Here is a 57,671-nt window from a genome sequence, read left to right as displayed (position 1 = left end):
CGCCGATCCATCCGATCGGGCGCAGTTACCGCAAAGGCCCGAACAACGCCTTGACGGCGGGCCCCGACGATCCGGGCAGCCCTTATGCGATCGGCAGCGAGGAGGGTGGGCACGAGGCGATTCACTCGCAGTTGGGTACCCGCGACGACTTCCGGCGACTGGTGGCAGCTGCCGCGGCCCATGGCCTGGAAATCGCCCTCGATTTCGCCATCCAGTGTTCCCAGGACCATCCGTGGCTCAAGCAACACCCTGGCTGGTTCAACTGGCGGCCCGACGGCACGATCAAGTACGCGGAGAACCCGCCGAAGAAGTACCAGGACATTGTCAACGTCGACTTCTATACCCCTGAGGCAATTCCGAGCCTGTGGGTGGAGTTGCGCGATATCGTGGTGGGCTGGGTCGAGGAAGGCGTGAAGATCTTCCGCGTCGATAACCCGCACACCAAGCCGTTGCCGTTCTGGCAATGGTTGATCGCCGATGTACGGGCGTTGTACCCCGAGGTGATTTTCCTCGCCGAAGCCTTTACCACCCCGGCAATGATGGCGCGCCTGGGCAAGGTCGGTTATTCCCAGAGCTACACCTATTTCACCTGGCGCAACACCAAGGCCGAACTGGCGAGCTACTTCAGCGAACTCAACGAATCGCCGTGGCGCGAGTGCTACCGGCCGAACTTTTTCGTCAATACACCGGACATCAACCCGGCGTTCCTGCATGAATCCGGGCGTCCCGGGTTCCTCATTCGCGCGGTGCTGGCGGCCATGGGCTCGGGCTTGTGGGGCATGTATTCGGGGTTTGAGTTGTGCGAGTCGGCACCGGTGCCGGGCAAGGAGGAATACCTCGACTCCGAGAAGTACGAAATCCGCCCCAGGGACTTCAATGCACCGGGCAACATCATTGCCGAGATCGCCCAACTCAACCGCATTCGCCGGCAGAACCCGGCGTTGCACACGCATCTGGGCCTGAAGGTCTACAACGCCTGGAACGACAACATCCTGTACTTCGGTAAACGCAGCTTTGACGGCAGCAACTTCATTCTGGTGGCGGTGAGCCTCGATCCGCACAACGTGCAGGAGGCGAATTTCGAGTTGCCGCTATGGGAAATGGGCCTGCCTGACGACGCCAGCACCCAGGGCGAAGACTTGATGAATGGCCATCGCTGGACCTGGCACGGCAAAAACCAGTTCATGCGTATCGACCCTGCATACCAGCCGTTCGGGATCTGGAGAATCACCGCATAGGCCAGAAAGGTCCAGCGCCGCAGAGCGTCTGACCCTGTGGCCAAGTCGAATCGACCAGGAGTTTCACATGGCGAAGAAACCCAAGGCAGCCACGTTCATCAACGACCCGCTCTGGTACAAGGACGCGGTGATCTATCAAGTTCACGTCAAATCGTATTTCGACTCCAACAACGACGGGATCGGCGACTTTCCCGGCCTCATCGCCAAGCTCGACTACATCGCCGACCTGGGCGTCAACACCATCTGGCTGTTGCCGTTCTATCCTTCGCCACGGCGTGACGACGGTTATGACATCGCCGAGTACCGTGGCGTGCACACTGACTACGGCACCATGGCCGATGCCCGGCGTTTCATTGCCGAGGCGCACAAGCGCGGCCTGCGGGTGATCACCGAGCTGGTCATCAACCACACGTCCGACCAGCACCCGTGGTTCCAGCGCGCACGCAAGGCCAAGCCCGGTTCGGCAGCGCGGGACTTCTACGTGTGGTCCGATGACGATCAGAAATACGACGGCACCCGCATCATTTTCCTCGACACCGAAAAGTCCAACTGGACCTGGGACCCGGTCGCCGGCCAATACTTCTGGCACCGTTTCTACTCCCACCAGCCGGACCTGAATTTCGATAATCCGCAAGTCATGAAAGCGGTGCTGTCGGTGATGCGCTACTGGCTCGACATGGGCATCGACGGCCTGCGTCTGGACGCGATTCCCTACCTGATCGAGCGCGACGGCACCAACAACGAGAACCTGCCGGAAACCCACGACGTCCTGAAAAGGATCCGCGCCGAAATCGACGCCAACTACCCCGACCGCATGCTGCTGGCCGAGGCCAATCAGTGGCCGGAAGACACCCGGCTGTACTTCGGCGAAACCGATAAAAAAGGTCTGAACGGCGACGAATGCCACATGGCCTTTCACTTCCCGTTGATGCCGCGCATGTACATGGCGCTGGCCCAGGAAGATCGCTTCCCGATCACCGATATTCTGCGCCAGACCCCGGATATTCCCGCCAACTGCCAATGGGCGATCTTCCTGCGCAATCACGATGAGCTGACCCTGGAAATGGTCACCGACAAAGAACGCGACTACCTGTGGAATTACTATGCCGCCGACCGCCGCGCGCGGATCAATCTGGGGATTCGCCGCCGTCTGGCACCATTGGTGGAGCGCGACCGCCGTCGGGTCGAGTTGCTCAACAGCCTGCTGCTGTCCATGCCCGGTACGCCGACCCTGTATTACGGCGACGAGATCGGCATGGGCGACAACATCTACCTCGGCGACCGCGATGGTGTGCGCACGCCGATGCAATGGTCCATCGACCGCAACGGCGGTTTCTCCCGCGCCGACCCGGCCAGCCTGGTGCTGCCGCCGATCATGGACCCGCAATACGGTTATCTGTCGGTCAACGTCGAAACCCAGGCCGGCGACCCGCATTCGTTGTTGAACTGGACCCGCCGCCTGCTGGCTGTGCGCAAGCAATCCAAGGCGTTCGGGCGCGGTACCTTGAAGATGCTGTCGCCCAGCAACCGGCGAATTCTGGCCTACACACGTGAATACACCGGGGTGGACGGCAAGCACGAAGTCATTCTGTGCGTGGCCAACGTGTCGCGCAGTGCCCAGGCCGCCGAGCTGGATTTGTCGGCCTACGTCGGCATGGTGCCAGTGGAAATGCTCGGGGGTAACGCGTTCCCGCCCATCGGCCAGCTGAATTTCCTCCTGACGCTGGCGCCTTACGGCTTTTACTGGTTCGGCCTCGCCGCGGAAAACCAGATGCCCAGCTGGCACGTGGAGCCCGCACAAAGCCTGCCGGACTTCACTACGCTGGTGCTGAAAAAACGCATGGAAGAACTGCTCGAAGCGCCGTCGAGGACCACACTGGAGCAAAGCATCCTGCCGAACTGGCTGCAGAACCGCCGCTGGTTCGCCGGCAAGGACGCCGCCATCGAGCAGGTCGATCTGGCCTATGGCGTCCGATTTGGCGATCCGCAGCATCCGGTGCTGTTCAGTGAGATCAAGGTCACCAGCGGTGGCCAGAGCAGCCGCTACCAGTTGCCGTTCGGCTTTATCCCGGAAGACCAGGTCGGTACGCCGTTGCCGCAGCAATTGGCGTTGTCGCGGGTGCGGCGCGGACGCCAGGTCGGCTTGATCACCGATGCCTTCAGCCTGGAAACCTTCGTGCATGCCGTGTTGCAGGGCATTCAGGCCGGCACCGTGTTGAATTCCAGCGATGGCGACATCCGTTTCGAGTCCACCGCCGAGCTGGAAAAGCTCGGCCTCAACGCCGAGTCGCCGGTGCGCTACCTGTCCGCGGAACAGTCCAATAGTTCGGTGGTGATCGGCAACAGCCTGGTGCTGAAGTTGATCCGCAAGGTCGCTTCCGGGGTGCATCCTGAACTGGAGATGAGTGCTTACCTGACGCAAGCCGGGTTCGGCAATATTTCGCCATTGCTGGGGGCCGTGGTGCGTCGGGATGCAGCGGGTCAAGACAACTTGCTGATGATTGCCCAAGGCTACCTGAGCAATCAGGGGGACGCCTGGGAGTGGACCCGGAACAATCTCGAGCGGGCGCTTCGCGATGAACTGGCCGACGCGGTGTCCGAGCAGGAGCAACATTACAACGCGCTCGGCGAACTGAAAGATTTCGCCGCTATGCTCGGCCAGCGCCTGGGGGAAATGCATCAGGTACTGGCAGCGCCGGGTACCCACGCGGATTTCTTGCCGCAGGTCACCACGCAGAAGGAGGCGCTGGCCTCGGCCAAGGATGTCGTGGCGCAAATCGAGCATGCGCTGAACTTGCTCAAGCAACATGAAAATCAACTGAATACGGCGGACCAGACTCTGGTCAGCCGTTTGCTGGACAACAAAAAAGCCATTCTTGGCCATGTGCAAGCGTTGGGCAAAAAGACTGAGGGCGGCTTGCGCATTCGTGTGCACGGCGACCTGCATCTGGGGCAGGTGCTGGTGATCAAGGGCGATGCCTATCTGATCGATTTCGAAGGTGAACCGGCACGGCCGTTGCAAGAACGACGGGGCAAGCACAGCCCGTACAAGGATGTCAGTGGCGTGCTGCGCTCTTTCGACTATGCGGCGGCGATGGCGATCAACGTGCAGGGCATCGACAACACGGCTGCGGCCGCTGCCGCGCGTTTGCGGGTCACCGAGCGCTACCTGAGCGAGGCGCGGCAAGCATTTGTCGACGCTTATCGGCTGGCGGCAGCTAGTCTTGCCCATGCATGGCAAGATCCCGAAGGCGAGGACGCCGCGCTGGCGTTGTTCGGTCTGGAGAAGGCGGCGTATGAAGTGGCCTATGAGGCGGAAAATCGCCCCACCTGGCTGCCCGTGCCGTTGCACGGTTTATATGGATTATTGAGTGGGCTTAAACCCTTTTCCGATCTTGGTGGAGAGTAGTCATGAGTGTCTCGAACAGGGAACAGGGTCATCACAAAGAAGCGCTACTGCCCAGCGCACGGGATATCGATGCATTGGTGCGTGCCGAGCATATCGATCCTTTCGCCATTCTCGGCCCCCACGGTGATGGTGTCGGCGGGCAGTTCATTCGCGCTTATCTGCCGGGCGCCCTGAGTGTAGAAGTACTGGCCAGGGACTCGGGCGAAGTGCTTGGAAGTCTTCAAGCCACAGAGACACCGGGGTTGTTTGTCGGGCATTTCGACCGCGTGCAAGGGTATTTGCTGCGCACCCGTTGGGCCGGCGGCGAGCAAACGGCCGAAGACCCTTACAGCTTCGGCCCGTTGCTGGGCGAAATGGACTTGTACCTGTTTGCCGAAGGCAATCACCGTGACCTCAGCGCTTGCCTGGGCGCACAACTCAAGACTGTGGACGGCGTCGATGGCGTGCGTTTCGCCGTGTGGGCGCCGAATGCCCGACGGGTGTCGGTGGTTGGTGATTTCAACGTCTGGGACGGACGCCGGCATCCGATGCGCCTGCGTCATCCCACCGGCGTCTGGGAGTTGTTCATCCCGCGCCTGCAAGCGGGCGACGCCTACAAATACGAGATTCTCGGCGCCCACGGCATTTTGCCGTTGAAGGCCGATCCCATGGCGCTGGCCACCAGCCTGCCACCGGACACCGCCTCGAAAGTCGCTTCCCCCTTGAAAGTCGACTGGCAGGATCAGGACTGGATGATGGACCGGGTCAACCGCCATCAGGTGACGGCGCCATTGTCGATTTACGAATTGCACGCCGGCTCGTGGCAATGCGAGCTGGACGACCTGGGCGAAGTGGCCCGCCAGTACACCTGGCCCGAACTGGCCGAGCGGCTGATTCCCTATGTAAAAGACCTCGGTTTCACCCACATCGAACTGATGCCGATCATGGAGCACCCGTTCGGTGGTTCGTGGGGTTATCAGTTGCTGTCGCAATTCGCGCCGAGTGCGCGATATGGTTCGCCGGACGAGTTCGCCGCGTTCGTCAACGCCTGCCATGTGGCCGGGCTTGGAGTGATTCTCGACTGGGTACCGGCGCATTTCCCCACCGATACCCACGGCCTGGCCCAGTTCGACGGCACGGCGCTGTACGAGTACGGCAACCCGCAGGAAGGTTTCCACCAGGATTGGGACACGCTGATCTACAACCTGGGGCGCACCGAAGTGCACGGCTACATGCTGGCGTCGGCGCTGCACTGGCTCAAGCATTTCCATGTCGACGGCCTGCGGGTCGATGCGGTGGCCTCGATGCTGTATCGCGACTACTCGCGCAAGGCCGGCGAGTGGGTGCCGAACCGCCACGGCGGTCGGGAGAACCTCGAAGCCATCGACTTCCTGCGCCACCTCAACGACGTGGTGGCCCTGGAAGCGCCCGGTGCGCTGGTGATCGCCGAGGAGTCCACCGCATGGCCGGGCGTCAGCCAGGGCACGCAACAGGGCGGCCTGGGCTTTGCCTACAAATGGAACATGGGCTGGATGCACGATTCGCTGCATTACATCCAGCAGGACCCGGTCTACCGCGCCCATCACCACAACGAGCTGAGTTTCGGCCTGGTGTACGCCTGGTCCGAGCGTTTCATCCTGCCGATCTCCCACGACGAAGTGGTGCACGGCAAACACTCGTTGATCGACAAGATGCCCGGCGACCGCTGGCAGAAATTCGCCAACCTGCGGGCCTACCTGAGTTTCATGTGGGCGCATCCGGGCAAGAAGCTGCTGTTCATGGGCTGCGAGTTCGGCCAGTGGCGCGAGTGGAACCACGACCAGCAACTGGACTGGTACCTGCTGCAATACTCCGAGCACAAGGGCGTGCAGAAACTGGTGACCGACCTCAATCGCTTGTACCGCGAAGAGCCGGCGCTGCATGAACAGGACGATGTGCCGCAGGGTTTCCAATGGCTGATCGGCGATGACGCGATCAACAGCGTTTATGCATGGCTGCGCTGGAGCAAGGACGGCAAGCCGCTGCTGGTGGTGGCCAACTTTACGCCGGTGCCGCGTGAGGCTTATCGGGTTGGAGTGCCGTTTGCCGGGCAGTGGAATGAGGTGCTCAACAGCGATTCGTCGATCTATGCCGGTTCCAATTATGGCAACAGTGGCGGGGCGGTGGCCGAGGAAACGCCGAGCCATGGGCAGGGGTTGTCGTTGGTGTTGAATTTGCCGCCGTTGGCGGTGTTGATGTTGAGGCCGGAGGGGTAGCTCACCTCTATTTTATTCGATAGCCCTGACAGGTCGAGGCTCATTCAAGTACAGCCTGTCAGGGGGAGTGATTGATTTTAATCATTTCTGAAGCAGAACATAACTAAATCCATTTTGCATTCGGCGTTGCCTCGAACTTTCTTTGAGTAATTTTAATGTGGGGCATACCCCAGTTGTCTTTAGAAATACTGTTAACCACAAACTGAGTCATTGGCTTGAATAAACCCTCCGTTTCGGGGGTGTGATCTACTCTGAATGCGTTGCCTGTCGTTTTTAGAAGCACTGGGAGCGTCGGCAGTAAAGTGCTTGGAACATGAAGTTTACTTGTGAAATTGCTCGCGGTTTTTTTGTCTGGAGTAAAAGCCATAAATATGCTGGTTTGTAGTATGTCACCTACTTCAATGCTATCTCGATTTTGCAACCGAGTGCCGCGGTAGAGCTCATCTGTCATTTGCGGACCAAGTGATGCGGCTAACAAACTAATTGTTTTTTTAGAATTTCTGGCGTGGGACTCTAGTAACTCCATCGCCGGGTCATATACTTTTTGCTTTCTGGCAGGGGTTAGCTTGATTGTTCCAAAGTCGCCATCATTGTTTTTGAGTTCTGAGTACACTGCTTTTCTGGTGTCGGAGAGTGATTTTTTTATTAAGTCCGAGGGGTTGTTTTCGTAGTGGCTGCGGCTATGTCCTTTGAAATAAAGAGCGCCGGCGTTTGTTCCCCAAATTAGCTGTATGCCCTCTTTTTCGTCTGCTGTTAATGGCCTGTCATAGGCTTCGGGTTGCCCTATATAACCGAGGCGGATTCTAAAATAATCAATGTACTTTTCAGGTTGTACTTTTTTGCTTTCCAGGTAGGTGATGGCTACATTGATTAAGTCTGGCTCAGAAAGGTTGTCCTTGTTTTTAATAAGCTGTCTCTCAATGGAGTTTATTTCGTCATGCGTTAATTCCTTTCCTATACTTCCATCCAGATCACCAAAATTTATGGGTCTATTCCTGACCATTGCAAATAAATTCATCCCATCTACATAACCCGCCGGATCCGGATTAATCCACCGCTGCAACCACGGCGCGTAGTACCTGAACCCATAGTAATAAAGCCCCGTCGCATCCCGCTCCTTGCCCGAGTAGCGCACGGTCTTGTACCTGGCTTCTGTGGCCGACCGGCCCGCGAAACAAGCCGTACCGCCAAACGGGTAATACCATTCCTGGCTTATCAGGCCGGCGTTCTGGTCCAGTTCCAGTGCGCTGGATTGCAGATGGTCATTGAGGCCGTAACGCACCTGGTCGTTGGCGATGTCCTCCGGCTTTTGGGTGACCCAATGCAGCACCTGCACGCTATTGCTACCGGCGCTGGCATTGATCACGTGAAGGATTTCGCCGGTGCCGTCGTGACGACGGATTTCCACGCCCGGCAGGTAGCGCACTTCACTGGTCAGCGTGCGGGCGTTAGTCTGGTTCGCGCGCAGTTTGCGCACCCGTTGCCCGCCGGCGTCGTAGAGGTAACGCTCGTGATCATCATTGCCATCGTCGCGGACCACCGGGCGCACGCTGGACAGTTGATTGCGCAGGTCCCAGTCGAGCGACTGGCCCGCCTGCAACTCACGCAAATTGCCGTTGGCATCAAAACCGGCAGCCAGTTCTTCTTCCGTTGGCGGCCGGCCATTGCGTTCGGGCAGGCAGCGGTTGCTGTACCGGGCACGGATCAGGGTGCGGCCATGGGCCTGAGCCCCGACGTGCACCAAATCCAGGAGATTGCCACCCGCGTCGTAATGAAAGGTCTGGGTGTACCGGGCGATCTGGTTGGGGTCGAGGGGCAAGGGTTGCAGGTCGGGCAGGGCAGGACCGCCATGGCCAGTCTTGGATTCCCAACCTGTGGCTTCGATCAATTGATCGAGGGTGTCGTAGCGATAGGTCTTGATTGGCTCAATGCGCTGGTTGTTGAAGTAGCGGATCGATTGCGCGGTGTCTTCGAGGTTCAGTACGTTGCCGACTGCGTCATAGCTATATTTCAGGTCCTGCAGTGGCGTGCCGTTGGCCTTGTGTGCGCTCAGGCCGATGAGACGGCCATCCGCCGGATGGTAGCGGTGGCGGGTGACGACGCCGTTGCCGGCGGTTTCCGCCTCGATCTGACCGGAGGCGCTGTAGTGCAGATCGCTGACCAGCGTCAGCTCTTGCTGATCGTCACCGGCCAGGGTCAGGTGCGTGCCCTTCAATTCGCCGGCGACGGTATAGGCAAACCGTTGACGATTGCCCAGCGCATCGATTTGCCGGAGCAGTTCGCCGCTGGCGGCATAGTGCAGCGCGGTGGTGGCGCCCGCGGCAGATTCAAGCAACGCATCGCGAGCCGGCACGCTGTCTGGCCAGTTCACCGGCAAGGTATCCAACAAAAAATGCCGGTTCTGTTGCAGCACCGCGCCAGCGATCCCGAGTTCGCGCAGGTGCAAGGTGCCGGCCGGGTCGTCATGGCGAATCAACTGGCCACACTGATTGCGCGAGGCCGCGTCGGCATCGACTCGCGCATACGTGAAGCGCTCAAGCACGTGCTCAGCGACACCCTCACCACGTTCATGTACGGCCACCGGCCGCAGCAGTTCATCGAACTCGGTCCGGGAATGGCTGCCACGTCCGTCCCAAGCCTCGACGCGTTGCCCGGCAGCACCGTGCAACGCCACCCGCCAACCCGCGTCCACGCTGTCACTCGCCAAGGGTGCACCCGACAGGCTGTACACCTGGCTCAAGTTCGCCGGCACCGACGCATCATTCTGCGCCAGGGCAAACAGATACGGATCACGGCTGGCCACCGCCCGGCCGGCGGCATCGAACCGTTGATGCGTCACCCGCGCTTCAACCTGATCGGCCGCTAGCCGCCGATGGTATTGAATGGCCCTGATCGCCAGGCCACGCGGATCTGAAATCGCTAGGACCGGTGTGCCGTGGTGCGCAGAATTCAATGGCATGAGTGATGGTCTCGATCAGAGTGATCTACCATCACAATGCATCACCCGCAGAGCTATGGATACTGTAAGAAATACCTGTTTTTACCAGCGCATCCGCACACCCAGGCTGCCGATCAATCCGTTCAAATCATTGTCATCCACATCGCTGCTGTAATCGGCGCTGACATAAAAACTCACGGTCGGCGTGACTCTGGCGACCAGGCCCAGGCCCAGTTCGACGGTCGTGGAGTTGCGGCTGCTGCTGATCTTGTCGACCTGATCGAGGGTCACGCTGTTGCCGGTGTACACCGTGTGCCACAAGTTGGTCCGCACGTAAGGTTCGACCAGCAGGCCGCTGATGTCGTAACTGCCTTTCAAGTGCGCACCGACCCGACCACTCCACGAAGTCAGGTCAGTGGAAGACGCGTTGCCCGAACCGGCATACGGCGTGTCCAGGGTGATGCGCTGATTGATCAACTGTGCCTGGGGTTCAATCACCCATTTTTCGCCAAGGCCGATGGGAATGCCACCTTCTACCGACAGTGTGACCGCGCTGCCCTCGGTAGCTCTTCGGGTCCCTTGCTCGTTGCGGCTGAAGCCGTTGACCCGACCACCGCTGGCGGTCAGGTCGACGTGCCAGCCTTGTGGTCCGGTCAGGCTCCAGTAGGCGCCGAGGCTTTGCCCCCGGAGGTTGAGCGTGTCGCTATTGGGGTTGGACATTGCCGGGGTGATCTGCGCGCCGTTGTTGTTGAGCTGGAACTGGCTCGTGCCGCCGACCAGGCCGACCCTTTGCGTATGGCCGCTGGCGCTTTGCAGGGTGAGGATCGCCGGGCCCTTGAATTCGTGGGTGCCGGGAACGGCCAGCCCCAGGGAAAGGAAATCGGTTTGTGCCTGGCGAGAGGGTTGGCCGTAGAGTTGGTCCCAGGCCGTGGGCGCGGCGTCTTCGGTGGTCAGGTTGGCACTGCGCAGATCGGGATGAGCGCTGAACTGACCGGGGTACGTTACGGCAAGGGTAGACAGACCGAGCGTCGGGATGTCCTGGCGATACCACGGCGTCGTTTCTTGTTCGGCAGGGGCGGCTTGTATTTCCAGGGCGGAACACAACAGGAGTGAACTCGACACGGTGCAAAAAGTGACTTTGATCCCTTGTGGGGTGCGTGAAATTTTCATGGAGGTCTTCCTTGCAGGCGCATGTGGCATCTCGCTCTGGCGTCTCTCCTACCCCGAATGAGGGGCGACCGAATGGGATAGGACCCGCTACCGGCTGCCCGTTTTCACGGGAGTCTGAGGCGGGTCCTGATGGCAAATCCGGGGGTAGTAACCTGAAGTCAAGAAGAGCGAAACGGTCGCGTCAAGCAGATGGCCGATAAGTGGTAATGGTTTAAGTGCCTGATTTATGACGTGTCTCTAAGTTCTTGTTTGTTCGTCGCAGCGTCAAAAAAAAACCGGGATAGAGTGGTTTTCGATCCTCACCACTTCACCCGGACCCCCACGTTACCGAATGTCCCCCGTTGCTGGGTGCTGTCGATATTGCTGCTGTAGTCGACGCCGGCATACACACTGACGGATGCCGCGACGCTCAGCACCATCCCGATACCGAGGTCGGCGGACGAGGTTCGTTGTCGGGTTTCAATTTGATCGACATGGTCAAAGGTAACGGTGTCGGTACCGGTGAAGGTGTGCCAGATGTTGGCCCGCAGATACGGCTCCAGCGGCCGGCCGCCGACTTCGTAGCGACCTTTGAGGCGCGCGCCGACGCGGCCGGTCCAGGCGCTGTCGGAATCGAACGAGACATGGGAGATGCCGTCGTCCTGACTGTCGAGTCTGACCTTCTGGTAAATCGCCTGGGCCTGGGGTTCGATCACCCAGTTGCCGGCCACCGCGATCGGGTATCCGACCTCTGCCGATAAGGTCGTGACGTGACCGTCATTGTCGATTTTCAGGCCGCTTTGCGAGTGGTTGTCACCGTTGAGCCAGGTGTGCATGGCCACGGTATCGAGATAGGCGCCGGCAGGATCGGTCAGGGTCCAGTAAACGCCGAGACTGTCGCCTTGCAATTCGACCTTGCCGGAGCGTTTGCCTTCGAAGCCCTCGTTGAAACCATCGACATCGCCTTGCAGGCGGCTGTGGCCGACAAAAAAACCACTGCGTTGGGTTTGTCCACTCGCCAGCTGCGAACTGAACAGGTCATTGCCGACCTGGAAGCCATTGAGCGAACCGTCCAGTCTTGGCGTGACGGTGCCGGCCCAGGTCTGCTCGAGGTTCTTGCCGTAGACCCGGCCCCAACCAGCGCCCAAGGCCCCGGTTTCTGTCAGCAGGCGCTGATCGCCTTGTCGGTCATGGAAGGTGCCCAGCGCCGTCAGGCTCAATTGTGCGGCGGCGGGTGGCACCACCGACCAGGTGGGAACTGCTTCGCGGTACAGCGGGATCGGTGCCGCGCCCGGGACAGCGGCGGGTAATACCGGGGCTTCGACTGTTACAACCCCGGGAACTCCGGGAACTTCGGGAACCCCCGGAACCCCGGAAACCGTAACAACCGGGGCGGCCACCGGTACTGCCACCAAAGGCACCAGCGTCGGCGGCAAGGCGGGATCAGGGTTGGCGACGGCGACCAATGGCGGCGCCACAACCGAGGAGCGCAAGTACCAACTGTTTTCGCTGCCCGGTGTGATACCGCCTTTGAACAGGCGGTAATCGAAGGCACCGACCGACACAGGGGCTTTCAGGGCGAACGCGCTGTTGTCGCTGACGGCCGTGCCCTGGGCCTGGACCAACTGGATGCCGTTCTGCTGCGTCAGCGCGCCTGCGCCACCGATGTTGCTGACCGCAATCAGGGTATTGCCGGTCAGCGTCCCATTGTTCACCACCAGTTTGTCACTGGGGGAGCTGTCATCGCCCACTGCGCTTTGCAACAACAGCTGACCGCCGTTGCCCGCGTAATTACCCTCGACAGTCAGTGTGTCATTGGTGCGCGAGTTACCACGGGTGAGATCGATAACCCCGCCGTTGTTCAAGGTTGCGAGTCGGCCTGCGGTCAATGGCGTGATGCTGCCTTGCACCGAGGTCAGCGTACTGCTGCCATCGATACTCAATACGCCCGTGCCGCTGGTGCTGTCCCCCAGTTGAAAGTTGCCATCCAGATCGAAGCGCGAGCCGTTGCCCAGGTTTACGGTTTCCCAGTTGACGTACCGGGGGGCGCCCGATGTGGTGGTGTGATCGAAGGTCAGCAGGTCATTGCCGGTACCGCCATCGATACTCGGAGTCAGTGCGAGGGTGCTTTCGGCCAGGTTGCGCAAGACGGCGCGGTCGTCGCCCGCCTGCAGGAGGATTGGCGAGCGGATGATCCCGCCGCCGTCCCAGAGCAAAGTGTCATCGCCGTTGCCGGTGCGGATCTCGCCAACGATTTCCCCACCCGTGACCGTGATGCTGTCGTTACCGTTGCTGACACTGATATTGCCGCCGATTCGGCCGCCGGAAATGATGATGGTGTCGGTACCCAAACCCGTCACCAGATTGCCGAGAATCTGCCCACCGGACATATCGAAAATATTGTTATCGAGTTTCATGTCGACGCGGCCAATGGTGCCGCCGGTCATTCTGGCGACGTCGCCATCCTCGAAGGCGCCGACGATGGTGCCACCGGTCATCAGGAACGTGTCGCGCCCATCCCCTTGGGCCAGGGACTGAATGGTCCCGCCCGACATGACGAAGTGATCGATGCCATTACCCTGGCTGACCGCCCCGGTGACTTGCCCGGCGCTGATCGTGAAGGTGTCCGCTCCGTCGCCCTGATCCACGGTGCCGGCCACGGTGCCGGAAGCCATGTTCACAGTGTCGGCGCCGGCGCCGAAGGTCACGTTGCCGTTGATCCTGCCGGTGCCATTGGCGGGGAAGGTCAGGGTGTTATTGCCCGCCAGATCGCTCAGCGGGCCGCTGGTGGCGCTGTCGCAGACAAAGTTGTCATTGCCGGCGGTGGGGATGAGTGTGCAGGCGGCGTAGACGGGTTGAGGCCAGTTTGCACACAGCCAGATCGAGAACAGGCAGGCACCATGACGGTACCTGGACAGATCTGTCGAAAACTCCATGTTGCCTCCGCGACGGGATCAACTTCCGTTCCCGGGGCCACCATGAGTGGCCAGGAAACTGACGTAATCGGCAGCGCGAGTTGCAAGGCAGCATCGGAAAAACAACGACCCGCGAATACCTTCAGCAACCAAGGCGCTACGCCTGTGGTGCCAGCCCTGCAGACATCCGTCAGGGCATCACCAACGTAGCAGTCATTGATTCAACGTGGCTACTGTCAGAAATAACAGGTAGGGAACGATTTTTCGGTATTTCTCACGGACTGGCCGCGATTCAGAGGTGCACTTCCACCGCCAACGGCAAATGGTCGGAAAGGTGCGTCCACGGCTTGTGCCCGAGTATTTTCGGCTCATGGCTGCTGGCGTTGCGCAGGTAGACACGATCGAGTCGCAACAGGGGAAACCGCGCGGGGTAGGTCTTGGCCGGACGACCATGGTGGCGTTCGAACGCTTCGTGCAAGTCATCGCGGCGGGCCAGGGTGGCATTGCCTTGCATCTGCCAGTCGTTGAAGTCACCGGCTATGATCACCGGCGCCTGCTCAGGCAGGGACTCAAGCAGCTGGCAGAGCAACTGCAATTGCAACTGACGATGGCTTTCCAGCAGGCTGAGGTGCACGCAGATGGCATGGACTTCCCTATGCCCCGGCACGTCCAGCACGCAGTGCAGCAAGCCGCGACGTTCCGGGCCGGTGATGGAAACATCCAGGTTTCGGTACTCGCGGATAGGGTATTTCGACAGCAGGGCATTGCCGTGATGACTGTCGGGATAGACAGCATTGCGCCCATAGGCGAAGTCGCTCCACATGCTGTCGGCCAGGAATTCATATTGCGAGGTTTGTGGCCAATCGTTGTAGCGGGCAGCGTGGCGGTCGTGCTCGCCGACGACCTCTTGCAGAAACACCAGGTCTGCCGAGGTACTGCGCACCGCTTCACGCAACTCGGGGAGGATGAAGCGCCGGTTGAGTGCGGTAAATCCCTTGTGGGTGTTGACCGTCAGCACGCGAAGCCGATGAATGGCCGGAGGCGTGTTCAATGGCATGGATTCGGCTTCCTGGCGTTTTGAATGACTGGCCACATGCACTCCTCTGATTCAGGGTTGCTCATGTATGCGACTGATGCGACGGCAGGCAGTTCAGTCTGATGGATAGCGTTTTCAAACCAGCACGATTTCATAGGGCAATCGGATGCGTTCCAGCAGCGTGCGGGGCAGCAACGGCGCAAGGCCGATGGCCGGTTCGCCGCCGAGTTGGCTGGCATAGGCGTGGATCGCGTGGCTCTTGCGGGCGACGGTCCAGGTGTCGAGGCGCACCTTGCGTGCACGATGCCAGGGAATCAGCTCCCGATCCCGCGCCGGCCAGTGCCAGGCCCAGAACGGTACGTCGTTATAGGTTGCCCCTGCGTTGGCCGCCGCCCTGGCGCTGGCGCGACCAACCGTGTCGTGGTCGGCGTTGCCGTCCTTGCGCCAGGTGCTGAGCACCACATCACCGGGGCGCAGGTAACGCGTGATGAATCGGGTGATCTGTTCCTCGTGTTCCACCAGGGCGTTGTCGGTAAACCCGCCCCGTATCCACTTCAGGCTGTGCACCGGCAACCCGAGTCGGCGTATGGCTTCGACGCTTTCCTGGGGACGGAATACGCTGAGGCGTTTTTCCGACCACTGCACAGAGCCCGGATGGCTGGCGCTGCCGTCGGTGATTGAGATCAATTGCAGTGGGTGGCCCAGGTTGCTGAGCAATTGCAGCAGGCCGCCACAGGTCACGACTTCATCGCCGGGGTGCGGGGCAATGAGCACCACGCGTGCGCCAACGGGTACCAGGGATTGGGGGTTTATGACAGGAATGCTGTCCAGTTGCGGGGCACTGTTCCAGATCTGCGATGGCAGGCTGGTTTCACTGGCGGAAACGGATTTCATGGGTATTACGTCCTTGTTCTGCTTCGCCTTCAGTCATGCGCGATCCAGCCCCGGCAGACCCGTGAGGGCTCGTTGATAACAATGAGCGACAAGCCAAACCCTGAATTGCCGCGAATCGAGTATTGCTCATGTAACGCTATTCGTCGCGTCTGACTGCGCATTGCGAGCAGTCATGAGCCGAAAATACTCGGGCACAAACTATGAACTTACCTTTCTGACCATTTGCCGTTGGCGGCGGAAGTGAATTTTCAAGCCGTCAGATCTGTTAGTTCTTACAGTATTCAGTTCTCCTACTGACAGGCATGCTGGGCTCCGGGCATTGGGCAGGTAGCGAAGTACCACGATGATTTACCGGGCGCTTCACCACAGGGGCACGCCAACAATAACGGTTACAGACGGACGTGGTTTGGCCGTGCGCGAGGTAGCGTACTGCCGACAGCAGGTGGAGCAGCCCGTTGACACCCGGGTCAGCCGTCAAGTATTCGACCCTGCGGCACGGCTGGTGGCGCATTGGGATCCGCGCCTCTGGGGCAACGCCCCCGCACCTAACCTCGCGATGATCTTTAGCCTTTCGGACCAGACGCTCTTGAGTGACAGTGTCGATGCCGGTTGGCTGTTGAGTTTGTCGAATGACGCTCAATCCATTCTGTGTCGTTGGGACAGTCGTGGCACTTGGCTTCACTCAGAATTCGATCGGCTACAGCGACTAGCTGCCATCCGTGAAAAGTTGGCCGATGAACCCTCTCGAGTCATCGAGCGATTTAGCTACGGTATAGCCAGCCATGAATGTGCGGCACACAACCAATGCGGCCAACTGATACGCCACGATGATGGGGCCGGCAGCCAGCACTTGCGCGAGTTTGCCGTTAACAGCGAAATACTGGTTGAAACCCGGCAGTTTCTCGGCAGCCTCGATACACCGGACTGGCCGCTCGACCTTCAAATGCGCGAGGCATTGCTGGAAGATGGCGAGGCTTATGTTTCCACCCGACGTTACTCCGCCGCCGGCGATTCACAAAGCCAGACCGATGCCAAAGGCAACTGCCGGAAATTTGCTTATTCGGTATCCGGTCAGCTCAAGGAAGCCCGGTTGCAGCTAGCAAGCGCCAGGCAAGAACCTCGTCTATTGGTCAGCGACATTCAATACAACGCCGCCGGACAGATCGACAGCGAAACTGCTGGCAATGGCGTGCTTACCCGCGTTTTTTATGCCGCCGACGATGGACGTCCGGTAAGGCTGGTGAGTGTCGTACCTGGCAACCCTCCACTCCAGGATCTGCAATACCGCTACGATCCAGTCGGCAACATCCTTCACCTGGAAGACACGGCACAGTCCGTTGTTTTTTTCAAAAATCAGCGGGTCGAGCCGATCAACCGTTATCGTTACGACAGCCTTTACCAACTGATCGAAGCCAGTGGTAGACAAGTAATGCCTCCCAATTACGGCCCCGCACTCCCGGCATTGCTGCCCACCCCGCTGGACCCGAATCAACTGGCCCATTACACACAAACCTTCGACTACGATGTTGCCGGCAATCTGCTCACCCGCCACCATAGCGGCGCACCGACCTTCAGCATGAAAACCTCCCGCACCAGCAACCGCAGCCTTGTACAACATGAGGACGGTGCACGGCTCGACGAGGAAGACGTCGCCAAGGGGTTTGATCCCCGTGGCAATCAACGACAACTACAGCAGGGACAGCATCTCTACTGGGACGGTTGTCAGCAGTTGACTGAGGTCACGATGGTCAAGCGCGAGGACGGGGCTGATGACCATGAGCGCTACATTTACGGCCTTCGCGGCCAACGCCTGCGCAAGGTGCGCATCACCCGCACGGGCCGTCGCACCTTGCTCGCCGATACTCGTTATTTACTGGGGCTGGAAATTCGCTTCGACGCCGTGCACGGTGAAGAACGACATGTGATTACAGTCGATGCGGGACGGGGCCAGATTCGGATGATGCACTGGCCAGAGCCCCCTCCAAAGGACTTAAAGAATGATCAACTGCGATTCAGCCTCTGCGACCTGCTCGGCTCCTGCACACTGGAGCTGGATGAAAATGCCCGATTGTTGAATCAGGAAGGTTTTTACCCGTTTGGTGGCACGGCGTGGTGGGCTGGCAATAGTGCATTGGAGTCGAAATACAAGGTTCGTCGTTATTCGGCCAAAGAGCGGGATGCCACCGGGCTTTATTACTATGGCCATCGCTATTACGCACCGTGGATGCAACGGTGGCTGAGTCCGGATCCGGCGGGGAATGTGGATGGGCTGAACCGGTATTTGATGGTGAACAATAATCCGGTGGTTTTTATTGATGGGGATGGGTTGAAACGCACCCCCATTGACGAACGGAACTACAAGTCAAAGCTTTCTTTCTTTGATCCTGACTTACAACGTCGTCTTGAATCACTCGATGGAAAATCGAAAAGGCGGATCGACCTGGTAGAGCGTCAATTAATACACAGCCTGAAACCAAGGTATGAAGTCCAGTCAGTCGCAAAGTATGACCCGTCAGTTATCCGGGCAGATAGCTTCACCAACTCATACGAGCGAGATATTTGGACTTTTGAAGATAATTTTCGAAACTCAACAAATTTAGATGGTTCAAAAAAAACCGATTATTTTGCGAGTGACGTCACAGTATTTCAATACACCTTAATGTCAAAAGAGAAAGGCTTTTTCGGACATCTACCCTCGATAATACGAAGGTGGTCTGTGGATAATCGGGAGACTCGCCAGCTCACCAAAGGATTGGAAAATGGGTCAGTGGAGCTGTTGAGTGTTTTCATGGGAAGAACGCAAAATGGAAAGTCGACACAAAAAATTCTGAATGTCTTTGGGCTCAAGGCAGTCAAGATAGAGTTTGCCGATAATACTTATGATATCTATGTGGAGCCCCATTCTGACAGTCACAGCGAATACAATGAGGTGACTTATCTGCAAAGCAAAAATACAATATCTGCAGTTGGTTCGTCTCTATCTGGAACACCAATTACCAATGTGCCTAAACGTTTTCAGGTGTCGATACGGCCTGAGATGATTGAAAAATTCCACATCGATAAATTTTCTTTGCATTGAAAGGGGCTTAATCCTTGACGTCTGTCATATAGGGCGGCAACTTGTCAGAAGGTCAAACTCGACAATGTCGACAGCACCTAATAACGCGGAACTTATTGACGCAACCGTTTCGCTCTTCTCGGCTTCACGTTATACCTGCCGAAATTATCATCAGGACCGGCTTCAGGTTTCCGTATAAATCGGGCAGCACGTGGCGAGCCCTCGTCGCTACTCTTCATCCTCATGCTGCAACTCGAACAGCAGCAGCGAGCGGCCGGTGACCGAGTACTCGTGGCCAAACTCGAAGCGCTCCTGGCCGCGGATCGACGGCTGGTTGGTGTCGATCATGCACGTCCAGAACCCCCCGTCAGGCACTTCCGGCAGCCGGAAATTGACGATGTCGTGATGCGCGTTGACCACCAGCATCAAGGTCGCGTCGGCGCCTTTGCGGCGAATGCCGGTTTCCTGGGCGCGGCCATCGAGCAGCATGCCCAGGCATCGATTGTGCGCATTGTGCCAATGCTCGGTGGTCATTTCCTTACCGTCCGGCGCCAGCCAGGTCACGTCCTTGACGCCGATGTCCTCGTTGTAATTACCCACCAGAAAACGCCCACGGCGCAGGATCGGGTACGTCAGGCGCAACTTGATCAGGCGTTTGACGAACTTGAGCAGGGTCTTGCCGTCTTCGCTGAGGTCCCAGTTGACCCAGCCGATCTCGCTGTCCTGGCAGTACGCATTGTTGTTGCCGTCCTGGGTGCGGGCGAACTCGTCGCCAGCCACCAGCATCGGCGTGCCCTGGGCCAGCAGCAGGGTGGCGAAGAAATTGCGCATCTGCCGATGGCGCAGCGCGTTGATCTCGGGATCGTCGGTGGGGCCTTCGACGCCGTGGTTCCAGGACAGGTTGTTGTTGCTGCCGTCCTGATTGTTCTCGTCGTTGGCTTCGTTGTGCTTGTCGTTGTACGACACCAGGTCGTTGAGGGTGAAGCCGTCATGGGCGGTGACGAAGTTCACTGACGAGTAGGGGCGGCGGCCACGCTGATTGAACATCTCGCCCGAAGCGGTCAGGCGGCTGGCAAAGTCCGCCAGTTGTCCGTCGTCGCCTTTCCAGAAGGCGCGCACGGTGTCACGGAACTTGTCGTTCCACTCGACCCAGCCCGGCGGAAAATTGCCGACCTGATAACCGCCGGGGCCACAGTCCCACGGCTCGGCGATCAATTTGACCTGGCGCAGCACCGGGTCCTGACGGCAGGCGACGAGGAAACTGTGACGCTCGTCGAAACCGTCGTGATAACGCCCGAGAATGGTCGCCAGGTCGAAGCGGAATCCGTCCACGTGCATTTCGGACGCCCAGTAGCGCAGGGAGTCGGTGACCATTTGCAGTACGCAGGGGTGGCTCAGGTCCAGGGTGTTGCCGGTGCCGGAATCGTTGATATAGAAGCGCTTGTCATCCGGTTTCAGGCGGTAGTAGGAGGCATTGTCGATGCCGCGCATGGACAGGGTCGGGCCTTGTTCGTTGCCCTCGGCCGTGTGGTTGTAGACCACGTCGAGAATCACCTCCAGGTTGGCTTCGTGCAGGTGCGCGACCATTTCCTTGAATTCGGCAATCTTGCCACTGGCCAGGTAACGCGGGTCGGGGGCGAAGAACGCAATGCTGTTGTAGCCCCAATAATTGGTCATGCCCTTGTGCAACAAATGCTGGTCGTTGACGAACGCGTGGATCGGCAGCAACTCCACGCTCGACACGCCGAGCTTGCGGATGTGCTCCATCACGTCATCGACCATCAATCCGGCAAAGGTACCACGCACGTTTTCCGCAACCGAGGGATGCCGCATGGTGAAGCCGCGCACATGGGTTTCATAAATGATCGTCTTGTCCCACGGCACGCTGACGCGGTGGTCGTGGCCCCAGGTGTGCGCGGGGTCGATGACCTTGCATTTGGGCACGAAGGGCGCGCTGTCCCGTTCATCGAAACTGAGATCGGCGTCGGGGTGGCCAATGGTGTAGCCGAACAGCGCTTCGGACCATTTCAGTTTGCCGACCAGTTGTTTGGCGTAGGGATCGATCAGCAGTTTGTTTGGGTTGAAGCGGTGGCCATTGGCCGGGTCGTACGGACCATAGACGCGGTAACCATAAATCAGTCCGGGATGAGCGTCGGGCAAGTAGCCGTGATGGATCTCGTCGGTGTATTCGGGCAGTTCGATGCGTTCGAGTTCCACCTCGCCGGTGTCGTCGAACAGGCACAGTTCAACCTTGGTGGCATGGGCGGAAAACAGCGCGAAATTGACGCCCAGTCCGTCCCAGGTGGCACCCAGCGGGAAGGGCAGGCCTTCACGGATTCGTGTGGCTTCGGCACGAGGGGCTGGCGGGGGGGCTTTCTTCGGACTGGTCATAAGTGCTCCTGCAAACTCAAAACCTATGGCGACTGGCACACCGCCATCGCGAGCAGGCTCGCTCCCACATTTATCGGGAACGGGCCTCAAATATTTGAACGACACAGATCCCATGTGGGAGCGAGCCTGCTCGCGATGAGGCCATAAGACTCAACATTCATGGTGACTGTTCACACGCCCTGTCAGGACAACCTCAAACCGCCGGTGGTTTTCGCGGTGCCCGGGGCTTTTTCTCGATGGCCTTTTCTCCCGGCGGGATCACCTTTGAAGCCGCCGCCGGTTTGGCTTTGGTTTTCGGTGCGGCGGTCTTGCCGTTGAGTGTCTTGTCGGGGCTGAGTTTTGCGTCGCCGGTTTTCTTCGGCGCGGCTTTGCTGGCGGCGACTTTCGGAGACTTTTTCGGGGCCAAGGCCTCGGCCTCTGCCAGTTTGCGCGCCATCTCCCAGTGGCGGGCTTCCTGACCTTCGGGTTTTCCTTCGGATTCCCAGATCTGATAAGCGAATTCGCGGATGCGTTTTTCGTCGGTACTCATTGCAATGCTCCTTAACTGAACTCAAGTGCGGGTAGTTTGAAGAATGAGATTGACCGGGAAATCCCCCAGCGCGGCGCTGACCAGCAGCTCCCTGTGTTTTGTGACTGTGATGCCGGAAAAAAGTCCCTTCAGATGTTCGTCAGGGTGGGTGAACGGCAATTTGACCCGGGTGTCGCCCCACAGCGGCGCGCGGATCTGTGGTTCGGCACTGTTTTCCAGCAGTTCGGCACAGCGTATCGGCACAATCACGATGGCGCGTATTCCCTCCCGTTCACGGACAAAGCCCAGTACTCGATGGGCCTCGCTGCCCACCACTTCCAGGGCCTGGTAGGTGCCACGTCGAAACAGCTCGGCATGCTCGGTCCGCAGGCCCAGGGTGCGCGCAATCAAGGCCTGCTTGATGCGCCCGTCACGCCAGTTCGCCAGCAAGTCAGGCAAATCCGCAGGTTGCTGCAGCGCCTGCTGGCGACGGGTGTAATCCACCGGTCGACGGTTGTCCGGATCGACCAGGCTGAAGTCCCAGAAATCGTTGCCCTGATAAAGGTCCGGCACGCCGGGCACTGTCATGCGCAGCAAGGATTGCGCCAAACCGTTGAGCGCCCCGGGGATGGCAATCGAATGGGCAGCTTTGGCGATGGCCGCACGCAACAGTTCACCTTCGGGGCTGAGCAACAAGCGCTGGATGAAGTCCTCGGTCGCTTGCTCGTAAGCGTCATTGGGCGCGCTCCAGCTGCTCTGCAGTTTGGCTTCGCGCAGGGCCTTGCGTTGCCACTGCCAGAGGCGTTTTGCGTAGGCCTCGAGCGCCGGCGGATGATCGATATCGAGGTCCAGCGGCCAACTGCCAAGGGTCGTTTGATACAGGATCAATTCATCGCCCGCCGACGGCGCCTGGTCGTCATTGCGCAACGGCCGGGCGAGGGTGCGCCACAGGCCGATCTGCCCGGCGTACCAGTGGCTGCGTTCGCTCAACACCGCCAGGCGCGCGCGTGAATCTTCGCCACGCTTGTGGTCGTGGGTCGCGCTGGCCAGCAGATTGTCCGGGAAGCTGTCGAGACGCTCGATGCAGGCCTGATGAAAGTCGGCAACTGGCGCACTGAACTGTTCGGTGTTGAACCCCACGTCATTGCGCGAGAGCAGGACTGCCGAACGATAGAACGCGGTGTCTTCCACCGCTTTCGCCGCAGCCGGCGAGGTCAGTTGCTGGAAACGAACGCAAGCATGCTTGAGGCGCTTGCGCTGACGACCGGCCGGGCGTAGCCGCCAGGGCTCACCACCGAGCCAGCCGGCCAGGCAGTCGAGCACCGGCCAGTCTGCCTCGCCCAGGGATTGGCGGGCGCCGGCCATGGCCTGCTGGAAAAACACCTCGTCCTGATCTGACCGGCCGAGGGGGCTGATATAGGTGCGGTACACCGGGAAATGCACGATCAGCGCCTGCAACGCCCGGCGAATGGCGCCGAGGGTCAGGTCGCGGGTCATGAGATTGTCCCGGGCCACTTGCAGCAGGGCCTGGGCGACGCTTTCGAAATCTCCGGCCAGGGAGCCGCTGAGGATTTGCTGGCGGGCCAGCTGAGCTTCTCGGTCGAAATCGGCGGGCCGCTCGCTGTGACGATGCCAGAGTTGGGCCAGTGTCTGCGCGCCCTGTGGATCATGTTGCAGCAGCGACAACTGGTTCATGAATTCGTAGCCGGTGGTGCCATCCACTGACCAGTCGCCAGGCAGGGTTTCGCCTGCGCCGAGGATCTTTTCGACATGGATGGACAAGTGACGGCCCGCGGACAGACTGTCGACCCGGCGCCGCAGCTTTCGGCAGTAGCCCCGCGGGTCGGCAAGGCCGTCGATGTGGTCGATGCGCAATCCGTCGATCAGACCTTCAGCCACCAGCTGGAAGATCTTCGCGTGAGTAGCTTCGAACACGGCGGGACGCTCGACGCGCAGTCCACCGAGTTCATTGATATCAAAGAAGCGCCGCCAGTTGATGTCATCGGCGGCAGTGCGCCAGCTGGCGAGACGATAGCTCTGGCGTTCCAGCAGGTTGTGCAGGCGCTGGAAGCCTTCGCCGGTCACGGAGTCATAGTGTTTGAGGTGTTGCTCGATGGCCTGGGCAATGGCCGGGTCGCTGACCAGATCGCGCAGCTCTGCTTTGAGCGGCATGGCCAGGCTGTGGGCATCGCTCTGGTAACTCAGGGTGCTGAAGCGATCGGCCAGGGATTTGAGTTGTTCGGCCTGTTGCGTATCGAGCGGTGCATCGGTCTTGAGCAGTTCCCCGTAATCGCAGGGGCAAACGGGAAAGCGGTGCTCGTAGTGCTCGACATGGAAGCTGCCGTGCCAGGCATCGAATCGCAAGGGCAGGGTGCCGTCCTGTAACGCGACGCCGTAATCGCTGCCCAGAAACGGCAGGAGCAACTGGCCTTCCATCAGCGGATCGGGAGAGTGCCACTGGATATCGAAAAACTCGCCATAGGGGCTCAGGCGCCCCCACTCCAGCAAATCCAGCCACCAGGGGTTATCACTGCCGCCGACCGCCATGTGGTTGGAGACGATGTCGAGGATCAAACCCATGTTCTGCCCGTGCAAGGCACTGACCAGGCTGCGCAGTGCCGCCTCGCCGCCCAGCTCCGGGTTGACCCGGGTCGGGTCCACCACGTCATAGCCATGCAGGGACCCGGCACGGGCGCGCAACAGCGGGGAGGCATAGACATGGCTGATGCCGAGGCGGGCGAAATACGGCACCAGTGGTACTGCATCTTCCAGGGTGAAGCCATTATGAAATTGCAGGCGCAATGTGGCGCGCAGCGGTCGGGTCGGCACTTGAGTCATCGATCACGCTCGGCCGCCTGCAGCCGTGCACAGGCGAGCAGTTCCAGACGCCGTGCGGCATCCGCCCCATCGAGCAGGGCTTCGCTGTAACCGGTCAAGCGCCGCGACCAGTTCGGGTGAGTGTCGATGGTGCCGGGCAGGTTGGCCTGTTGCTCCACGCCAAGGGCATCTTCCAGCGGCAGCAACACCAACGGCGCCCGGGTATGGCCGAGAAAACGCACGCTGGCATCGAGCACCTGGTCGGTTTCGTGGGACTCTTCGCGAAAGTTCTGCGGGTCCTGGCTCAACGCCCGGCGCAGGCCTTCACGCTCGCGCTCACGGTGCTGGCGCCATTCGATTTCACCGCTGGCATCGACCATGCCGAGCCGGGCGTTCCAGTCGATATCGCGGCCATGCCACCAGCCGTTGAGAGTGGGCAGGTCATGGGTGCTGGTGGTCGCCAGGGCGTTGTCCGGCCAGTCGAGGATCGGCTTGAAGCGATTGTTGTCCTGCTCGAACAGCAATACCCGCATGCCGAGCATCGAGCGGGCGATGAGTTTTTCCCGCAGGCCGTCCGGCACGGTGCCGAGGTCTTCACCAAGAACGATGGCCTGGTGACGATGGGATTCGAGGGTCAACAAGCGCAGCAGGTCGTCCACCGGGTAGTACAGGTAGGCGCCGTCGGCCGGTGGCGAGCCGTTGGGGATCACCCACAAACGCTGCAACCCCATGACGTGATCGATACGCAAGCCACCGCAATGGGCAAAATTGGCCCGCAGCATTTCGATGAAGGCACGGAAACCATTGCGTACCAGTCCTTCAGGGGAGAACGCGGAAATGCCCCAGCCCTGGCCTGCGCGGTTGAGAATGTCCGGTGGCGCACCGACGGTCAGGGCAGCGAGCAGTTCGTCCTGGCGGCTCCAGGCCTGGCTGCCGCCACCATCGGCACCGACGGCCAGATCGGCGATCAGGCCAATGCTCATGCCACTGGCGCGGGCGGCGGCTTGCGCGCGCTCCAGGCAACGAGCGATCAGCCACTGACAGAAAGCAAAGAAACCAATGCGTCCGGCATTCTCTTCGGCAAAGGTCGCCAGTTCGACACTGCGCGGGTTGCGCCAGGGTTCGGGCCACAGTCGCCAGTCGAGGTGTTCACCGCGGGCGGCGCGTGACTCCTGGATGGCTTCGAAGCGACAGTGGTTTTCCAGCGCTTCGCCAGCCGCGTGACGAAAGCTGCTGAAATCTTCGTGCAACGGGTGTTCACCCTGGACGAAGCCTTCATACAGTGCCTGCAACAATCGATGCTTGGCTTCGGCGGCGGCCGGCCAGTCAATCAGCGGGCGTTCTTCCAGCGCTTTGAGTTCAATGGCCAGCCCGGTTGCATCGATAGCGGTACGCAGGGCGCGTTCGCCGAGAATGGTGCCGGGGGCGCAGTAAAGGCTGTTGAGAAACAAACGGCTGGATGGCGAATACGGGCTGTAGCGTTGGGTATCACTGGAAAACATCGCATGCAACGGGCTGATCGCCAGTGCCTCGGCGCCACGTTCACCGGCAACCCGGGCGAGGTCCTCCAGCGCCTGGGTGTCACCAAAACCGCCATCGCCGGGGCGGCGCAATCCATACAATTGCACGCTCAGGCCCCAGGCACGCGGGATCGGGTTATCCACGGCATCGGCCACGCTGTAGCAACGCTCCGGGGCCACGGCGAGGGTGAAGGTTTGTCCGTCGATGTCGACCTGTTGATAGCCGACCGGCACCAGCCCCGGCAGCACCGCTTTGGCGTCCAGCTTGAGGTTGAGCCGCGAACCGTCCTCCAGGTGGATTTCGCAAGGGGTTTGAGGCTCGAAATAGCGCGCCAGGTCCAGGCCGGCTCCGACATCGACGGTCATCAATGGCGGCAAGCGGTGCGTCTGTTGCGCCGCCTGGAGCTCAAGCAGGCTGGCGTCGATTTCCTGGGCACTGCCAGCCGGGTGGCCCAGGCCGGTCAGCACGTTGCGCAACACCGAAGGCGCGACTTTTTGCGGGCGGCCGTTGGCGTCGATCCAGTCGACGGCGAGGCCGGCACGGCTGGCCAGGATTTCCAGTTGCGCATCACTCATGGACGCTCTCCATACGGGGTAGCAAAGGGGGCTGAGGCAGCGAGGCTGACGAGCGCGCAATACGGAGCAAGGGAGCCCTGGTCCAGCAGGCCGGCGCTCTGTGGCGGGTATTCGAACAACCACGTGGCACCGGTGTGTGAGGTGTGGTCTACGGGTTTGTCGCTGAGGTTCAGGTCAATGCGCAGTTGGCTGCCATCGCCCAAACGCCAGGATGCGCTCACCGCGCCTTCGCCCAGCACCGAGCTGCCCAGTGCCTGGGCGCCCGGCAGGCGCGGGATGATGAGCCGATGGCGGACCTGCAGCAGTCGGCAATACAGGTCGTGCATCTCTGATTGGCCGGTCGATGGCAGGACCGGGCGGGATGCTGCAAAGGTCTGCGGATCATTCGGGTCCGGAATGTGTTCGCGTTGAAGCGGATCGGCAAACGCGCCGAACGTGGCGAACTCGTTACGCCGGCCCTCGCGGACCTGCTTTGCCAGTTCGCCACGATGGCTGGTGAAAAACAGGAAGGGTTGTTCCACGGCGAACTCGTCGCCCATGAACAGCAGCGGAATCATCGGCGACAACAGCAGCAACACCGTCGCCGCCCGCAGCGCTTGCGGGTGGGCGAGTTGATGCAGGCGTTCGCCAAAGGCGCGGTTGCCGATCTGGTCATGGTTCTGCAAGAACAGGATGAATGCGCCGGGCGGCAAATGCCCGCTGGGTTCACCGCGGGCCACACCATGGCGGTTGAATTCGCCCTGGAACACGAAACCCTGGCTCAGGCAGCGCGCCAGTTGTTCAGTGGGTTTTTGCGCATAATCGGCGTAATAGGCGTCGGTTTCGCCGGTCAGCAACACATGCAAGGCGTTGTGGCCGTCGTCATTCCATTGGGCGTCGTAACCCTGTTCGAGCAGGCTGGCCTGGTTGTGTTCGTTCTCGACCATCAGCCAGACATGCCGCTCAGGTCCGGTCTGCTGGCGCACCCGCTGCGCCAGTTCCTGGAGGAAGTCCGGGTCTTCGATGGCGTGCACCGCGTCCAGGCGCAAACCGTCGAAACGGTATTCCAGCAGCCACATCAAGGCGTTTTCGATGAAGAAGTCCCGTACTTCGCGTCGACGCAAGTCGATGGCTGCGCCCCACGGCGTATGTTTGTCTTCGCGAAAAAAGTCCCTGGCGTAACGGTGCAGGTAATTGCCGTCCGGGCCGAAGTGGTTGTAGACCACGTCGAGGATCACCGCCAGGCCGTGGCCATGGGCGGTGTCGATCAAGTGTTTGAGCTGCTCGGGTGAACCGTATGAAGCCTGGGGCGCGTAGGGCAGGACGCCGTCATAACCCCAGTTGCGCTCGCCGGGAAATTGCGCGATGGGCATCAGTTCGATCGCGGTGACGCCCAGTTCGACCAGGCGTGCCAGATGCTGCTCGACGGCACTGAAGCCGCCGAGCGCACCGACATGCAATTCGTAGATCACCGCTTCGTTCCACGGCCGTCCCAGCCAGGTACTGTGTTGCCATGCATAGGCCAGCGGATCGACCACCACGCTGTGTCGGTCGATATCGCCGGCCTGGGCACGGGAGGCGGGGTCGGGCACCTCCAGTTCGCCATCGATGCTGTAGCGGTAACGCGTACCCGCCGGGCAGCGGGTGTTGCTCACGAACCAGCCATCGGCCTGGGGCAGCAACGGCAAGGACTGTCCATTTTCCAGTTCGACACTGACGTAAAACGCATCTGGCGCCCACAACGCGAATCGCGTGTGCTCAGCGTCCAGCATGATTGCGCCGTGGGGCCAGGTCTCAAGGGTCCGTAACGGCATCTTGAAAGCCTCTTACTGTTTGTTCGATTTCCCCAGCGCTTTCGCCACAAGCTGTTCGTAAAGCTCGGCGTAGGGTTCGACTGCCTTGCACCAGTTGAACGGCGCTGCCATGGCCCGGCAGCGCATGGCGTGCAGCAGGTCGGGGAAGGCAAACACCTTGAACGCGCGGCTCAGGGCTTCCTTGTAGCTCTGCACCGTGGATTCATCGAACAGGAACCCGGTCACGCCGTTTTCGATGGTGTCGGCCAGGCCTCCGGTATTGCGTGCCACCGGCAACGAGCCGAAGCGCTGGGCGTACATCTGGCTCAGGCCGCATGGCTCGTAACGCGAAGGCATCAGCAGGAAGTCGCTGCCGGCGAACATGCGCCGGGCATCGGTTTCGTTAAAGCCAATGCGCACGCCGATCTGCCCGGGGAAACGCAGGGCCAGTTCACGCATCGACTGCTCTTCTTCCGGCTCGCCACGGCCGATGATCGCGATCTGTCCGCCGGATTTGACGATGTATTCGGAGACCGCTTCGGTCAGGTCCAGGCCTTTCTGGTAGACCAGGCGCGAAACCACGGCGAACAGCGGCCCCTCGGAGTCTTGCAGGCCGAACAGCTCGCGGACATGGGCGGCGTTCACCGCCTTGCCATCCCAATCGCCGATGCTGAACGGGCAGAACAGGTGCGGATCGGTTGCCGCGTCCCAGCTTTCATCGATGCCGTTGGGAATCCCGCTGAGCAGGCCTTGCTGGGTCTTGGCGGCGAGGAAACCGTCGAGACCGCAGCCGAAATCCGGGGTGGTGATTTCCTGGGCGTAGGTCGCGCTGACGGTGGTGATGTGGCTCGAATAGGCCATGCCGGCCTTGAGGAACGACATCTTGCCGTAGAACTCCATGCCTTCCTGTTGCAGCGCGTGATGGGGAATGCCCAGTTCCGGGCACGAGCCCAGGCTGGTCACGCCTTGATAGGCCAGGTTGTGAATGGTGAACAGCGTCGGTGTGCGCTGCCCACGCCAGTGCATGTAGGCCGGGGCCAGGCCGGCGGGCCAGTCGTGGGCATGCACCAGGTCCGGGCACCAGTGGATTTGTGCGAGGTTGGCGGCAATATCGGCCGCTGCCAGGCCCAGGCGGGCGAAACGGATATGGTTGTCCGGCCAGTCACGGCCGTTGTTGGCGCCGTAGGGTGAACCTTCGCGCTCGTAGAGTTCGGGGCAGATCAACACGTAAATGACCAGACCATCGGGCATGTCCATGCGCCCGATCTTGCACGGTGGCAACGCAGCATGCCCGCCCAGCTCACCGATGATATGAATGGGGTTCTCGCTGTGCAGCACCTGCGGGTAACCCGGGATCAGCACCCGCACATCGTGCAGGTGGGCCATGGCCCGTGGCAGTGCCGCGGAAACGTCGCCCAGGCCACCGGTTTTCACCAGGTCGGCAATTTCCGAGGTGACGAACAGCACTTTTTTACGGTTCGGATTCTGGTTGGCCGCCGTGGTCAGTGTCCTGGTGCCGGGAACGCTGACGTGATGGGTGTTTGCGGCAGTTACGGCGCTCGAATCGCCGACCTGATGAGCACGCTCTCCCTGTATTTCCAAAGCCGTACTGATCATATGAATCTCCCGTGTTGTTGATCTAATTCTTAGGTCTGGCAAACGGTGTTTCATGGCCAATTCCGCTGGCCGGGCGCAATCGCGCTACGCATCAGTGAGCAAGCGCTGCCCGATGCGTCGAAGCAAAAGGGGTGAATGAGCCGTTGCAAAGATTGCACCAGTCGCAACGCACCTTCCTGTCAGAGGACCGATCGGAATTGGAAAAAGTTTCGACTTTTTTTCCACTTTGTGACCGAGCGGTTTCGTCTCGAGAAAATGAGTCTAGGCCAGAAGTTAGAGCGGTAAAGGGCAGATGGCAAAATTGTTCGACAATCGGTTTGTAGCGGTACGGACGTGCCTGATCGAGGTGCAAACGCCCCGACGAAGTGCATGTTTTTTTGCGTTTTTGCCGCAAAAAGTCACGGGGCAGTCACATAAATGTGCGACGCGATCGAGCGGCTGTGCACTGTTGTGGTGCGTGCGGTGAGTCCCGCATTTGGCCGAACCACTGCCTTACTGCCCGCCTTGATGCCTTGTTATAGTTCGGGCCCCGTTTTTGCCCGCAAAAGGATCACTGGCATGTCTCAATACACTGCGTTCAACGTCGAACTGGTCGATAAAATTGCCCATGTGCAGATCAACCGCCCGGAGAAGATCAACTCGATGAACGCTGCGTTCTGGAGCGAGATCGTCGAGATCTTCCAGTGGATCGACGAAACCGATGAAGTGCGCGTGGTGGTCCTCAGCGGGGCGGGCAAGCATTTCTCCTCGGGTATCGACCTGATGATGCTGGCCGGTGTGGCCAATGAACTGGGCAAGGACGTCGGCCGCAATGCGCGCCTGTTGCGACGCAAGATTCTCACCCTGCAAGCGTCGTTCAATGCGGTCGATAGCTGCCGCAAACCGGTGCTTGCGGCCATACAGGGTTACTGCCTGGGTGGCGCCATCGACCTGATTGCCGCGTGTGACATGCGTTATGCCGCCGAGGACGCACAGTTTTCAATCAAGGAAATCGACATCGGCATGGCCGCCGACGTCGGCACATTGCAACGCTTGCCGCGAATCATCGGTGACGGCATGCTGCGTGAACTGGCTTACACTGGTCGCACCTTTGGTGCCGATGAAGCGCGGGGCATGGGCCTGGTCAATCGCGTCTACAGCGACAACGCCAGCCTGCTCGACGGTGTCATGGGCATCGCCCGCGAAATCGCCGGCAAGTCGCCGATCGCCGTCACCGGCACCAAGGAGATGATCAGCTACATGCGTGACCATCGCATCGATGACGGCCTCGAATACATCGCTACCTGGAACGCCGCCATGCTGCAATCCACCGATCTGCGCGTGGCCATGGCCGCCCATATGAGCAAACAGAAACCCGAATTTCTGGATTGATTAACCATGATTCCTCGCTGGACCACGGCAGTACTGGACACCGATCAACCTGGCGGCTGGGCCGTCGCGCGCAGCCCCGAAGGCTTTCTGTTCGATGACAACGGCGCGTTGTTTCCCCGCGAATGGCTCAAGCGTCAGGATCTGCCGATTCTTGCCGAGCATGGCATCGGTCATCTCGATGGCGAGCCGGTCTATCTGCTGGAATTGCGCAGTCACAGCGAAGTGCCGGGCTGCAACTGGAAAGGCCTGCGGGCGTTCATGCTCGAGGGCGATCACACGGTCTACAAGGTGCTCGGTTACGCCGCACAGATCGGCACCTGGGCCCGCGAGCACCGGTTCTGCGGCAATTGCGGGCAGGCGACCCATCAGGTGGTGCGTGAACGGGCGATGTACTGCGAGCCGTGTGACTTGCGCTATTACCCGCGCATTTCACCGAGCATGATCGTGCTGGTGACCCGTGGCGACGAGATTCTGCTGGGGCGTTCGCCGCGCTTCGTGCCGGGTGTCTACAGCACCCTGGCCGGGTTCGCCGAGCCGGGCGAATCGGCCGAGGACTGCCTGATTCGCGAGGTTCGCGAAGAGGTGAGCATCGAGGTGAAGAATATCCAGTACCTGGGCAGCCAGTGCTGGCCGTTCCCGCATTCGATGATGCTCGGCTTTCATGCCGAATACGCCAGTGGCGAGATCGTCTGCCAGGAAGACGAGATCGAGGATGCCCAGTGGTTCAACGTGCACGAGCTGCCGCCGTTGCCGGCGTCACGCTCGATTGCCCGTTACCTGATCGACGTCTATGTGGCGCGGCGTTTAGGCCACGCTGAACCAGTGCTGCCAGGCTAGGCGCACGGTCAGGCCCAGCACCACCGTGATGAACACCGGACGAATGAATTTCGCGCCGCCGCTGATGGCGGTGCGGGCACCGAAGAACGCGCCGACCATCAACGACGAGCCCATGCACAGGCCGATGATCCAGTCCACCTGACCGGAAAAGATGAAGATCGACAGCGCTGCCGCATTGCTGACGAAGTTCATGCTGCGCGCCACTCCGCTGGCCTTCACCAGGTCGATGGGGTACAGCAGCAGGCTGCTCACGGTCCAGAACGCACCCGTGCCGGGACCGGCCACGCCGTCATAGAAGCCGAGGCTGAAGCCTTGGGTCGACTGCCACGTTTTCCTGATCGGTGCGTCGCTGTCCGTTGGCGCTTTCGGTGTGCCGCCGAACAACAGATAGACCCCGCAAGCGAAGACGATCACCGGCAGCATCTTGTTCAGCCATTCCGCCGGCAGGTAGTGCGCGACCACGGCACCGGTCAGTGCGCCGACCAGGGTACCGACGATGGCATGCACCCATTGCGCGGGGTGGAACAGCTTGCGGCGGTAGAAGGTGAAACTGGCAATCGCCGAACCGAAGGTCGAACTGAGCTTGTTGGTGCCCAGCACCAGATGCGGCGGCAGGCCGGCAGTCAACAGGGCAGGGGTGGTCAACAGGCCGCCGCCACCGGCGATGGCATCGATGAAACCGGCAACAAAAGCGACAAGGGCCAGGATGGCCAGGGTGGAGAGGTCAACACTGAGTTCGAAAGGCATGGGATCGGCTTATTCGGCGGGTGCAGAAAGAGGCTGCAGGGAAGGGGCGGTATGTTACCGGCCTGAACGCCACAAAACCATTGTGGGAGCGAGCCTGCTCGCGAAGGCGGTGTGTCAGCCAGCATTGATGCTGGATCAGACGACCCCTTCGCGAGCAGGCTCGCTCCCACATTTTGCTAAGTGTTTACAAGCCAAGGTCCGACAGGCCCGGGTGATCGTCAGGGCGGCGCCCCAGCGGCCAGTGGAACTTGCGCTCGCTTTCCTTGATCGGCATGTCGTTGATGCTGGCAAAGCGGCGGGCCATCAGGCCGTCCTCGTTGAACTCCCAGTTTTCGTTGCCGTAGGAACGGAACCAGTTGCCCGAATCGTCGTGCCATTCATAGGCATAACGCACAGCGATGCGGTTGCCGGTAAAGGCCCAGAGTTCCTTGATCAGTCGATAGTCCAGCTCCTTGGCCCATTTGCGGGTCAGGAAGGCTTTGGCTTCCTCGCGGTTGTGGGCGAACTCGGCGCGATTGCGCCATTGGGTGTCCAGTGTGTAGGCCAGGGACACGCGCTCGGGGTCGCGGGAGTTCCAGCCGTCTTCAGCCAGGCGAACTTTTTCAATGGCCGATTCACGGGTGAAAGGGGGTAATGGCGGGCGAACTTCGGCATTAGACATTTCATGTCTCCGTATCAAGTTAAAGTTCAAACACAATGTTGAGCTTGATCAAGTTGTTACAGGTCCAATAACTTTCGCGCCATGCATTGCGCATTATCGGCGGCACTGTGATCACCCATTACAAGCGCCACGGTAATGGCACCATCGATCAGGATCAGCAGCTGTCTGGCCAGCCTCTGCGGATCCTCGGCACCCTGTTCGGTACACAGCTCGCACACGTAGTCGAGCAGCTTCTGTTTATGTTCTTTGGCGACCAGGCGCACCGGGTCTTGCGGGTCGCCGGTTTCGCCACTGGTATTGATGAAGGCGCAGCCGCGGAAGCCCTCGCAGGCGAACCACGACTTGAGTACGGTAAACAGGTTGAGCAGTCGCTCGGCCGGGGTTTCGGCCTGGCCGACTTCCTCGCGGTACCAGTGCATCCAGCGCTCGTCGCGGCGTTGCAGGGCAGCCACAACCAGTTCGTCCTTGTTGGCGAAGTAGCGATAAATGCTTTTTCTGGAGACACCGGCGGTTTTCACCAGAAGATCCATGCCAGTGGCGGCTATGCCACTTTTGTAGATCAACTTTTCGGTGACATCCAGAATGATGTCGCGTGTGTCGTTGCTAGTGATTTCGTTCATGTGGCCAACAGTAGAACGACCGTTCTCCTTGGTCAATGAATATTTTGCAACGCATGATAAATGGTCTTCGCGAGCAGGCTCGCTCCCACATTGAAATGCATTCCCCTGTAGGAGCGAGCCTGCTCGCGAAGGGACCTTAACAGACAGTAACAAGACCCGAGGCTAGCGATGGTGTAAGCTCTCGGGTTCTTCGGATTCGACCCTTTGCGAGCCCTATGCCGTTGCTTTTCAAACGCTCCCTGCTGCCCAAACTACGCAGTTTTCCGCTGACAGCCGATGCCGTCGGCATCCTCAGCGGTGCTGCCGAATTCCGTCGTTGCCTGCTGGAGAAAATCGCCAGTGCGACCCGGCGCATTTATATCGTTGCGCTGTACCTGCAACAGGATGAAGCCGGCCAGGAAATCCTCGATGCCTTGCACGCGGCCAAACTGGCACGTCCGGAACTGGACGTGGTGGTGGTCGTCGACTGGCTGCGCGCCCAGCGCGGTCTGATCGGTGCCGGCAAACAACCGGGCAACTCCGCCTGGTATCAGGAAATGACCCGCACCCACGAAAGTGTCGTGCCGATCTACGGCGTCCCGGTACAAACCCGCGAACTGTTCGGTGTATTGCACCTCAAGGGCTTCGTGATCGATGACTGCGTGATCTACAGCGGCGCGAGCCTGAACAACGTCTATCTGCACAAGTTCGACAAGTACCGCTACGACCGCTATCACCTGCTGCACAATCGCGAACTGGCCGATTCGATGCAGCACCTGGTGCAGCACGGCCTGGTGGCCTCAAAAGCGGTGCACCGCCTCGACCTGCCGAACCTGCCGACCACCCGCAGCCTGCGCAGTGACATCGGCGACCTGCGCAGCCGCCTCAAGCACGCGGCGTACGACACCACGCGGGGCACCACTGACAGGGTTGGCCTGTCAGTCAGCCCGCTGCTCGGCGTCGGCAAGAACAATCCGCTGAACCGGGTGATCTGTGAGCTGATCGCCAGCGCCCGGCAGCAACTGACCATTTGCACACCGTACTTCAACCTGCCGTTGGCGATCATCCGCGAGATCAACCGTGCGCTGGCCCGTGGGGTGAAGATCGACATAGTGGTCGGCGACAAGACTGCCAACGACTTCTACATTGCGCCGAGCGAACCGTTCCGGGTCATTTCGGCGCTGCCGTACCTGTACGAAATCAGCTTGCGCCGGTTTGCCAAGCGCCATCAGCGCAACATCGACAGCGGTCAGTTGAACCTGCACCTGTGGCGTGATGGCGACAACTCCTATCACCTCAAGGGCATGTGGATCGATCAGCGCTATACCTTGCTGACCGGCAACAACCTCAACCCGCGGGCGTTTCGACTCGACCTTGAAAATGCGTTGTTGATCGATGATCCGCACAGCGAGTGGCTGGAGCCGCGTCGCAAAGAGCTGGCAGAGATCTTCCAGCACACCCGTCGCATCGAGCATTTCCAGAACCTGGAAACCCTCGCCGAATACCCGATGGGCGTCGCCAAGTTCCTCAAGCGCGTGAGTCGCGTGCGGATCGAGCGGTTGCTTTACCGCATTCTTTAAAAACTGCAGCGCGGCCGCTGACGCCTTCGCGGGCAAGCCCGCTCCCACAGTGTTCTTCATCGAACACAGAGCTTGTGTACGACAAAGATCCTTGTGGGAGCGGCGGTGCGGCGATCCGACTTGCCCGCGAAGAGGGCGGGGCAGCCGCTACAAAACTCAGTTCAAACCGAGCTTTGCGCGCAATGTAGACAGGTCTTCAGCCAAGGTATTGACCGGGCCCACAAGCGCCTTGCGGTCGGCGTCCTTCACTTTGTCGTAGGTCTCGAAACCGCCGTCGCTGGTCCTGTACTTGGCAAGGATCTTGTCCACGGTGGCAAAGTTCTTGTCGACCTTGGCCACAAACGCCGCATCCTGCTTCTCGATCTGCGGACGGAACAGGTCGACGATTTTCTTCGCGCCATCGATGTTGCCCTGGAAGTCATAGAGGTCAGTGTGGCTGTAGCGGTCTTCTTCACCGGAGATCTTGGTCGCCGCGACTTCCTCGAGCAACGCAGCGGCACCGCCCACGACTTTCTCGGGCGGGAAGGTCAGGCCGGCCACGCGGGTCTGCAGGTCTTTCACGTCTTTGTTCAAGCCGTCAGCCAGCTCGCCCAGGTCTTTAGTGCTCTGTTCCGAGAACAGCGAATATTCGAGTCGGTGGAAACCGGTGAAGTCTTCGGCTTTCACGCCTTTTTCGTGGTCGTCGACGCGGGAGTCGATGGACGCATCCAGGTCACTGAACAGCTCGGCAATCGGCTCGATCGACTCGTAGTAGACGCGAGTCGGCGCGTAGAGTTTTTTCGCGGTGGCCAGGTCGCCTTTTTTCACGGCGTCAGTGAATTGCCGGGTGTGGCTGACCAGCTCCTCCAGTTGCCCGGTCACGTAGATCTTGTAGTTCGAGACCGGCCCCACCAGGTCCATCGGCGCAGTCGCCGCAATTGCCGAAAGCGAAGTGTTGAGCAAGCCAAGGGTCAGCATTAACGCAAGGGGTGACTTCTTCATGGGACGGTTCCGTGAGGGTTGTTGTGGTCAGGCGGTTGTTTTTGAAGAGCGAGCGGGATGCGTCGCATCAAGGAGCGAACGACCGATGAAATCCTGATCGCCTGTGACGCCGGGCAAGGTGAAGAAATAGCCGCCGCCGACCGGCTTGAGATATTCCTCCAGCGGTTCACCGTTGAGCCGGGTTTGCACAGCGATGAAGCCTTTCTCCAGGTCCGCCTGGTAGCAGATGAACAGCAGGCCCATGTCGAGCTGGCTGTTCTTGTTCACACCGTTGGAGTAGTTGAACGGCCGGCGCAGGATCAGGTTGGCTTGCGTCGCGGCAGTGCGCGGGTTGGCCAGGCGAATGTGCGCGTCGAGCCGGGTCAGCTTGCCTTCGGGATCCTTGTGGTAGTCCGGCACTTCGGATTCGTGGGCGCCGCCCATGGGCGCACCGGTGCTTTTGATCCGGCCGAGAATGCTTTGCTGTTCCTGCAACGGCGTGCGGTCCCAGCGTTCGACGAAGTTGCGGATGATCCGCACGGCCTGGTAGCTGCCGTTGGCTGCCCACGCTGGCTCATCGCTGCCCGGCTGCACCCAGACGATGCTGTCCATGGCCTTGGCGTCGTTGGAATCGGGGTTGGCCGAACCGTCGCGGAAACCGAGGAAATTGCGTGCGCTCTGTGCCGGCACACCGGGTTTCGCCGGAGCCTGGGGCGGCACGCTGCCTTCCTGTTTCCAGCGTACCAGCAGCAAGTCCGGCAGGTTTTTCACGATGTCACGCAGGGCATGGATGTTGGTGTCGGTGGTGTTGGCGCAGAACTGGATGCTCAAGTCGCCATGGCAGCAATCGGCTTCCAGCGCGTCGTTGGGGAAGCCGACCATGTGTGTCAGCCGTTTGGGCTTGGCATCGGCCAGGCCGAAGCGTTCATCGAACAGCGATTCGCCCACCGACACGGTAACGGTCAGGTTATCCGGGGTCACGACCGGACCGAGGATGCCCGAATCCACCGGTGGCAGCTTCGGATCGATCTGGGCCACCGGGCCGCCTTTCATCAGGAACTCAATACGCTGGTTCAGGGTGCGAAACAGCCGCTCAAGGTCTTCACGGTCGCTGGCCAGCACATCGAACGACACCAGCATGCCGGCCGCCGGGCGCGGGGTGACAATGCCCGTCTGGTGCTGGCCATGGAACTCGTGGCGGTCAGCGGTATTGTCGCTGCTTGGCGCTTGCGTGACTTGCGTGGGGCTGGCGGCCATGGCCGGGCAACTGAGTGCCGAGCCGGCGAGGGCGACACCGGCGGCGCCCATGCCCATCAGTACGCGACGGCGCTGGAGGTTGAACTGCTCTGGATCGTTCATCGGTTTGCGTCTTCTGCTAACAGGCCGGAAAGGCCAAGGGCGGGGTCGATCTCATCGAGTGCGGTGGCCAGTGCCCTGGCCTTGTCGGCGATCTGTTTGCGCTGTTCGGCGCTGACGCTGTCGTAACTGGCGTAACCGGTGCCCACCTTGACGCCATTGAGTTCAGCGTCGAAGGCATTGAGGGCACTGTCGATTGTCGGCAGCAACCCGGCCGCGGATTTGCTCAGCAACGGCCGCAACAGGTCGACGACTTTGCGCGTGGCGTCGAGGTTGGCGGCGAAGCCGTTCAGGTCGCTATGGCTGTAGCGCTCTTCTTCGCCGCTGCTGGCGCGAACATCGGCGATGCCGTTGAGATTGCGCACCATGATGCTCACCAGTTGCTCCGGCGGCAGTGACTGGGCCAGCAACTGCTGTTTGAGGCTGGTGACATCGGTCAGCAGGCGCTGGGCAATTGGCACCAGGTCCGCGAGGGTGCGTTGTTGGAACAGCGCGTATTCGATGCGATGGAAACCCGTGAAGCCCGGGTCCTGCTCGCGTTTTTCGAAGTAGTCGGCGCGGGCATTGATGGCGTTGTCCAGTTCGGAGAGGCGTTGAGCGGCAGGCGCCAAACGCTGATACGCCGCGCGCGCCGGCCCATACAAGGCTTGCGCCTGGCTCAGGTCAGCGGATTCGATGGCTTGCTGGAGGGCGGTGACGGCGTTGATCAGCGCGGTGCCCTGGCTATTGAGGTACACGCGGAATTCCGACAGTGGCCCGACAAACGCGACCATCGATGGCCTGGCTTTGGCGGCGGCGTCGGAGGCCGCCGTCGATGTGACATGCAAGGTGCCACGCGGGTTGCTCAGTAATCCGCAGGTGATGCTGTAGTCGCCGGGCAGCAGGTTGGCGTTGATGACCTGGCTCAAACCGGGTGCGATGTTTTCCCGTTCTTCGATCACCAGCACGCCGTCGAGGATCTCCCATTCCACAGCGCGGTCGGAGCGGTTGACGATACGGAAGCTGGCGCGCCCGGCCGGGACGCTGAGGACATCGGGTTCACAGCTGTGCGGGTGGATGGTCACCAGCACTTCATCGTGGTTGGCCTGGCGCTTGGCCGCCGCTAACTGCGCGGCGTAGTAGAACAGGCCGCCGGCGGCGATCATGACGATCACCGAGCCGGCCACCGCCCAGCGCAAGGCGCGGGGTGGGGAAGCCTGGGATGGGGCTTGATTTGGCATGGGAGCCCTTACTGGCTGGAAACGGAAGAGGATTGCCGTGCGGGTGCGCCGGCCGGGGAGAAGAACATCACCAGCGCCACCAGCAGATAGATCAGATACGCACCCAGGGTGCTGACGGTCGGGGCGTCCTGGTAACCGAACATGCCGGCCAGCACCGAGCCCAGCGGGCCGTCCATCGGCAGGGTTGCGCTGAAGTCGAACAGCACGGTTTGCAGGTGGTTCCAGAGCCCGGCTTCATGCAGCGCCTGCACCGAGTTGGCGAGGATGCCGGCCGCGACCACCAGGATGAACAGGCCGGTCCAGCGGAAAAACGCCGCGAGGTTCAGGCGCATGCTGCCGCCGTAGATCAGGAAGCCGATGACGATGGCCAGGACCAGGCCGAGCAGGGCGCCAATCGGTGCCGCCGGCCCCTGGCTTTGCTGGAAAACCGCAAGCAGGAAGAACACCGTTTCCAGGCCTTCGCGGGCCACGGCGAAAAACACCATGGCGATCAGTGCGATCACCTGGTGCCTGGAACCGGCCAACGCGTGGTCGAGGGACTCGTGCAGTGAGTGCTTGATCGAACGCGCCACCTTGCGCATCCAGAACACCATGGAGCTGAGAATGCCAACGGCCACCAGCCCGACGATGCCTTCAAACAGCTCCTGTTGTTTCTGCGGAAACTCGGCGCTGACCAGTTCCAGGCCACCGCCCACCAGCAGGGCGAGGGTGACGGCAAGGAACACTCCGATCCACATCGCCGGCAGCCATTGGCCGCGACCGGTCTGTTTGAGGTAACTGGCGATGATGCCAACGATCAACGCGGCCTCGACACCTTCGCGCAGCATGATCAGAAAAGGAACAAGCATTCAGCGGCGTCTCGAATTTAGATAGGGAGCTAAGTTGTAACATAATGAGACGTATTCCCATATGGCATTGATTGCCAATTACCTGAACCCAAGCTGAACGAACCTGAACATCAGCACACCCCCCTGTAGGAGCGAGCCTGCTCCTACAGGTGATCTGCGTTGGGTGGGCGGTTTCGGCTAATATGCCCCCCACTCGAACAAGAACAGGGCTTGCCGCGATCCATGTCGGAAAAAGACACCATCTCCATCCAGCTGGTGCGTGAAGCACTGTTGCAAAGCTGCGCACCAGGCATGGCCACGGACGAAGCGCTGATCAAGGTTGGCATCGACCCACAACTGTTGAGTAACGCCGACGCCCGTGTTCCGGCCGCTGCCTATGCGCGCCTGTGGCGGCTGCTGGCACTGCGCGGGGATGATGAGTTTTTTGGCATGGACCCACGCAAACTGAAATCCGGCAGCTTTGCGTTCCTGTGCCGCAGCGCCATGCTCCAGCCCAACGTGGCGACGGGGCTGGCCAGCGGCCTGGCGTTTCTGTCGTTGATCCTCGAACACCTGCCGGCGCAGTTGGTGCGCCAGCAAAGCCTGGCGGAAATTGTTCTGTTGGAAGACGACAAAGACCCGCGCCGGGCCTTCACCTATTTCACCTACTGGATGATCGTGCACGGCGTTGCCTGCTGGCTGGCTGGACGGCGGATTCCGATTCTGGCGATCGAACTGCGCTGTTCGAAACCGGATTTCTGCGATGACTATCAGGTGATGTTTTCCGAAAACCTGCGTTTCGACCGTCCGCGCACGCGGATGATTTTCTCCGCCGATTGCCTGGATTTGCCGATCAAGCGCAGCGCCGAGGAACTCAAGCGATTCCTGGCCCATGCGCCGGCGAACATTCTGGTGAAATACCGCGATCCGCAGAGCCTGGCCAGCCGCATCAAACATGATCTACGCCACCTGCCGGCCGAACACTGGCCGGAAACCGAGGCCCTGGCGCAAAGCCTGTGCATGTCGGCTTCAACCTTGCGCCGCCGACTGGCCGAAGAAGGGCAGACCTATCAAGGCCTCAAGGACGGCGTGCGCAAGGAACTGGCGATTGTCTGGCTGGCCGAGCCGGCGATCAGCTTCAGTGATATCGCCACGCGCCTCGGGTTCGCTGACGTCAGTTCGTTCTACAAGGCGTTTCGCAAGTGGTCGGGGTCAAATCCGGGGCATTACCGCAGCCTGATTCTCAATGACGTCGAGTGACCCCGCTGACGAGTTGAGCGGCACCGGTGCGGATCAAGCGCAGCCTTTCAACGGCTGCCAGTGATCGACCCTGGCAGATTGATCGTGCCACTGTCCACGAAGCGCGTCGTGTTGAACACGCCGCCCGAGAGCTTGCCGTGCAGGATGTAAGGCATGTTGTTGAGGGTTGTCATCTGGCTGATGCCATAAGTCTGGCGGACCACCGAAAGCGCCGAAACACTGACAGGCACGCTCACGACGGTGTCGGAAAAACGCCCGATCTCGCCCCGCTCATCGGTGACGCCAGAGGCGAACGGCTGGCCGTTGATGTCCAGGTCCAGGGCGACGCCGCTATAAGTAAGGTTGATGTCATTGGGGTTCTGCACGCGGATTTTCACGGCAAAACGCATTTCCATGCCTTCACCTTGCAGGGGCTCGATGCCCACGACGTTGACTTTCACCGGGTCTCTATAGGGCAGCGAGGTACAGGCGCTCAGGCAGAGCAGGAGGGAAATCAGGACCGCGTGGACGCTGCGCATGGACGTGCTCTCCTCTGAAAAGGGCTGAACCGCCAGCGGCTCAGCCCTCGAGCCCGTCTAGCGGTTTGACTGTGCAACCACCGCAACCGTTGCGGGTTCATCCCTGGTGGTCACATCGGGGTTCTGCATCACCTGAAGCACGGAGGCCTCCGGATCGAATTCGTCTTCCTCCAGCTCGATGAATTCCTCGGGCAGGAAGATATTAAGAACGATAGCGCACAGTGCGCCGACGGTGATGGGCGATTCGAAAATGTTGTGCAGGGCCTTGGGCAGTTCACGCAAGACTTCCGGCACGGCCGCCACACCCAGGCCCATGCCGAGAGAAATCGCCACGATCAGCATGTTGCGTCGATGCAGGCCGGCCTCGGCAAGGATCTTGATCCCGGCCACGGCGACGGTGCCGAACATCACCAGTTCCGCGCCACCCAGCACTGGCTTGGGCATCAACTGCAGCACCGCCCCGATCATCGGGAACAGGCCGAGCACCACCAGCAGGCCGGCAATGAAAAACGCCACGTAGCGACTGGCCACGCCCGTGAGCTGGATCACCCCGTTGTTCTGCGCGAAGGTCACCATCGGCATACTGTTGAACACCGCCGCCATGGCCGAGTTGAGGCCGTCGGCGAGCAGGCCGGACTTGATCCGGCGAATGTACAGCGGGCCTTTGACCGGTTGCCGGGAGATCATCGAGTTGGCCGTGAGGTCACCCGCGGCCTCCAGCGGCGAAACGAGGAAAATCACCGCCACCGGAATGAACGCCACCCAATCGAAGGCGAACCCGTACTTGAACGGTACCGGTACACTCACCAGCGGGACTTCGGGCAGGCTGGTGAAGTCCACTTGCCCCATCAGCCATGCCACCACGTAGCCCAGGGTCAGGCCGATGACAATCGCGCCCAGGCGCAGAAACGGCACGTCCACCCGGTTCAGCACCACGATGGTTCCCAGCACCAGCGCCGCCAGGGCCAGGTGACTGGCAGCACCCAGGTCGGGGGCGCCGAAGCCTCCGGCGATGTCGGTCATGGCCACCTTGATCAGCGACAACCCCATCAGCGTGATGATCGTCCCGGTCACCACTGGTGTGATCAGCATGCGCAGTTTGCCGATGAACTGGCTCAGCACCACCTCGATGAACGCGGCAAAAAAACACACGCCGAAGATGGTCGAGAGAATCTCGTCGGTGCCGCCGCCCCGGGCCTTGACCATGAAGCCGGCGCTGAGAATCACGCTGATGAACGAGAAACTGGTGCCTTGCAGGCACAACAGGCCGGAGCCCACCGGGCCAAAGCGCCGCGCCTGCACGAAGGTGCCCAGGCCGGAGACGAACAGCGCCATGCTGATCAGATAAGGGATTTCGCTTTGCAGCCCCAGGGCGCTGCCCATGATCAGCGTCGGGGTGATGATGCCGACGAAACTCGCCAGCACATGTTGCAGGGCGGCGAAGACGGTGGCAGTCAGGTGCGGGCGGTCATCGAGGCCGTAAATCAGGTCGCTGTGGCGTGGAGCAGGGGCTTTTTCGGAGGCGGTCATGGTGGTTTGCGTGCCAGAAGGCGGGCCGGGTCGGAAAATGGAGGCGCAGGATGCCAGAACCGCCCGGCTACGGCAAAAGAACCTCAAAAAACAGGGGTTTACAGTCGTGGAGCGAGCACCTCGCCAACACTGCGGCGTTTGGCGTGCAGCTGGCTGGCCAGGATCAACTGTTCGAGGTCCTCGGGTGTGACGTCATAGAACGCTTCCATGTCGGCCAGCGCCAGCTTCAGGTCTTCGGCGTTGATGGCTTGACCGTCGACCGGCGGGTGATCGGCGGGGATCATGACCACCGGTTCGCTGGCGCCTTTGGGGTAGCGAATGCGGGTCAGGTTGTTGTAGGCCAGGGCGCAGATCAGCATCGTCGCTGCGCTCAGCATTATCGGCTCAATGGCTTTCCAGCCCATGGCAATGGTGGCCGGATCGGCCAGTACCAGGGTCAGCGCCAAGGCTCCGGCCGGTGGATGCAGGCACCGCAGCCAGCACATCAGGATCAACGCCATGCCCGCGGCCAGGCAAGCGCTACCGAGGGTTCGGCCCAGCGCATGGGCCACCAGCAACGCAATCACCGCGGCACTCAGGTAGCCGCCCAGAATCGACCAGGGTTGGGCGAGCGCGCCCGAAGACACGGCAAACAACAGCACCGCCGACGCCCCCAGCGGGCCGATCAGGTGCTGGGCTACCTCAATGCCGAACACCTGGGCACAGAGCCACACGCTGAGCAGCGTCCCCAGTGCCATGCCAATGGCGGCACGGCTCCATTCGGTAGGGCGGGTATTGATGGAGGCGGGCAACCAGCGAGCAAGCATTTCGAGAAAAACTCCGGCAGAAAAAGCGAGGCAAAAAAAAGGGCTTGGCTGGGATAACCAGAAAGCCCTTGAAGGTGTTCCAACTGTTGGGGGAGGAACGCGCACAGTGTGCCGTTCAATCCTGCTGCTGACAAATTCATATTAATGAGCTTTCAGTGCATTAATTTTGCTTTGAATGACTCCGTCGGCCGCTTGCATAGCACAGCAAACCGCCCACGGCGGCGAGTGCACTCAAGGCATAAAACATCGTCGGTGCCGGGGTGTGCATCAACAGGAAGCCGCAAATCATCGGGCTGAGCGCGCCGCCAAGCGCAGCAAGGTTCTGCGCGCCGTAGTAGCTGCCACGCAGTTCTTCCGGGGCCAGGGTGTCGACGAAGAGAAACTCGGCCGGGTAAATGATGATTTCACCGAGGGTGAAAATAAACATCGCCACGCACCAGCTCACCAGGCTGTCTGCCAGGCTGAAGCCGATCAACCCGAGGATGAACAGGCCGGTGCCGGCTACGATCCATTCGCGCAGTTGCTCGCGCTTGAGAAAACGCCCGATCTGGTATTGCAGCAAGATCACGCTGATAGCGTTGCAGGCGAGCAGGGCGGCCATGATTTCCATGGTGTGTTGCGGATTGCTGGTCACCAGCAGGTACTGCGACAGGTAAAAGGTAAATCTACCGTGCACCACCGTGCTGAGCAGGCAACCGGCGGTGAACATGATCAGGGTGCGGTCGTTTTTCAGGGTGATCAGGGTTTTGAGAAAACTCTGCGCTTGACCGGTCAGGGAAGCACCGGGCGGGTTCCCGGGTATGCCGGTCATCAGGAACATGCTGAAAAACGCGATGGCCGCAGCCACCAGGAACGGCGCGCTCGCAAAGGCGCCGGCGATCAGCACACCGAGCATCGGCCCGACCGCGTAGCCAATGTTGGTCAGCGTATAGCTCAGGGAAAACGCCTTGGCGCGCTGGCCCACCTCAAGGTTGTCGCTGAGGATCGCTTTCGAACCGATCAGGAACAGCGAAGAGGCGGTTTCGGTGACGATCAGGGTGATCGTTGTCAGGTAGAGGTTTTCAGCAAAGGTCAGCAACACCAGGCCGATAGCGCTGGATGCCATCGCGAGAATGAGCAGTCGGCGTTTTTCGAAGCGATCGATGATGTAGCCGCCGTAGAGTGAGAGCAGGGTGGCGACGAACACCGCAATGCCGAGCAGCAAGCCAACGTCCTGTTGGTTGAGGCCAAGCTTGTCACTGACGAACAGCGTGAGCAAAGGGCTGGTGATGGCGCGGCTGACGACGATGGTCAGCGAGCAGATCAGCAGGCGGCGGATGAGGGGGGAGTAGGTGGTCACGGCGTGAATGTCCTTATTCGATCGGGCCGGCATCAGCCCGATCCTGAGCGCTACTCTAGCAGCAGGACGATTCGATTGTTGCCACAGGATTTACTTGCGGTGCAGCAGCACGAAATCATTCTTGTCGAAACGCCCGCTCAGTACGGGCGGCAACGCACCAATAGCCGTGCCTTGCAATGACTCGTACGCGTTCAGGTCCATCATCAGCCACGCCGGGCCCTTCAGGGCGTCAAGTTCCGCAGGGGAGTCGGTGAACACCGGGTGCAGTTCTTGCGGGATGTTGACCATGAACTTGATGGCCTTCGCGTCTTTGCCCATGCCATGCATCACCAGCGGTGCCGGGTCTTCCTGTACCTGTTCAAATACCTCGTGGCTGAAGGTCCGGGTATCGTAGAGCTGTCGTTGAACAGGCTCGAACTGCAGGATGTAGAACGACCACAGTGCCAGGACCGCGCAAAGGGCCAATGCCTCCGTTCGCCAGCGCGGTTGCTTCAGTGCAGCCACAGCGACCGCTTGCAGCACACCGAGAATAATGAACAACGCCGTGAGGTGAGCCACTTCATCGGGGAATTTTTGTCGTACCACCAGCAGGGTCACGATCAGCAGCCCGGGGATCAGCAACCACAGTCCCTGCATCAATCCTCGCAGCCAGGCAAACAATCGACCCTGTGTGGCGTAGAACGGATAGGCCGCCACAATGGCCGCCATGGGCAGCATCGGTAGCAGATAGCGGGCTTTTTTCGCCTGGGGGATCGAGAGACCGATCATCACGATCAGCCCGGCGGCGACGCAGTATTGCAACAGGCGTAATGCCGGGCCGGTTTCCCGGCGGCCGGAGCCGGTAACCGCCAACAGCGCCAGCACCGCCAAGGGCCACGCCAATGCGTAATTACCGACCGAACTGGTGAAGTAATACAGCAAATCGTTGGAGCCCTCGGTGCCGTCCATGCGCCCCATGAACTGCATGCGAATCACGTCTTGCAAAAACGCCGGGCCGCCACTGACATCTGCCAGCCACAGCAACAAACCGACACATCCTGCCAGCAGTACCGATGCCAGCAAGCCGAAGACAATCAGCCGTCGCCATTGGCGATTGAGCAGAAAATAGCTGCAGAGCATCCCTGTCGGAATGACCAGGCCGATTGGCCCGCGAATCCAGAAGCCGAGCAGCAGCAAGGCAAAGATCAGAACCCGGCGGCGCGGCGCGGCGAAGTGATCGGCGGCGTAGCCCAGGTAGAACACGCTGAACGAGACGGCTGCCAGCATCAGGTCGAGGGAAACGGCGCGGGTTTCCGTGATGAAGGTGTTGGTCAGCAGCATCAAGGCGATGCTCAACAATGCCCAGCGCGTGGAATAGGGCGCCAGCAGGCGGTACATCAATGTGACGATGACCGCTGCGGCGATGGCGCTCGGCAGCCATGCGGTCAGGCTGGTGACCTGGCCGAACGGCAGCGAAAGCAGCCAGATGAATATCGTGGAAAGTCCCGAATAGTCTGCATAGGGCTGGCCATAGGTCGTCGGAAAAAACGACGGCCCATTGCGCAGCATCTCCTGGGCGAACAGCACGAAGCGCGAATCGAAACCGATGGCTGCCTGCTGATACATCCCGGCGCAGAACAAAAACAGCGCCAACAGACCCAGCGCGAGGGACTGTTGGCGGATGTGTGGGATCATGAGTTTCAGGCGACCACAGGTTCGTTTGACCATTGCTGGTAAGGCATCGGCAATTTGCGCGATTCGCCCCGGCCGATCGGGAAGTAGGTGAAACCGATGCGCGCCAGGCGGTCTGCGTCGTACAGGTTGCGGCCGTCGAAGATCACCGGTGCATTGAGCCGCTGCTGGATCAGCTCGAAGTCCGGAGCCTTGAACTGCTGCCATTCGGTGCAGATGACCAGTGCATCGGCACCGGACAGGACCGACTCAGGCGTACCCATGAGCATCAGTTTCGATTCATCGGGATACAGTTTCTGGGTTTCCTGCATGGCTTCCGGATCGAACGCACGGACATTCGCCCCGGCGGCCCACAACGATTCCAGCAACACCCGGCTCGGTGCATCGCGCATGTCGTCGGTATTCGGCTTGAACGCCAGGCCCCACAAGGCAAAGGTCCTGCCACGCAAGTCGCCCTTGTAGAACGCGTTGATGCGTTCGAACAGTTTGTGTTTCTGCCGCTCGTTGATGGCTTCCACCGCTTGCAGCAGGTCGCTGGAGCAATGGGCCTCTTCGGCGCTGTGGATCAGGGCGCGCATGTCCTTGGGGAAGCATGAGCCACCGTAGCCGCAACCGGGGTAGATGAAGTGGTAGCCGATTCGCGAGTCGGCCCCGATGCCCAGGCGTACCGATTCGATGTCGGCACCCAGGTGTTCGGCCAGTTCGGCGATCTGGTTGATGAAGCTGATCTTGGTCGCCAGCATGCAGTTGGCGGCGTACTTGGTCAGCTCGGCACTGCGCAGGTCCATGAACATGATGCGCTCATGGTTGCGGTTGAAAGGCGAGTACAGGTCACGCATGACGTCGCGTACTTCATCGCGTTCACAGCCGACGACGATGCGGTCCGGGCGTCGGCAGTCGTTAACGGCCGAACCTTCTTTCAGGAATTCCGGGTTGGAGACGATATCGAACTGCAATGCCCGTCCGGCATTGAGCAGGCATTTGTCGATGTGTGCACGCAAGGCGTCGCCGGTGCCGACCGGGACGGTGGATTTTTCCACCAGGATCGCCGGTTGCTCACGATGACGCGCCACGGCTTCGCCCACCGACATCACATAGCGCAAATCCGCCGAACCGTCGTCCCGGGACGGCGTACCGACCGCGATGAACAGTACCTGTCCGTGCTGGACTGCGAATTTTTCGTCGCTGGTGAACTGCAACCGCTTGGCGTCGAGGCCTTCGCGCACCAGGCTGGCCAGCCCGGGTTCGAAAATACTCACGTGGCCCTGCTTGAGCAGTTCGACTTTCTTCTCGTCAACGTCCATGCAGACCACGTCGTGGCCAACTTCCGCCAGTACCGCAGCCTGCACCAGGCCAACATAACCGCTACCAAATACACTTATTTTCATGGGGCACTCCTTAAATCAGGCGCACGAGCAGGTCGAGAATTGATGGTAATGACGCCGAGGATGACCAATGCCACGCCAAGGCTTTTTGTAAGGCTGAATGTTTCGTTGAACAGCGGCAGGCTGGCGGCCAGCAGGTACACCAGCGCGTAGCTGATACTCAGCAACGAATAGGCGCGACCCAGGGGCAGGTCCCGCAGGGCGGCTAGCCAGCAGAGCATCGACAAGGCGTAGGCGCAGATGGCCACGAGCACCACGGCAACGGCCGTCAGGTCGATGTGAGCGCTGAGCCACTGTTCGGGTTGCGGCAGGTGACTCATGCTCCAGCGCATGCCCAGTTGGGCTGCGCTGACCAGCAGCACGCTGCCCAATGCAAAGGTGATTCCGCGGCTCAGGTTCATGCGTGTTGCCCCAGCAATGCTACGCCGCCGATCACCAGCGCCACACCCAGCCAGTGGCGGCGGTCGATGGTTTCGTGGAACACGAAACGCGCAACCAGGGTGATCAGCACGAAATTCAGGCTGAGCATCGGGTAGGCAATCCCGACTTCCAGGCGTTGCAGCACCAGCAGCCACACCAGCAGGCCCAGCCCCAAAGAGGCCAGGGCCAGCCACAGCCAGGGCGAGCGCAGTTTTTCCGTCCACCCGGAAGATTGGCCGCGCCAGCTTTCCACCGCATATTTCTGGGCGATCTGGCCCAGGCAGGTCAACAGGCAGGCGACCAGTAGCAATAGCAGGCTCATAGTGTCGCCTGAGGGATGATCAAGATCACCAGGTTGCCTTGTTCGTACCGTTTGCCTTCCTTGGGCAGCTGTTCGAGTTCGCGCAGCTCTTCTTCGCCCTTGACCCGCATGACCACGCCGACCGAGCCTTGCTGGCGGGCGTCTTGCATCCATTGTTGCACCTGGTCGGGGCCGACGCTCTGCTTGAGCGAATCAGGATAGGCAAGGCCATATTTCAATTCGCCAATCGTGTTGAAAAAAGCCACTTCCGGCCGTTTCACCCGCCAGGACAATGCTGATGCGGCCCCCAGATCGTTGCTCAGCAACTTGGCACTCTGGCCGAGTTCCTGGGCGTGATCGAGGATGAATTGGTCAGGCGTTTTGTTGGCGACTACGGAGTTTGGCAGTCCGGCAGGCACCAGGCCGATGAGCAACAGGCTGCCAAAGGCCGGGGCTGCCCAGCACTGCAACGGGCGGAAGGCCTGCAGCAGGTTGGCCATGATCCAGCCGGTCAAGCCGATGAACACCAACACCAGGTTGTGCAGTTCATGATCGTAAATCGGCTTTTTCAGTTGCAGATAAACCAGGGCCAACAGCGTGACCACACCTATCACCAGGTTCAACAGGCCGTTGATACCCAGGACACGACCTTGCTCCAGCTTCAACCGGTCGGCCAGTGCATGACCGAGCAACAAGGCCAGGGGTAACAGGCACGGCAGGATGTAGGCAGGCAGTTTGCCCTTGCTCAGGCTGAAGAAGAACAACGGCATCCACAGCCAGAGCAGCAGGAACGCGATATCGGACTGGCGTCGGGTCTGCCAGGCTTGCTTCAGCGCTGGCGGCAGCAATGCGACCCACGGCATGCTGAAAGCCACCAGCAGCGGCAGGTAGTACCACCACGGCGCGTCATGCTGGGCATCGTCCCCGGCAAAACGGCGGATATGTTCGTGCCAGAAGAAAAACCGCCAGTAGTCAGGCTCCTGGGCATGCACCGCCAGGGCCCATGGCAGGCTGACAACGATGGCGACCACGACCGCGACCGGGCCGTAGACCAGCAGTTCACGCCAGCGTTTTTGCCAGATCATCCAGGGCAGGGCGATCAACACCGGCAGCAACCAGGCCAGGAAGCCCTTGGTCATGAAACCCATACCGCAGGCCAGGCCGAGCACCGCCCACGCGATCAGGCGTTGGCTGCGGCCGGTGCTATCCAGTGCAAACCACAAGGCCACCAGGCTCAGGTTGACCCAGAAGGTGAATTGCGGATCGAGGTTGGCATACCCCGCCGAAGCGGCAATGACCGAGAAGCTCATGTACAGCAGCGCGCAGGCGAAGCTCTTGCGCGGTTCGTTCCACATCCGGCGGGCGACCAGGTAGCACAGCAACACACTCAAGCCGGTGCTCAGTGCCGAAGCGAAGCGCACCCCGAAGAGGTTCTGGCCGAACAGCGCCTGACCGATGGCAATCATCCAGTAGCCAGCCGCGGGTTTTTCGAAATAGCGCACGTCCATGAAATGCGGCGACACCCAGTTGCCGCTCAGGAGCATGCCCTGGCTGATCTGGGCGTAGCGGGTTTCGTCAGGAATCCATAAGCCATGACTGCCCAGTGGCAGCAGGTATGCCAGCGCCACCATGGCCAGCAATATCGGCAAAGCCCAGCGTTTGGTCATGCGCCTTGCACTCCCAGCCAGCCTTCGCGACCTTCGAGCGCACCGCGTACCACGCGGCCGATCGGCAAACTGTCTGGGGACTCGGGCAACAAGTCGCCCAAGGGTTGAAAACGGATGTCCCGCTGATGTGCATCGCTCAGCAGTTGACGGAAATCATTGGCCATCAGAATCCCTTCTACCTCGGCATGGATCGTGTAGACATTGAGTTTTTCCGGGGTGAACCGGTCCAGGATGAACGTATTGAAATCCTTGGCAGCGACGGTCGGCCCGACCACTTCGTCGAAGGTCGGCAGGTCCACCGGTATTTGTGGCGCGCCCGGACGCCCATCGGCCAATCGTGGCTGGAACAGGCTCAGGCCGCGACAATCGCTGTTGTAGCGAAAGCCGAAACCCTGCTTGGCCTCGATCACGCGCTCGTCGGCACGCCAGCCGGCGGACGCCGAACAGGTGATCTTTTCCCCGAGAATGTCGCTGAGGGTGTCCACGCCACGGCGTATCTGTTCGACCAGTTGTGCGTCGCTCCAGCGCCCGGCGTTGGCTTGCCAGCCATGGTGATCCCAGGCGTGCAGGCCAACCTCGTGCCCGGCATCCCGGGCCTGGCGCATCAAGTGCCCCAGGTCGCGGCCGATCGGTTTTCCGGGCCATGCGGTGCCGGCCAGCAGAATGTCCCAGCCATACAGGCCGGCTGCGTTGGAGCGAAGCATTTTCCAGAGAAACTGTGGACGGATGAGGCGCCACAAGTGGCGCCCCATGTTGTCCGGCCCGACACTGAAGAAGAACGTCGCCTTGACCTGAGCTTCATCAAGGATTTCCAGTAGCCGGGGCACCCCTTCACGGGTGCCCCGGTATGTGTCGACATCGATCCGCAGTCCCGCCTGCATCAGCGCTTGTCCGCGATTTCGAGCATGGCTTCACGCAGGAAGAAGTCCAGGGTGTTGCCGATGGTCTCGCTCATTTCCACGGTCGGCGTCCAGTCCAGCAGGCGCTTGGCGTTGGCGATGCTTGGCTTGCGGTGCGACACGTCCTGGTAACCGGTGCCGTAGAACGCCTTGCTTTCGATGTCGCGGAAACCGGCGAACGGAGGGAAGTTGGCGCGCAGCGGGTGAGCTTCGAACTGACGCAGCAGTTCTTCGCCCAACTGACGGATGCTGGCCTCGTTTTCCGGGTTGCCGATGTTGATGATCTGGCCATTGCAGACATCGTTGTCGTTGTCGATGATCCGTGCCAGTGCTTCCACACCGTCGGCGATGTCGGTGAAGCAGCGTTTTTGCTCGCCACCGTCGAACAGGCGAATCGGCGTACCTTCCACCAGGTTCAGGATCAACTGGGTAATCGCGCGGGAGCTGCCGATACGGGCGGAATCCAGGCGATCCAGGCGTGGACCCATCCAGTTGAACGGACGGAACAGGGTGAAGTTCAGGCCCTTCTGGCCATAAGCCCAGATCACGCGGTCCAGCAGTTGCTTGGAGACCGAGTAGATCCAGCGCTGTTTGTTGATCGGGCCGACCACCAGATTGGAGCTGTCTTCGTCGAAGTTAGGGTCCTGGCACATGCCATAGACTTCCGACGTCGACGGGAAGATCACACGCTTGTTGTACTTGACGCAGTAGCGAACCAGTTTCAGGTTCTCTTCGAAGTCGAGTTCGAATACGCGCAGCGGGTTACGGGTGTATTCGATTGGCGTCGCGATGGCCACCAGTGGCAGCACCACGTCGCACTTCTTGATGTGGTACTCGATCCACTCGGAGTGAATGCTGATGTCGCCCTCGACGAAGTGGAAGTTTGGATGGCTGCGCAGGCGCTCGATGGCGTCCGAACCGATATCCAGGCCGTAGACTTCGTAACGGTCGTCGCGCAGCAGGCGCTCGGACAAGTGGTTGCCGATGAAACCGTTGACGCCGAGGATCAGCACGCGGGTGCGACGCGGGGCACGACCGGATTCGGCGCCGCGCAGCACGGAACCGTCCACCAGGCCCAGTTCGTTGGCCAGTTGCGGGCCGCTCAGGTACAGGCCGTTGTCGTTGCGCTGGCCGGCGTTGATGATCAGCGAGTCTTCAGCGCAGGCAATGCGCAGCGGGTCGACGCTGATGACGCGGCCCGGCGCCAGGCCTTCGTTGCCCTTGGCGACTTCGGCGCTCCAGACAATCAGCTTGTGCTCGCCCACCGCGCAGAAGGCGCCCGGGTACGGCTGGGTCACGGCGCGGACCAGGTTGAACAGTTCTTCGGCCGGTTTGGCCCAGACCAGTTTGCCGTCAGCCGGGGTGCGACGGCCGAACACCGTGGCTTTGGATTCGTCTTGCGGTGTTTCGCTGGCCTTGCCTTGCAGCAGCGCCGGCAAGGTGTCGCGCAGCAGATCAGAGGCGGCCAGGCGCAGTTTGCCGTGCAGGCTCAGCGCGGTGTCGCTGCGCTCGATCGCAACCTTTTGCTGGGCAACGATGGCGCCCGCATCGGCACGCTTGACCATGCGGTGCAGGGTCACGCCGGTTTCCGTTTCGCCGTTGACCAGCACCCAGTTGGCCGGTGCACGACCGCGGTAGCGTGGCAGCAGGGAGCCGTGCAGGTTGAACGCGCCTTTGCGGGCCGTGGCCAGCAGCGTTTCGCTCAGCAGGTTGCGGTAGTAGAAGGAGAAAATGTAGTCGGGATCGAGCTTGGCGATACGCTCGATCCACAACGGATGGTTGGCATCTTCCGGTGCATGCACGGCGATGCCGTGGCGGGCGCACAACTGTGCGACGGAACCGTAGAACGCGTTCTCCTTAGGATCGTCGGCGTGGGTGAACACCGCAGCGATCTCGAAACCGGAGGCGAGCAGGGATTCGATGCCGGCGCAGCCAATATCGTGATAGGCGAAGACAACAGCTTTTGCACTCATGAAGGAACCTGATCTGAAGAAGTGGAAGTAAGGCCGTCGACGGTAACAACGGAAGCGGGGGAGGCGGGCTGGCTACGCAGCACCTTTTCAATGAAGAAGCGCGGACGTGCACGCACGTCGCTGTACATGCGGCCCAGGTATTCACCCAGCAGGCCCATGCCGATGAATTGACCACCGGTGAAGACGAACAGCACGGCGAACAGTACGAAGGTACCGCCACCGGCCCAGCCGGCGCCGAACACCAGGCGCAGCATGATCAAGACCATGGCGAACAGCACGCCCAGGGCCGCCATGCCGACGCCGACGATGCTCAGCAGTCGCAGCGGCGTGGTGGTCATGCAGGTGACCAGGTCGAACATCAGGTTGATCAGGCGCATCGGGCTGTACTTGGAATCGCCGTGTTCACGCTCGGCGTGGGTCACGAGGATTTCCGTGGTGTGGCGGGCGAAGCTGTTGGCCAGGATCGGAATGAAGGTGCTGCGCTCACGGCAGGCGAGCATGGCGTCGACGATGCTGCGTCGGTAGGCGCGCAGCATGCAGCCGTAGTCGCTCATGGCCACGCCGGTGGAACGTTGCACGGCGAGGTTGATCAGCTTCGATGGCCAGCGGCGCAGGGCCGAGTCCTGGCGATTGTTGCGCACCGTCGCGACGACGTCATAGCCGAGCTCGGCCTGTGCCACCAGCCGCGGGATTTCTTCGGGCGGGTTTTGCAGGTCTGCATCGAGGGTGATGACGACATCGCCCTTGCACTGTTCGAAACCGGCCATGATCGCCGCATGCTGGCCGTAGTTGCGGTTGAGGATCACCGCCACCACCGGGCTGCCTTCGCGGGAGGCGGCGTCTTCCAGGATCTGCGCGGAGTCATCGCGGCTGCCGTCGTCGACCAGCACGATTTCGTAGGCATGGTGCAACTGCTGGCAGGCCGCTTCGGTGCGCCGAAGCAGTTCAGGCAGGCTGTCCTGTTCGTTGTAGACCGGAATGACGATCGAAACGAAATTGATTGGGTAAGGTCTCAAAGGCTTCTGTCCATACAGTTTTCGATGGCACCGACGACGCGCTCGACATCATCGGTGGTCATGTCGGGGAACAACGGGATCGAACACAGCCGCGCCGAATTCCATTCGGTGTTGGGCAGGTACAGGTTGGGGTAACGCTGTCGGTAGTAAGTGTGCAGGTGTGTTGCAATGAAGTGAATACCGGTGCCGACATTCTGTTCCTGGAGGGCTTTCATGAATGCTTCGCGATCCAGCCCGCACTGCTCGGCGTCGATGCGCAGGATGAACAGGTGCCAGGCATGTTTTTGCGAATAGGCGGGGACGGTCAGCGGTTTCACCGGCAAACCTTCCAGGCGCTGCAGGTAGGCCTGGGCCAGTTGAGTGCGTTTGGCGTTGATTTCGTCCAGGCGCTCCAGTTGCACCAGTGCAATGGCCGCGTTGATGTCGGCCAGGTTGTACTTGAAGCCGGGTTCGACAACCTGGGCCTGGGGCTTGCGGCCGTGGGTCAGGCGGTCGTAGGCATCGACCCCCAGCCCGTGAAACTTGAGCATGCGTACCCGCGAGGCCAGGGCTTCATCGTCGCTGACGAACATCGCGCCTTCGGCGCAGGTCATGTTCTTGATCGCGTGGAACGAAAAGATCGCCGTGCCCCTGGAGCCGACGTGACGACCCTTGTAGAGAGTACCGGCGGCGTGGGCGGCGTCTTCGATCACGGCAATACCGTGCTTGTCGGCCAGCGCGTAGAGCGGGTCGAGGTCGAATGCCGCACCGGCGTAATGCACCGGGATGATGGCTTTGGTGCGCGGCGTGATCGCTGCTTCGATAGTGGCCACGTCGCTCATCAGCGTGTCCCGGTCGACGTCGACGAACACCGGTGTGGCACCCAGCAGGGTGATCATGTTGGCGGTGGACACCCAGGTCTGCGACGGCGTAATGACTTCATCGCCGGGACCAATGCCCAATGCCAGAAGGGTAATATGCATCCCGCCGGTGGCCGACGAAAGTGCCACGGCATGCCGGCAACCGACGTAATTGGCGAAGTGTTCTTCCAGTGCCTGGTTCTTCGGACCGGTAGTGATCCACCCGGAGCGCAATACTTGCTCTACGGCAGCGATTTCTTCGTCGCCGATGCTGGGACGGGAGAAAGGGAGAAACGCCTGACTCATGGGCACCTCAGGGGCTGAAAATGTAAATAGCCTTTGAGGCTAAAAGGGATCCAGAAATCAGCATAGACGCTAAATCAGAATCTGCATCAAATCAACTAGTTACTGGGTGGAAGCATAAAATTGCGTCGGTTGACTTTTTTCGTGATGGCCGGCAGGTTGGACATCCGTCTGGGCTGCACCGATTTTACAGAAGGTTATTCCCGATTTTGTGAAAGGAACATGAAAAAACGGTTGGGGAATCGTTTTATCTGGAGGCTATTAAGCAGCTGTTCAGACTTCTTCCGTTTATCGCGTTTTTTAGGAAAAGTCCTACAGGTGTATTGTCTTTTATATCTTCGTTATTTCACTTCTTAGTTGTTTCATTGAACTGTTTTCATTCAAGGCCGTTTCGTTTGATTGACTTACCTGTAACTGATTCACGCACACCCCTCACCAATCCGCTGACCCTGTATCTGGCGCGACTGGCGCCGTCCAGCCAACTGACCATGCGTTATGTGCTGCAGGATGCCGCCGACCGCCTGGGCTTCGAAGACCAGGATATCGAGGAGATACCCTGGCACAACCTGCAGCCCGAAGACGTGATCGCACTGGTGGCCACTTTGCGTGCCGACGGTTATGCGCCCAACACATCCTCGCTGTATGTCAACGCGGTGCGCGGGGTGATGAACGAAGCGTGGCGCATGAGCCTGATTTCTCAGGAACACCTGTTGAAGATGCGTACGGTGAAGGGCATGGCCGGTACACGGCTGTCCCAGGGGCGCAATCTCAGGCGCACGCTGATTCAGGAACTGATGGCGGTCTGCGCCGCCGATCCGCGGCCACAGGGCCTGCGGGATGCCGCGATCATCGGGATTCTGTACGGCTCGGGGATGCGCAAGTCCGAATCGGTGAACCTGGAGCTGAACCAGGTCGATTTCACCGAGCGCAGCCTGCGGGTGACGGCCAAGGGCAACAAGCAATTGATCAAGTACGCCCCGGCCTGGGCCTTCGCCAAGCTTGAAGCCTGGCTTGAGCTGCGCCGTTCGTTGCTCAAGGACGGAGAGCCGGATGACCCGTTCCTGTTCAACCGCATTCGCCGTGGCAGCCATATCACCCGTGAGCGCATCACCAAGCATGCGATCTACTACATTGCCCGGCAGCGGGGCGTGCAGGTCGGGGTGAAAATCATGCCCCACGACTTCCGGCGCTCGTTCATAACCCGGGTGATCGAAGAGCATGACCTGTCGATTGCGCAGAAGCTGGCACACCACAGCAACATCCAGACCACGGCCAACTACGATGTGCGCGACGACAACGAGCGACGTCGGGCGGTGGATCGATTCGATCTGTGAGCGATCAGATCTCGCTCAGCACATGGGCGTGGCCAATGGTCGAGACCTGAACCGAACTGCCGGCGGGTGGCGCATACATGCCTGAACTGCGCACCAGCAGTGATCGACCCGGTTGCTCGCGGCGGGCCAATGGCTGGAGTTCCACCGTCAGTGTGCAGGTGTTGCCGCTGAAGTCCCGAT

Annotated in this window: 42 protein-coding genes (2 of these 42 only partly in view); 10 read left to right on the top strand and 32 right to left on the bottom strand. The window is 60.4% G+C overall.

Features of this window, described 5'->3' with window-relative positions:
* From ACEN8E_RS16010 to glgB, 3 genes are all read left to right on the top strand, one after another.
* A protein-coding gene (locus ACEN8E_RS16010) for an alpha-1,4-glucan--maltose-1-phosphate maltosyltransferase (RefSeq protein ID WP_495588925.1) crosses the window boundary here: on the top strand, positions 1-1,238 show its 3' portion. The gene continues 757 nt to the left of window position 1, outside the view; the window shows 1,238 of its 1,995 coding nt (coding positions 758-1,995); its start codon lies off the left edge, out of view; it ends in the stop codon at positions 1,236-1,238.
* A 67-nt stretch (positions 1,239-1,305) separates the two neighbouring features.
* Positions 1,306-4,647, top strand: a complete 3,342-nt coding sequence (gene treS / locus ACEN8E_RS16005; protein WP_495588924.1) for a maltose alpha-D-glucosyltransferase — start codon at positions 1,306-1,308, stop codon at positions 4,645-4,647.
* Positions 4,648-4,649: 2 nt separating this feature from the next.
* On the top strand, positions 4,650-6,881 hold the full coding sequence (gene glgB, locus ACEN8E_RS16000; RefSeq protein WP_495588923.1) for a 1,4-alpha-glucan branching protein GlgB: 2,232 nt from the start codon (positions 4,650-4,652) through the stop codon (positions 6,879-6,881).
* A gap of 103 nt (positions 6,882-6,984) precedes the next feature.
* Here glgB and ACEN8E_RS15995 read toward each other — a convergent pair whose 3' ends face one another.
* The gene (locus tag ACEN8E_RS15995) at positions 6,985-9,294 is read right to left on the bottom strand and encodes an RHS repeat domain-containing protein (RefSeq protein ID WP_495588922.1); all 2,310 of its coding nucleotides are present in this window, start codon (positions 9,292-9,294) and stop codon (positions 6,985-6,987) included.
* On the opposite strand from ACEN8E_RS15995, the gene ACEN8E_RS15990 reads away from it, so the two are divergent.
* Complete coding sequence (locus ACEN8E_RS15990) at positions 9,274-9,747, top strand: hypothetical protein (RefSeq protein ID WP_495588921.1); 474 nt, start codon at positions 9,274-9,276, stop codon at positions 9,745-9,747. The two genes, ACEN8E_RS15995 and ACEN8E_RS15990, sit on opposite strands and share 21 nt — an antisense overlap.
* A gap of 174 nt (positions 9,748-9,921) precedes the next feature.
* On the opposite strand, the gene ACEN8E_RS15985 is transcribed toward ACEN8E_RS15990, so the two are convergent.
* The 4 genes from ACEN8E_RS15985 to ACEN8E_RS15970 all read right to left on the bottom strand — a co-directional run bounded on the left by ACEN8E_RS15985 (position 9,922) and on the right by ACEN8E_RS15970 (position 15,813).
* Positions 9,922-10,989, bottom strand: coding sequence for an autotransporter domain-containing protein (locus ACEN8E_RS15985; RefSeq protein WP_495588920.1), 1,068 nt, complete (start codon positions 10,987-10,989; stop codon positions 9,922-9,924).
* Between the two features lie 299 nt (positions 10,990-11,288).
* A complete protein-coding gene (locus ACEN8E_RS15980) occupies positions 11,289-13,904 on the bottom strand; it encodes an autotransporter family protein (protein WP_495588919.1) in 2,616 nt (871 codons plus the stop codon).
* Between the two features lie 271 nt (positions 13,905-14,175).
* Positions 14,176-14,940, bottom strand: coding sequence for an endonuclease/exonuclease/phosphatase family protein (locus tag ACEN8E_RS15975; protein WP_495593337.1), 765 nt, complete (start codon positions 14,938-14,940; stop codon positions 14,176-14,178).
* Positions 14,941-15,054: 114 nt separating this feature from the next.
* Complete coding sequence (locus ACEN8E_RS15970) at positions 15,055-15,813, bottom strand: PIG-L deacetylase family protein (protein ID WP_495588918.1); 759 nt, start codon at positions 15,811-15,813, stop codon at positions 15,055-15,057.
* A gap of 412 nt (positions 15,814-16,225) precedes the next feature.
* Between ACEN8E_RS15970 and ACEN8E_RS15965 the strand changes: the two genes are divergently transcribed.
* A complete protein-coding gene (locus ACEN8E_RS15965; protein ID WP_495593336.1) occupies positions 16,226-18,892 on the top strand; it encodes an RHS repeat domain-containing protein in 2,667 nt (888 codons plus the stop codon).
* A gap of 207 nt (positions 18,893-19,099) precedes the next feature.
* Here the strand turns inward: ACEN8E_RS15965 and glgX are convergent, their stop codons facing one another.
* The 6 genes from glgX to glgA form a co-directional block, all read right to left on the bottom strand.
* Positions 19,100-21,262, bottom strand: coding sequence for a glycogen debranching protein GlgX (glgX, locus tag ACEN8E_RS15960; protein WP_495588917.1), 2,163 nt, complete (start codon positions 21,260-21,262; stop codon positions 19,100-19,102).
* 193 nt (positions 21,263-21,455) lie between these two features.
* A complete protein-coding gene (locus tag ACEN8E_RS15955) occupies positions 21,456-21,791 on the bottom strand; it encodes a DUF2934 domain-containing protein (protein ID WP_495588916.1) in 336 nt (111 codons plus the stop codon).
* 21 nt (positions 21,792-21,812) lie between these two features.
* Positions 21,813-24,608, bottom strand: coding sequence for a malto-oligosyltrehalose synthase (locus ACEN8E_RS15950; RefSeq protein WP_495588915.1), 2,796 nt, complete (start codon positions 24,606-24,608; stop codon positions 21,813-21,815).
* A complete protein-coding gene (gene malQ, locus ACEN8E_RS15945; RefSeq protein ID WP_495588914.1) occupies positions 24,605-26,683 on the bottom strand; it encodes a 4-alpha-glucanotransferase in 2,079 nt (692 codons plus the stop codon). The genes ACEN8E_RS15950 and malQ overlap by 4 nt, the downstream gene beginning before the upstream one ends.
* Positions 26,680-28,476, bottom strand: coding sequence for a malto-oligosyltrehalose trehalohydrolase (gene treZ, locus ACEN8E_RS15940; RefSeq protein ID WP_495588913.1), 1,797 nt, complete (start codon positions 28,474-28,476; stop codon positions 26,680-26,682). Before treZ ends, malQ begins: the two co-directional genes overlap by 4 nt.
* Positions 28,477-28,488: 12 nt before the next feature.
* On the bottom strand, positions 28,489-30,072 hold the full coding sequence (glgA, locus tag ACEN8E_RS15935) for a glycogen synthase GlgA (RefSeq protein ID WP_495588912.1): 1,584 nt from the start codon (positions 30,070-30,072) through the stop codon (positions 28,489-28,491).
* A gap of 558 nt (positions 30,073-30,630) precedes the next feature.
* Here glgA and ACEN8E_RS15930 point away from each other — a divergent pair.
* Complete coding sequence (locus tag ACEN8E_RS15930; RefSeq protein ID WP_495588911.1) at positions 30,631-31,443, top strand: crotonase/enoyl-CoA hydratase family protein; 813 nt, start codon at positions 30,631-30,633, stop codon at positions 31,441-31,443.
* Between the two features lie 6 nt (positions 31,444-31,449).
* Positions 31,450-32,280: an NAD(+) diphosphatase gene (gene nudC, locus ACEN8E_RS15925; protein WP_495588910.1), complete on the top strand. Its 831-nt coding sequence runs from the start codon at positions 31,450-31,452 to the stop codon at positions 32,278-32,280.
* Here nudC and ACEN8E_RS15920 read toward each other — a convergent pair.
* From ACEN8E_RS15920 to ACEN8E_RS15910, 3 genes are all read right to left on the bottom strand, one after another.
* Positions 32,248-33,027 carry a TSUP family transporter gene (locus ACEN8E_RS15920; protein WP_495588909.1) on the bottom strand — a complete coding sequence of 260 codons (780 nt, stop codon included), beginning with the start codon at positions 33,025-33,027 and terminating at the stop codon, positions 32,248-32,250. The two genes, nudC and ACEN8E_RS15920, sit on opposite strands and share 33 nt — an antisense overlap.
* 184 nt (positions 33,028-33,211) lie before the next feature.
* Entirely contained in the window at positions 33,212-33,688 is a 477-nt protein-coding gene (locus ACEN8E_RS15915; protein WP_495588908.1) for a nuclear transport factor 2 family protein, read from the bottom strand.
* A gap of 56 nt (positions 33,689-33,744) precedes the next feature.
* Positions 33,745-34,308 (bottom strand): TetR/AcrR family transcriptional regulator, encoded by a 564-nt coding sequence (locus tag ACEN8E_RS15910; RefSeq protein ID WP_495588907.1) that lies wholly within the window; start codon positions 34,306-34,308, stop codon positions 33,745-33,747.
* Between the two features lie 215 nt (positions 34,309-34,523).
* Here ACEN8E_RS15910 and pssA point away from each other — a divergent pair, with 215 nt between their 5' ends.
* Positions 34,524-35,867, top strand: coding sequence for a CDP-diacylglycerol--serine O-phosphatidyltransferase (gene pssA, locus ACEN8E_RS15905; RefSeq protein ID WP_495588906.1), 1,344 nt, complete (start codon positions 34,524-34,526; stop codon positions 35,865-35,867).
* Between the two features lie 156 nt (positions 35,868-36,023).
* Here the strand turns inward: pssA and efeO (ACEN8E_RS15900) are convergent, their stop codons facing one another.
* Genes efeO (ACEN8E_RS15900) through efeU form a run of 4 tightly spaced genes read right to left on the bottom strand, consistent with a single transcriptional unit; the run spans position 36,024 to position 40,251 of the window.
* On the bottom strand, positions 36,024-36,848 hold the full coding sequence (gene efeO, locus ACEN8E_RS15900) for an iron uptake system protein EfeO (protein WP_495588905.1): 825 nt from the start codon (positions 36,846-36,848) through the stop codon (positions 36,024-36,026).
* Positions 36,849-36,875: 27 nt separating this feature from the next.
* Entirely contained in the window at positions 36,876-38,186 is a 1,311-nt protein-coding gene (gene efeB, locus ACEN8E_RS15895) for an iron uptake transporter deferrochelatase/peroxidase subunit (RefSeq protein ID WP_495588904.1), read from the bottom strand.
* Positions 38,183-39,403, bottom strand: a complete 1,221-nt coding sequence (gene efeO / locus ACEN8E_RS15890) for an iron uptake system protein EfeO (protein ID WP_495588903.1) — start codon at positions 39,401-39,403, stop codon at positions 38,183-38,185. The genes efeB and efeO (ACEN8E_RS15890) overlap by 4 nt, the downstream gene beginning before the upstream one ends.
* A gap of 8 nt (positions 39,404-39,411) precedes the next feature.
* Positions 39,412-40,251, bottom strand: coding sequence for an iron uptake transporter permease EfeU (gene efeU, locus ACEN8E_RS15885; protein ID WP_495588902.1), 840 nt, complete (start codon positions 40,249-40,251; stop codon positions 39,412-39,414).
* Positions 40,252-40,473: 222 nt separating this feature from the next.
* Between efeU and ACEN8E_RS15880 the strand changes: the two genes are divergently transcribed.
* A complete protein-coding gene (locus ACEN8E_RS15880) occupies positions 40,474-41,490 on the top strand; it encodes an AraC family transcriptional regulator (RefSeq protein ID WP_495593335.1) in 1,017 nt (338 codons plus the stop codon).
* Positions 41,491-41,537: 47 nt separating this feature from the next.
* On the opposite strand, the gene ACEN8E_RS15875 is transcribed toward ACEN8E_RS15880, so the two are convergent.
* From ACEN8E_RS15875 to arnB, 13 genes are all read right to left on the bottom strand, one after another.
* Entirely contained in the window at positions 41,538-42,008 is a 471-nt protein-coding gene (locus ACEN8E_RS15875) for an LEA/WHy family protein (RefSeq protein WP_495588901.1), read from the bottom strand.
* A 57-nt stretch (positions 42,009-42,065) separates the two neighbouring features.
* Positions 42,066-43,538, bottom strand: a complete 1,473-nt coding sequence (locus ACEN8E_RS15870; RefSeq protein ID WP_495588900.1) for a nucleobase:cation symporter-2 family protein — start codon at positions 43,536-43,538, stop codon at positions 42,066-42,068.
* A gap of 98 nt (positions 43,539-43,636) precedes the next feature.
* A complete protein-coding gene (locus tag ACEN8E_RS15865) occupies positions 43,637-44,344 on the bottom strand; it encodes an HPP family protein (protein WP_495588899.1) in 708 nt (235 codons plus the stop codon).
* A 160-nt stretch (positions 44,345-44,504) separates the two neighbouring features.
* Positions 44,505-45,683, bottom strand: a complete 1,179-nt coding sequence (locus ACEN8E_RS15860) for an MFS transporter (RefSeq protein ID WP_495593334.1) — start codon at positions 45,681-45,683, stop codon at positions 44,505-44,507.
* Positions 45,684-45,773: 90 nt separating this feature from the next.
* Positions 45,774-47,357 carry an ArnT family glycosyltransferase gene (locus tag ACEN8E_RS15855; RefSeq protein WP_495588898.1) on the bottom strand — a complete coding sequence of 528 codons (1,584 nt, stop codon included), beginning with the start codon at positions 47,355-47,357 and terminating at the stop codon, positions 45,774-45,776.
* 5 nt (positions 47,358-47,362) lie between these two features.
* Positions 47,363-48,742, bottom strand: a complete 1,380-nt coding sequence (locus ACEN8E_RS15850; RefSeq protein ID WP_495588897.1) for a UDP-glucose dehydrogenase family protein — start codon at positions 48,740-48,742, stop codon at positions 47,363-47,365.
* Entirely contained in the window at positions 48,739-49,140 is a 402-nt protein-coding gene (gene arnF, locus ACEN8E_RS15845; RefSeq protein WP_495588896.1) for a 4-amino-4-deoxy-L-arabinose-phosphoundecaprenol flippase subunit ArnF, read from the bottom strand. Before arnF ends, ACEN8E_RS15850 begins: the two co-directional genes overlap by 4 nt.
* Entirely contained in the window at positions 49,137-49,481 is a 345-nt protein-coding gene (gene arnE / locus ACEN8E_RS15840; protein ID WP_495588895.1) for a 4-amino-4-deoxy-L-arabinose-phosphoundecaprenol flippase subunit ArnE, read from the bottom strand. Before arnE ends, arnF begins: the two co-directional genes overlap by 4 nt.
* Positions 49,478-51,127: a lipid IV(A) 4-amino-4-deoxy-L-arabinosyltransferase gene (gene arnT / locus ACEN8E_RS15835; protein WP_495588894.1), complete on the bottom strand. Its 1,650-nt coding sequence runs from the start codon at positions 51,125-51,127 to the stop codon at positions 49,478-49,480. The genes arnE and arnT overlap by 4 nt, the downstream gene beginning before the upstream one ends.
* Positions 51,124-52,008, bottom strand: a complete 885-nt coding sequence (gene arnD / locus ACEN8E_RS15830; protein ID WP_495588893.1) for a 4-deoxy-4-formamido-L-arabinose-phosphoundecaprenol deformylase — start codon at positions 52,006-52,008, stop codon at positions 51,124-51,126. Before arnD ends, arnT begins: the two co-directional genes overlap by 4 nt.
* Positions 52,008-53,999: a bifunctional UDP-4-amino-4-deoxy-L-arabinose formyltransferase/UDP-glucuronic acid oxidase ArnA gene (gene arnA / locus ACEN8E_RS15825; RefSeq protein WP_495588892.1), complete on the bottom strand. Its 1,992-nt coding sequence runs from the start codon at positions 53,997-53,999 to the stop codon at positions 52,008-52,010. Before arnA ends, arnD begins: the two co-directional genes overlap by 1 nt.
* Positions 53,996-55,015, bottom strand: coding sequence for an undecaprenyl-phosphate 4-deoxy-4-formamido-L-arabinose transferase (arnC, locus tag ACEN8E_RS15820; RefSeq protein WP_495588891.1), 1,020 nt, complete (start codon positions 55,013-55,015; stop codon positions 53,996-53,998). Before arnC ends, arnA begins: the two co-directional genes overlap by 4 nt.
* Entirely contained in the window at positions 55,012-56,160 is a 1,149-nt protein-coding gene (gene arnB, locus ACEN8E_RS15815; RefSeq protein WP_495588890.1) for a UDP-4-amino-4-deoxy-L-arabinose aminotransferase, read from the bottom strand. The genes arnC and arnB overlap by 4 nt, the downstream gene beginning before the upstream one ends.
* 392 nt (positions 56,161-56,552) lie before the next feature.
* Here arnB and ACEN8E_RS15810 point away from each other — a divergent pair, with 392 nt between their 5' ends.
* A complete protein-coding gene (locus ACEN8E_RS15810) occupies positions 56,553-57,491 on the top strand; it encodes a site-specific integrase (protein ID WP_495588889.1) in 939 nt (312 codons plus the stop codon).
* A gap of 4 nt (positions 57,492-57,495) precedes the next feature.
* Here the strand turns inward: ACEN8E_RS15810 and ACEN8E_RS15805 are convergent, their stop codons facing one another.
* Positions 57,496-57,671, bottom strand: the final stretch of a protein-coding gene (locus tag ACEN8E_RS15805) for an ABC transporter ATP-binding protein (RefSeq protein ID WP_495588888.1). It continues 895 nt past the right edge of the window; the window shows 176 of its 1,071 coding nt (coding positions 896-1,071); its start codon lies off the right edge, out of view; it ends in the stop codon at positions 57,496-57,498.

It is taken from the genome of Pseudomonas sp. Pseusp9, assembly GCF_059491265.1.
This window is presented reverse-complemented; position numbering and strand designations above follow the sequence as displayed.

Excerpts from the sequence above, each read along its gene's own strand:
- ACEN8E_RS15985 (WP_495588920.1), bottom strand. The coding sequence starts at position 10,989 with ATGAAAATTTCACGCACCCCACAAGGGATCAAAGTCACTTTTTGCACC.
- arnA (WP_495588892.1), bottom strand. The coding sequence starts at position 53,999 with ATGAGTGCAAAAGCTGTTGTCTTCGCCTATCACGATATTGGCTGCGCC.
- glgA (WP_495588912.1), bottom strand. The coding sequence starts at position 30,072 with ATGATCAGTACGGCTTTGGAAATACAGGGAGAGCGTGCTCATCAGGTC.
- malQ (WP_495588914.1), bottom strand. The coding sequence starts at position 26,683 with ATGAGTGATGCGCAACTGGAAATCCTGGCCAGCCGTGCCGGCCTCGCC.
- efeO (WP_495588903.1), bottom strand. The coding sequence starts at position 39,403 with ATGCCAAATCAAGCCCCATCCCAGGCTTCCCCACCCCGCGCCTTGCGC.
- ACEN8E_RS15870 (WP_495588900.1), bottom strand. The coding sequence starts at position 43,538 with ATGACCGCCTCCGAAAAAGCCCCTGCTCCACGCCACAGCGACCTGATT.
- arnE (WP_495588895.1), bottom strand. The coding sequence starts at position 49,481 with ATGAGCCTGCTATTGCTACTGGTCGCCTGCCTGTTGACCTGCCTGGGC.
- efeB (WP_495588904.1), bottom strand. The coding sequence starts at position 38,186 with ATGAACGATCCAGAGCAGTTCAACCTCCAGCGCCGTCGCGTACTGATG.
- ACEN8E_RS15875 (WP_495588901.1), bottom strand. The coding sequence starts at position 42,008 with ATGCGCAGCGTCCACGCGGTCCTGATTTCCCTCCTGCTCTGCCTGAGC.
- ACEN8E_RS15990 (WP_495588921.1), top strand. The coding sequence starts at position 9,274 with ATGCCGGTTCTGTTGCAGCACCGCGCCAGCGATCCCGAGTTCGCGCAG.
- arnF (WP_495588896.1), bottom strand. The coding sequence starts at position 49,140 with ATGAACCTGAGCCGCGGAATCACCTTTGCATTGGGCAGCGTGCTGCTG.
- ACEN8E_RS15865 (WP_495588899.1), bottom strand. The coding sequence starts at position 44,344 with ATGCTTGCTCGCTGGTTGCCCGCCTCCATCAATACCCGCCCTACCGAA.
- efeO (WP_495588905.1), bottom strand. The coding sequence starts at position 36,848 with ATGAAGAAGTCACCCCTTGCGTTAATGCTGACCCTTGGCTTGCTCAAC.
- treS (WP_495588924.1), top strand. The coding sequence starts at position 1,306 with ATGGCGAAGAAACCCAAGGCAGCCACGTTCATCAACGACCCGCTCTGG.
- ACEN8E_RS15880 (WP_495593335.1), top strand. The coding sequence starts at position 40,474 with ATGTCGGAAAAAGACACCATCTCCATCCAGCTGGTGCGTGAAGCACTG.
- treZ (WP_495588913.1), bottom strand. The coding sequence starts at position 28,476 with ATGCCGTTACGGACCCTTGAGACCTGGCCCCACGGCGCAATCATGCTG.
- glgX (WP_495588917.1), bottom strand. The coding sequence starts at position 21,262 with ATGACCAGTCCGAAGAAAGCCCCCCCGCCAGCCCCTCGTGCCGAAGCC.
- ACEN8E_RS15850 (WP_495588897.1), bottom strand. The coding sequence starts at position 48,742 with ATGAAAATAAGTGTATTTGGTAGCGGTTATGTTGGCCTGGTGCAGGCT.
- ACEN8E_RS15915 (WP_495588908.1), bottom strand. The coding sequence starts at position 33,688 with ATGTCTAATGCCGAAGTTCGCCCGCCATTACCCCCTTTCACCCGTGAA.
- ACEN8E_RS15980 (WP_495588919.1), bottom strand. The coding sequence starts at position 13,904 with ATGGAGTTTTCGACAGATCTGTCCAGGTACCGTCATGGTGCCTGCCTG.
- arnD (WP_495588893.1), bottom strand. The coding sequence starts at position 52,008 with ATGCAGGCGGGACTGCGGATCGATGTCGACACATACCGGGGCACCCGT.
- efeU (WP_495588902.1), bottom strand. The coding sequence starts at position 40,251 with ATGCTTGTTCCTTTTCTGATCATGCTGCGCGAAGGTGTCGAGGCCGCG.
- ACEN8E_RS15920 (WP_495588909.1), bottom strand. The coding sequence starts at position 33,027 with ATGCCTTTCGAACTCAGTGTTGACCTCTCCACCCTGGCCATCCTGGCC.
- arnT (WP_495588894.1), bottom strand. The coding sequence starts at position 51,127 with ATGACCAAACGCTGGGCTTTGCCGATATTGCTGGCCATGGTGGCGCTG.
- ACEN8E_RS15970 (WP_495588918.1), bottom strand. The coding sequence starts at position 15,813 with ATGAAATCCGTTTCCGCCAGTGAAACCAGCCTGCCATCGCAGATCTGG.
- glgB (WP_495588923.1), top strand. The coding sequence starts at position 4,650 with ATGAGTGTCTCGAACAGGGAACAGGGTCATCACAAAGAAGCGCTACTG.
- nudC (WP_495588910.1), top strand. The coding sequence starts at position 31,450 with ATGATTCCTCGCTGGACCACGGCAGTACTGGACACCGATCAACCTGGC.
- ACEN8E_RS15975 (WP_495593337.1), bottom strand. The coding sequence starts at position 14,940 with ATGCCATTGAACACGCCTCCGGCCATTCATCGGCTTCGCGTGCTGACG.
- ACEN8E_RS15955 (WP_495588916.1), bottom strand. The coding sequence starts at position 21,791 with ATGAGTACCGACGAAAAACGCATCCGCGAATTCGCTTATCAGATCTGG.
- arnB (WP_495588890.1), bottom strand. The coding sequence starts at position 56,160 with ATGAGTCAGGCGTTTCTCCCTTTCTCCCGTCCCAGCATCGGCGACGAA.
- pssA (WP_495588906.1), top strand. The coding sequence starts at position 34,524 with ATGCCGTTGCTTTTCAAACGCTCCCTGCTGCCCAAACTACGCAGTTTT.
- ACEN8E_RS15910 (WP_495588907.1), bottom strand. The coding sequence starts at position 34,308 with ATGAACGAAATCACTAGCAACGACACACGCGACATCATTCTGGATGTC.
- ACEN8E_RS15930 (WP_495588911.1), top strand. The coding sequence starts at position 30,631 with ATGTCTCAATACACTGCGTTCAACGTCGAACTGGTCGATAAAATTGCC.
- ACEN8E_RS15855 (WP_495588898.1), bottom strand. The coding sequence starts at position 47,357 with ATGATCCCACACATCCGCCAACAGTCCCTCGCGCTGGGTCTGTTGGCG.
- ACEN8E_RS15950 (WP_495588915.1), bottom strand. The coding sequence starts at position 24,608 with ATGACTCAAGTGCCGACCCGACCGCTGCGCGCCACATTGCGCCTGCAA.